Source organism: Lactimicrobium sp. (assembly GCF_036453465.1).
GTDB lineage: Bacteria > Bacillota_I > Bacilli_A > Erysipelotrichales > Erysipelotrichaceae > Bulleidia.
The window spans coordinates 1-57,671 of sequence record NZ_JAZHUW010000004.1 but is presented as its reverse complement, the minus strand read 5'-3'; the positions used below and the strand labels follow the sequence as shown (position 1 = coordinate 57,671).

Below are 57,671 nucleotides of genomic sequence, written 5' to 3'. Positions count from 1 at the left end.
ATTCAGGCTGCTTTCATTGGCATTAAGCAGGATTCTGCCATCCCGTCTGGCTGCTGTATAGGCATTAGTTTTTCCCATTTCTGACCTCCACTGCCCTGGCATGGGCTTCCAGCTGTTCTTCTTTGGCAAGGACCATAATATCGTCACCATCCTGCTGCAGTGCTTCTTTTGAATAGTGCAGGAAGCAGGAACGGTGGACAAAGGCATCCACGCCAAGAGCGCTGGCAAAGCGGGCTGTGCCGCCGGTTGGCAGTACGTGGTTGGTGCCGCCATAATAGTCGCCGATCGGCTCACATGTATCATAGCCAAGGAAGACAGAGCCCGCATTTCTTACCTGTGAAAGATACGGCATCGGATCTTTGATCATCAGTTCCAGATGTTCCGGAGCAATGGCATTGGCATACTGAATACACTGTTCCAGGGAATCTGCTACGATGGCTCTGCCATAGTCGCGGATCGAAGCACTGGCGATTTCTTTTTTCGGCAGGGTTTTCAGCTGTCGTTCCAGTTCTTTGTTTACCCCGTCAAGGAATGTGCGGGATGTGGTCAGCAGGATGGCAGAAGCCATCGGATCATGTTCTGCCTGGGACAACAGATCGGCAGCACAGCATGCAGGATCTGCGCCTTCATCCGCAATGACCAGGATTTCACTTGGGCCGGCAATCATATCGATATCCACTCTGCCAAAGACAAGTTTCTTGGCAGCTGCGACAAAGATGTTGCCAGGTCCTGTGATCTTGTCTACCGGGGCAATGCTTTCTGTTCCCCAGGCAAGGGCAGCAATGGCCTGGGCACCGCCGACCTTGTAGATTTCCGATACACCGGCAAGTCTGGCCGCAAAGGCAATATTGGGATTCAGACGTCCGTCTTTGCCTGGCGGGGTAACCATGACAATACGGCTGACCCCTGCCACTTTTGCCGGGATGACATTCATCAATACGGAGGAAGGATACTGGGCTCTGCCGCCGGGAACATAGATGCCGACTGATGAAAGCGGCAGTACCCTCTGGCCCATGTATACACCGGGTTCTCTTTCCAGAAGATAGGAGTTTGTCTTCTGGGCCATGTGGAAGGCTGTGATATTGTCTTTGGCTCTGGTCAGTGCTTCGCGGAACCGCTTGTCTGTCTTTGCACAGGCTTCATCGATTTCCGCTTCACTCACTCTGAAATCTTCCATTTCAACACCATCAAACCGGCGGGTATAGTCTTTCAGTGCTGCATCCCCTTCCTGTTTGACCCGTTTGATGATTTCATTGACCTTCAGAAGGATTTCACTTGAGATATCACTTGTGCGGCTGTCCAGATAAGCACGCAGCTGCTTTGGATTATCTGCCTTGATTTCACTGAGCATTTTTATTCCTCCTTAGCACTTTCAAGATCATGCAGAAACTGCATGACTTCCTGCCGCTTCAGTTTGAAGGCGGCTTTGTTTACGATTGCCCTGGCACTGATATCACAGACGGTATCATAGACAACCAGGCCGTTTTCCCTGAGGGTTGTGCCGGTTTCCATGATATCGACGATGCCATCGCACAGACCCAGGATCGGTGCCAGTTCCACCGAACCATCAATCTTGATGATTTCAACATCCTTGCCTTTGTTAAGAAAATACTGTCTTGTGACTTCAGGATATTTGGAGCCGATCTTGATATGGCCGCTTTTGGTCAAGGGATTGTGATCGGGCAGAGAAGCACAGATGAAGCGGCATCTGCCAATGCCTAGATCCAGCATTTCATAGTAATCACTGCCGCCTTCCATCAATGTATCCTTGCCAACAATGCCGATATCGGCAACACCATGTTCGACATAGGTAATACAGTCATTTGCTTTGACCAGGAAGTAGCGGATGTCTTTGCAGGTATCCGGGAAGACAAGAGCCCGTCCCTTGTTCTGCAGTTTTTCAACACCATAGCCTGCTTTTGCCAGCATTGCGGTTGTCTGCTGTTCCAGTCTGCCTTTTGTCAGTGCGATTGAAAGACTCACAATACCACCTCCATCTGTTCCACATCGGCTGCTTCCAGCATGACCGGGCCGTCTTTGCGCAGCTGTTTTGCCTTCTGCAGCGCAGCTTCAATCTGCCCTTTGGGATAGCGTAACCGCCGTATTTTCTGCTCTGTATCCGGAAACAGATCCAGCAGGTAGTCAAGCTTGATGCCAAAGCCGCACGCTGGTAAGTCCCGTCCGAACTTTTTGAGCAGGTCATCATAACGGCCGCCGGATAGGATGGCAGTAGCAGCACCTGGTGTGAAAGCTTCAAAGATGATGCCGGTGTAGTAATCCAGATGCGGCACTTTGCCAAGATCATAGGCAATGTGGCCTGCCCCATCCAGCCGTTTCATCATTTCACCAAGATCTTCCATGCGTTCTACTTCTGCTTCCAGGCGGCTGTCAAAGCACAGCGTCTTTGCTTTTTCCAGGCATTCTTCTTTTCCGGAAAGCAGCGGCAGCTGCCGGAAGAAAGCAGCCTGTGCATCACTTAATGACAAAGAACCGGTATAGGCATGCAGATCGGGCATGGCCTTGCGGTCCACAAGGTCGGCCATAGTATCCGTATCTTCTTTGGATAAGCCGCACAGTCTGGCTGCCAGACGGAAGAAGTCAGAATTTCCGATTTCCAGGATGTAGTTTGAAAGGCCAAGGGCTGCCAGTACTTCATCTGCCAGATTGAGAACTTCAGGATCACTCTGGCTGTCTTCGCCGATCAGTTCAATGCCACAGTCACGCACTTCATTGCGCTTGCCGGCAAAGGACTGACGTACCTTGTAGACGTTCTCACCATAATAGAAACGAAATGGCGGTTTTTCATCCCGGTACTTGCTGGCAGCGACTCTGGCAATCGGAACGGTCATATCCGTCCGCAGTGTCAGGATCTGGCCATCCTGATCAAAGAACTTGTACATCTGGGATTCTTTCAGACTGGCATAGGCACGTGCATATGTCTGATAGAATTCAATATCCGGTGTAACAATCTGCTGATAGCCGGCATTGGCAAAGACGGCTTCCACCTTCTGCTGCAATTGACTTCTTTTCTCTGCCTGTGCGCCGGTCAGATCCCGCAGACCGGACGGTGTCTCAATCATCTTCATCTTCTTCTCCCCTTAATACAAAAAGGACATCCCGCAAGGGACGTCCGCAACGTTGTTCCACCCAATTTCACTGCCATCTCACGATGGACAGCCTCATGAAGTACTACCATACTCCTGTGCTGTAACGTGCACACACGGACCTTCTTACTGACTTCAGAAGAACAGCTCCAAGATGTGTTTTCACACCGTCCGTTGTATTTCCTTTCACCCAAGTGGAAACTCTCTTGAACTTCAGGCGGTACTACTTTTTCTCTTCCCTGCTTTTGTGCTTTCATTGTAGTTTCAGCAAAAATGTATGTCAACGCATTTTTATTGAAACTTTTTACATGCGATCAGAATTCCGGCAATGCCTGCAATGACACCCGTCATTTTCAAGCCTGCATTCTGCTTTTTCTCTTGCACAACCTGTTCCATGTCAGGCACGGATTCCTGCTGTTTTTCCTTTGCAGTACGCAGTGCTTTTGTTTCAATTGTGATCGCTTCTTCCTGATCCGGTTCATCGATTGACATGGTATACAGAACTGGCTTTGTATAAGGCGCAAAGCCCTGGGCAGCCAGAAGTTCGACAATCTGATAACTTTCTCCTGGTGAGACAACACCCTGCCCGATCACTTCTGCCTCAGGTGTGCTCTCCCATTCCAGCAGTTTGTTTCCGGAAAGATCCAAAAGGGCCATTCTGGCTCCTGATACCGGCTTTCCCTGCGCATCACATTGGATCACGCGAAGGCTGGCCTGCTTTAAGTCAAAAGATGCCTTTGCATTCTGTCTTGCTTTTGCATCTACGCTGTGCACCCGCCTGCGGCGGTAATGGTATTTTCCGGGCTGTTCCATCATGATGAAATAGGTGCCCTGGGGCATCTGAAAGCGGGCAATGCCATTTTCATCCGTACGTACTCTGGCATACTGGCCATGAATATCCTTTGCCATTCGGGAAAGATCGTTCTGCTGACACAGGGCAATGGCAATTCCGCTGCCGGCATCTTCAACACTTACCTCAACCGATGCATATGGCTGCAGATGCAGCAGGGCCTCAACCGAAGTATCGGGCTGTCTGGATGGCATGCGGAAACGAATGGAACGTCCGCCGGTATAGCCTTGTGGCAGTCCTTTCAGCTGCAGTGAATATACCTTGTTTCTTTCCAGCTGAATATCTTCCGGGCTGCCGGCATAGACGGTATTTCCTTCTTCATCTTTCAGGATGACTTCTGCCTCCTCTACATAGCGGCTGTCGCTCATATCCTGTACACGCAAAGATGCCATGACAGGCTGTGGGGCAATGGTGATGGTACGGGCACTTGTTTTCGCTGAATCAATGAGGATAGGATGAACCTGTTCATCCGGATACTGATCCAATGGACAGTCCATCTGTTTCAAGTAATACGTTCCATCTTTCAGCTTGATCCCTTCCCAGCCTGTCAGCGGCTGACGGTTTACATCATAAGCTGCGATGGTACATTCCGCATTTGAAAACAGCTGATACTGGGTGCCGGCAGGCAGTTGAAATCCGGTTAAAACATACGGAATCACATCGAGCATGACATCAAAGCTTTCCATCTTTTCCACCCGGACTTCCGTGCTGCCGGCAGAGATATAGCCTGCCGGCAGATTCACCGGTGTCAGCCGCAGAAGATCCTGTTCTTTCAGGCCTTTGATCAAGGCACGCGGTTCTGCGGAAACAATGGTTTCAGTGTGCTGGCTGAGATTTTCCACCCGGATATCACACTTGTTCAGCAGCTGGCGGGTGGTCTGGCTGCGCACCGACACAGCAAAGGAAAATGGCTTTCCCGTTAGGGCAATGCGCAGATCTTTTTCCTTGTACAGCGGTACATTGATCTTTACCGGTTGGATAGAATAGCTGTCAGATCCAGGCGAAGAATACAGTGTATACATACTGTTTCTGTTGACCGGGATCGCATGAACCTGATCATCACTGTCCCATTCTGCCACTTTTTCCTTTTGTTCATTTTCCAGCCAGAGATGGTATTGTCCGCCATGGACGGAAACAGACAGCTCTGGTTTTTCCAATGGCACCTCCAGCCGGATGGTATCCTCTGCAGATGGATCCACATCAATGGAATGCAATGTATCATCCTGATAATAGGCAGGATCTTCCATTGAGATACGGTAATACCATGTGCCTTTGGCAAGACCATCGCCGGCATCCACAGGCTGTTCTCCCTTTTCATCCGCAAAGAATGATACAGAAAGTCCCGGCATCTTCAAAAAATCAATCACTGCTGTATCTTCATACCTGTGTACAATTTCCAATTTTTCAGGTTTGCTGGAATCCACATGAATCTCTGTATCCGGAAAGTTTGTCACATTGTCCTTCTTCTCTTTCTGACGCAGAAGATATGTCTGATCCGGTTTGAGCAGACTGCCGATTTCCAGCATTCCATCTCTGGCAAGCAGCTGTGTTTCGCTTTTCTTCTCTGTATCTTCCAGAATGAAAACCGGATCTGTAAAATCCTGCTGTTCTGTATGATCTTCCACCTGCAGAAAGACCTGGATGGGCTGCAGAACGATGTCCTGTTTTTCTTTGATCTCTGCAGTCTGGGCAAGATCATAGTATCCGGCTACAGGTTCCTGAAGGCGGATGTAAGATCCCTCTGGAACAGAAAACATACCGTTATCATCCGTAACAATGATTTTTTCCTGTTCTTCAGTGGGATCGCTTTGTTCGCTGATTACAAGCCGGACATTGGCAGCCGGTTTTTCGCCAGCCAATAGACGTGTCTGTATCAGCATCGGCTGTTTGTCAAAATGCCAGACTGCCAGCCCCAGCAGTGCGCCAAGCAGAAGCGGTTTATGCATAGGCAGCCTCCAGAGACAGATGGGTCTGTGAAATCAGATCATGGAACAGCAGATCTTCAATCTGCGTGTTCAGGTCCATGGGATCCATGCCTTTCTCACTTGCGACATGGCGCAGATCTTCATGACCAATGACTGTCCGCCAGAGCAGAATCCTGCTTTCAATGCCATTTTCCTTTTCAATCCTGTCCAGCATGCCTTCAATAGACGCAATCTTCTCATCAATTGTGTTCAATGCCTCAATCTCAATGCCGCAGGGACTGCCCTTGGCACGTGCCATGCGGATTTTGTCACGCAGAATCTGCAGCTGTACCATATAGCTGCTGTACTGTCCGCATTCGTGTTTCAGGTGCATTAATGTTGTGCTGTTGGAATTCATCTTCTTTTCCTCCTTGTGTGCTTCCCTTTCTCTATGCCCGCAAAAAGCATGGATTCCCTGAAAAAAGTTGTGTCTGCAGATAAAATGAATGGCAGATGGAGGAATGCGTATGGATACAATACAAGCCTTGCGCTGGTATGAAGGCGATGTCAGTGGAAATGATCCGCTGTGGTCAGATCCCAAGGCCTATGTGACGTTCAATGCCGTTTTCTTTGATGGCATTGAAAATGAAACAATCAAGGCAAAGGAGAATAAGCGTCTCAATCCTGCCCTGCTGATCCGCTGGAAAGAGGTTTATGGTGCAGATGGCATATGCGCTGCTTTATTCTCGCTGATGCAGAACTGTCCGTTAAAAAAGCAGTACCATGTGCGCAGAGTGGAACGTCTGTATGACTTTGCCAGGATCCAGCAGTGCGGCCATACCATTGCCTTTACTTCCACTTCTGATGCACCGCACTTTCTGAAAGCCTATGGTGATAAGGATGGCATTGTACTCCTGCAGGCAGATCTAGCCACAGGTACACCGGCGATAGACCTTTCTGCTGTGCTGCCCCAGTATGCCAAATCTGAAGAAGCCGAAATTCTGCTGCCGCCATGGCTTGGTGTGCAGATGATTGAAAAGCCCATGCAGCAGGACGAGATTGCCATTCTGGACCGCAATGGCAATCCACCCGCTGGTCTGTATCAGATGATCGTCAAAGATATGGTGCTGCCAGAAGAAGATGGCAGTGAGGTGCAGGAAGACCTGATTACACCATCCATGCATGTGTATGAATCATTGAACATGAAGAAAGAGCCTGATCCTGCTGAGATCAGAGCGTATATACAGTTGAAAAAGCAGCTGCGAAACCAGTGTGTGCGGGCTTGGAAACAATGCCGGCAGCACACACATTGAGATCAGAATGAAGGAGAATACAAAAATGGAAAAGATTGCAAGTTTTACAATCAATCATCTGAAACTCGAGCCCGGTGTCTATGTATCACGGAAAGACAGGGTTGGCAAAGAAGTACTGACAACGTTTGATCTGCGTCTGACTGTCCCGAACAAGGAGCCGGTCATGAATACGGCGGAAGTGCATACGATTGAGCACCTTGGTGCGACCTTTCTGCGCAATGATGAGACTTGGAAGGACAGAACGGTCTACTTTGGACCGATGGGATGCCGGACAGGCTTCTATGTGATCTTTGCCGGTGATCTATCCCCAGAGGATATCCTGGATGTTATTACCCGCATGTTTCAGTATATCGTTTCCTTTGAAGGAGAAATTCCTGGTGCCAGACCGGCAGAATGCGGCAACTATCTGGATCAGAATCTTGCCAGTGCAAAGTGGTGGGCAAAGCGGTATCTGGAAAAGACACTGCAGAACATTGATGAAGCCCATATGGTATATCCGCAGTAAAGAACACAGGATATGAAAAAGGCCTCCAATCGAAAGCACAGATTTCTCTGTCCTTTCCCGGAGGTCTTTTTCTTTGTCAGGCAATGATGCCTGTGTACTTCAGAACATCTTCCACGGTATCAACCGGTACAATCTTCAAGGCGTCTCTGGCTTCCTGCGGCACATCTTTGAGATCATCCACATTGTCCTTCGGAATCAGAACGGTCTTGACACCGGCTCTGGCAGCGGCCATGAGCTTTTCCGGCAGGCCGCCGATTTCCATGACTTTGCCGCGCAGTGATACCTCACCTGTCATACCGATGGAAGGATCGACCGGATGGCCAGTGACAAGAGATGCCAGGGCTGTGGTCAGTGTGATGCCGGCAGAAGGTCCATCCTTTTTGACAGCGCCTTCCGGTACATGGATATGGATATCATTTTTGGCAAAGACATCGGCCTTGTCCGGGAATCTGTGTCTGACCAGAGACATGGCAATGGAAACAGACTCCTTCATGACATCGCCAAGTTGTCCGGTGACGGTCACTTTGCCAGTGCCCTTCATCATCAGAGATTCAATGAACAGGATTTCACCGCCGGCTGCCGTCCAGGCAAGACCTGTCACAATACCAGGCTGATCATTCTTCAGAACGCGGTCATGATGGATCGGTCTTGCATCGAGATAGTCTTTGAGATTGTCCTTATCAATGACAAGCGTATCCTTGCGGCCATTGGCAATTTCCACAGCGCAGCTGCGGCATAATGTATCCAGCACCTTCTTCAGGCCGCGCACACCGCCCTCCATCGTATAGGAGTCGATCATTGTCCGAATCGCATCATCTGTTACTTCAAGATCCTTGTCCTTGATGCCCATGGCAGACATTGCCTTTGGCAGCAGATGCTTTCTGGCAATCTGGAACTTGTCAGATGCCGTATAGCCATTGAACTGAATGACTTCCATACGGTTGAGCAGCGGTTCCGGAATGTTGTCAATACTGTTGGCTGTGCAGATAAAGAAGACATGGCTCAGATCATATGGCACATTCATGTAATGATCTGTAAAGGTAGAGTTCTGCTCAGGATCCAGCACTTCCAGCAGTGCACTGGCAGGGTCACCATTGTAGGAAACACCGAGTTTATCTACCTCATCCAGCACCATGACCGGATTGCTGGCACCGCTCTTCTGGATTCCGTCCATAATACGGCCCGGCATAGCGCCGATGTAGGTTCTTCTGTGGCCGCGGATATCGGCTTCATCACGCACACCGCCAAGGGATACACGCACATATTTGCGGTGCAGTGCTCTGGCAATGGAAGCTGCGATGGATGTCTTGCCGGTGCCAGGAGCACCGACAAACAGCAGGATCGAGCCGGACTGGGAATGTTTCAGATTCATGACGGCAATCTGCTGGATGATTCTCTTCTTTACCTTTTCCAGACCAAAGTGATCTTCATCCAGAACTTTCTGTGCCTCAGTCAGAGAAATCTTTCTGGCCGAAGGTGTCTTCCAGTTCAGAGAAGTGACAAAATCCAGATATTCATAGATGTTGCCATATTCCGGGGAATTATTGCCCTCCTGCTTGAGTCTGTTGAGCATCTTGTCAGCTTCCTCACGGGCGGTTGGATTCATGCCGGACTCTTCAATCTTCTTCTGGAAGCGGGCAGCATCGGAAACATTCTCCGGGTGCATCTTGTCGAGTTCATTCTGCAGATATTCCATCTGTTTCTTGATGGCCTGCTCTTTGTAAGCCTGCTCATATTCCTGAGCGGTGGCAGTCTGGGCATCCGCATTGACGCGGGCTACTTCCAGATAGCTGTACAGGATTTCTTCATAGCGGCGGTTGCGTGCCTTGCGGCTGTCTTCAGCCAGCAGGGCATATTTTTCTTCCGGTTTCAGCGGCAGCCACATGCCCAGTGCAGCGACAATCTCGCCTTCATTGGTCCACTGGTCCACAAAGCCATCCACAAACTTGCCCCACTGGAAGTGTGACATATAGTCTTTGACAAGCTTCTTCAGATTAACCAGATGCTCGGCTTCTTCCTGAGGATCCAGGTCTTCAATATCCGCACGGCGGGAAATGTTTGCCATCAGGGTATGGTCAGCACGGACCGTAACATTTTCGATATTGACACGCTGGTCTGTATGGACAACGATGAAGCCGGACATATTCTCTTCCTGGACGTAGCCGGTGACACCGATCGGATAGAAGCTGTCTTCGGTATACTGGGTGCGCGGAATGTTTTCACGGGCGATGACGAAGATGATCTTTTCGCCTGCCGACAGGCGGCTGCCGGCTGCAGCCTGGAAGCTGTCGGATGGAAAGAACAGATTGGCATCTGGCAGAACCAGCTGGTTGTATACAGGAACGATTAACATAAGCCTCCTTTTGCACTCTTCACCATTGAGTGCTAACACGCTTGTAAAATAAATGGGGATAATCCCCTAACATTGACATCTGTCAACGTACTATTAGGATGACACTATGTTGGACACTTGTCAAGTTTTATGATACATTTCTGGTATGTATAACGGAAACAATAAAACGGCATGCCGTTCCCAGCAGTCCATTGCGGATGCTTTGTTTGATCTGCTTGAGGAAGAAAGTTATGAAAAGATCTCCATTACGGAGATCTGTAACAAGGCAAATGTATCCCGGCAGACATTCTATTCCCTGTTTTCTTCCAAGGAGAATGTGATCGCATATCAGCTTTGCCGGGATGAGCAGTATGTACCTTCCCGCTGTCAGGATCACTTTTTTAAAAACGTATGTCTGGACTACAGCCGCTATATCATGCAGGAACAGAATCTGCTTGCCATATTGTACGAGAACCATCTGCTGGAACTTGTGCAGAATATGCAGATGCAGCACTTTGTGGAATGTCCGGATTTCCTGCCGGATCATGACAGCCTTTACCGGCAGTATGCGGCCTCTTTCATTGCCAGCGGCCTGCTAGGCATTGTCCGCATCTATCTGGAAAACAAGAGCAGCCTGAGTGAAGAAGAGCTTGCGGATGTGATCAGCGATATGCTGCAGGGCTGCTATCTTCCTTCTGATCGATAATTACAGTACCCGCACCCGGATTACGCCATCCAGATCATTCAGTTCCTGGATGGCTTTTTCAGGCACATCTGCATTGACATCAAAGACCGAATACGCATAGCTGCCTCTGGACTTGTTGGTCATGTTTTCGATGTTGATGCCATCCCGCGCAAACAGCGGCATCATATTTGCCAGCATGCCGGGCAGATTGCGGTGGATGATGCAGATACGGGATGCACCGCTGCGTTCCAGCTGCACATCTGGCAAATTGACGGAGTTGCGGATATTACCATTGGTCAGATAGTCATCCATTTCTCTGGCGGCCATACGGGCACAGTTGGATTCGGATTCAAATGTGGTGCCGCCAAGATGCGGTGTCAGTACGGTATTCTTTGTCTCAATCAGCCGTTTTGTCGGGAAATCAGCCACATATCTTGCCACCTTGCCTTCATTCAGGGCCTTGATGATGGCATCCTCATTGACAACCTCGCCGCGGGCATAGTTGATGATCCGCACACCGTTTTTCATCATGGCAATGGCTTTGTCATCAATCATGTTCCGGGTTTCATCCGTTAAAGGTGTATGAATCGTAATGTAGTCACTGTAGCGGAAAATATCCCGCAGATCAGAGACACGGAAGACATGGCGGGAGATGGCCCAGGCCGCATCGGCACTGAGATACGGGTCATAGGCATATACCTTCATATTGCAGGCAAGGGCAATATTGGCAACTCTGGATCCAACGTTACCAGCCCCGATCACGCCGAGTGTCTTGCCGGCAAATTCAGGTCCGGCATACTGTTTCTTGACCTTTTCCATGCGCTGCTCTACTGGTCCCTGGGAACCGTCATATGTTTTGACCCACTCCATCGCCGGCAGGATTTCACGGGATGCCATGGCCAGCGCAAACAGGAAGAGCTCCTTGACGCCGTTGGCATTGCCGCCAGGTGTGTTGAAGACAACAATGCCCTTTTCAGCGCATTCATCCAGTGGGATGGTATTGACACCGATACCCGCCCTGCCGATGCACAGCAGGTTCTTTTCAAAAGGATAGTTGTGCAGATCAGAAGCACGCACAAACAGAGCATCCGGATGTTCAACAGTCTCCGACAGTTCATAGCGGTCTGCGGTCAGAATGGTTTTTGCGCTGGGCGAAATGTTATTCAGAAGTTTTACTTTGTACATGTCTTATCCTTTCCTGTTTTCACTGGCAAACTGTTCAATCCACCGGCACAGTGCCTTGACGCCATCCAGATCCATGGCGTTATAGATGGAAGCACGCATGCCGCCAAGCAGGCGGTGCCCCTTCACATTGACCAGATCATGATCTGCTGCTCCCTGAATAAAGCGGGCATCCAGATCCGGATCACCGGTGGAGAATGTCACATTCATGCGGGAACGGCTTTCCTTCTCTGCATACAGATGGAACAAAGGATACTGTTCCAGGGTGCCATAGAGAAGATCTGCCTTGGCTTTGTTTCTTCTGCCGATTTCTGCCATGCCGCCCTGGTCCTTGAGCCAGTCTGTGACCAGGCCCAGCATATAGATCTGCCAGCAAGGCGGTGTATTGTACATACTGTCATGGGCAGTCTCACGCATATAGGAATACATGACCGGGGTCATTTTGTCAGGTTCTTTGACAAGATCTTTGCGCACAATAACCAGCGTCACGCCGGCCGGGGCAAGATTCTTCTGGGCACCGGCATAGATCAGGCCGAATTTTGAAACATCCATCGGGCAGGATGCGATATCACTGGACATATCTGCCACGATGGGAACACCATGGGTATCCGGTACGTAATGCCATTCGGTGCCATAGATCGTGTTATTGGCACAGTAATGGAAGTAAGACGCATCCGGATGGATCGTCAGTTCATCCTGACGGGGGATATGGCGGCAGGCATCGGCACTGCCATCATAGGAAACATGCATCTGGCCATAGCGGTTTCCTTCTTCATAGGCAAGTTTTGCAAAGTGGCCGGTGATGGCATAGTCTGCCTGATGATTTTCTTTCAGCAGATTCAATGGGATCATCGTGAATTGACTGGATGCCCCGCCTGCCAGAAACAGAATGGCATAGTCATCCGGTACGTGTAAGACATCCCGGACACCCAGCTTTGTATGATCCATGATCTTTGAAAAAGCTGCGGAGCGGTGGCTCATCTCCATCACTGACATGCCGGTACCCTCATAGTCCAGCAGTTCTTTCTGTGCTCTTTCCAATACCGGTAGCGGCAGCTGGGAAGGCCCGGCTGCGAAGTTGTATACACGGTGCATTGTCATCTCTGAATCCCCCTTTATGGGCCATTTTAGTACAAAATACAAAGGCAGTGGAAATATATTTCTCTTTCTTACAGAAAACATTTGAAACGAATGAAAATTTTGTTCTTTCTTTTCAGGCATTTAAGATGCACTTCCATGATATCTTCACACTTCTTTGTTATAATGAAGAACGCACAAAGAGAATTACTTTATCAATGAAAGGAGTTATGAATGAAGTTCAAGCGATATGGTGCCCTTCTCGCTGCCGCCGCTGTTACTGCATGTTTATTTCCAGTACAGGTAAAGGCCGACGAGGATTATTCTGATATTCAATACTGGACCACAAAGTGCTCCAATGTTTCTTCTCTGACAGCTGATGAATCAACTTCCTGCCAGGCTTTCCTGCAGTATGCAGCTTCACAGTCTTCCACATTAAAGGATCAGCTGCTGCAGATTGATGCCCAGCGCTCTGATGTACAGACTAATATTGATGATTATCAGGCAAAGATCAATGACTATCAGAGTCAGATTGATACACTGAGTTCGCAGATTTCTGATCTGAATTCTCAGATTGATGATCTGAATGATCAGATTGCCCAGCAGCAGGATAATGTTGCGGATCTGCGGGCAAAGGTAAATACGCAGATTGAAAATTCACAGTCGACGATGCGTCTGTCCAAGTATGTCGATATTCTGATGGGTGCCAAGACGTTTGGTGATTTTCTGAAGATCGCAGCCGGCCTGACGGATCTGACCGAGCACAATCACAGTACACTTGTATCGCTGAATAATGCCATTGATCAGCTGACTGCTTCCCAGCAGGAACTTTCTGACAAGCAGACCCAGCTGCAGAGTGCGCAGAATGATATTCTTGCCAAGCAGTATGAAGCTCAGCAGACAGTACAGGATTATGAAAATCAGAAAGCAGAGCTGGATGGCCAGACCAATGATGCTTTGACTTTGATTTCTTCCCTGCAGGATGCGTCCGATACCATTACCGAGGCACAGAAAGAAGAACAGGAAAGACAGATTGCCGAGCAGCAGGCAAAGGCAGAAGCTGAAGCGGCTGCTGCCGCTGCCGCTCAGGCAGCCCAGCGTGCTGCCCAGGAAGCAGCTAATAACTCAGGTGGATCCAGCAATTCCGGAGGCTCTTCCAGTTCCGGCGGTTCCTCCACAAATGGTTCCCAGTCCAGTGATTCTGCCGTGGATGGCAATGCGGTTGTTGCCTATGCCAGACAGTTCCTTGGCCTGCCATATGTTTGGGGCGGCAATGGTCCGAACTACTTTGACTGCTCTGGTTTGACAAAATATGTCTATGCCCACTTCGGTATTGTTCTTGGCCGTACTTCCTATGTACAGGAAACAGCAGGATATGCTGTGTCTTATGCCGATGCCCAGCCGGGTGATCTGATTACCTGGACCGGACACTGCGGTATCTATGCCGGCAATGGCATGGTCATCAATGCCATGAATCCAAGCATGGGTATCCGGGAATGCCCGATCGGCTGGATCACCAATGGCAATATGATCATCCACCGGCTGTGGTAATACAATTGAATCAAGTGAATTACAAAACGCCTTCTGAGACAAACCTGTCCCAAAAGGCGTTTTTTCATCTGCTGGTGTTTCTGATTGATGCATCATGCGCCAGTACCGCCAGTGTCTTCTCATCTCTTCTGCCCCCATAAAACTTTTCCAGCACTTTGGAAAATACTTTCTTATCCGGATCAGCCTGTTCAAACAGCGTCATGCAGGAACACAGTTTCAGATCATCCGGGCTGCCGAATACTTTGTCAGGATCATTTGTTTTCAATTCCAGTAATGCAGCACTGATTTTTTCCAGCCGGGGTCCCAGAATGTCATCCTGCAAATATGACTGTGCTTCCTGCAGGCTTGAAATGGCATAATATCGGGAGATACTGCTATGGCCAAGATCATGAATCTGCGGAAAGATATACCACATCCAGTGGCTTCTCTTTCTGCCGCTCTTGATCTCGCTGAATGCCTGATCATACGCATTCATCTGTGCATCATAGAAGCGCTTCAGATTGTTTTCCATATATCATTCCTTTCTATCATGTATGTCCTCTTCTGTCAGTATAGTGAAATTTTCCTGCTGATCAGGTAAGTATTTCTGGATTTCCAAAAGAAAACAGGCTGCTGCAGCAATCCTGCTGGAACAGTCTGTCATTGATTATGATCAGATTACAGATTGGTATATCCCATCAGATCTTCATCTACTTCTCTGGCACAGGCACGTCCTTCTTCAATGGCCCAGACAACAAGTGACTGGCCTCTGTGCATATCGCCTGCCGCGAACAGATGGTCCTTGATGCGGTAACTGTCTTTTTCCGTAACTGCCCTGCCGCGGTTGAGGGCAAGGTTGAAGGCCTTTGACGTATACGCCTCACAGCCAAGAAAGCCTGCCGCAATGATCAGCAGCTCACATGGCAGTACCTGCTCACTGCCTTCTTCCTGTACCATCTTTCCATTTTCAAAATGAACTCTGACCGTATGGACAGCTTTGAGCTTTCCTTTTTCTGTGTCGATGGCAGTAACCGTTGTCTGATAGATGCGGGGATCATGACCGAATACGGCAATGGCTTCTTCCTGTCCGTAATCTGTTTTCAGAACACGGGGCCATTCCGGCCATGGGTTGTCCTTTGCCCTGGTCTCGGGCGGACATGGCATCATTTCCAGCTGTGTCACACTGGCACATTTCTGCCGCAGGCAGGTTGCCACACAGTCATTGCCAGTATCACCGCCGCCGACAATCACAACATGTTTTCCCTCTGCCGAAACAGCAGAATCAGCCTTTTTCTCAGCCAGAACCGCTTTGGTTGCACACTTGAGGAAATCCACGGCAAACAGAATATCCTGTGTTTTCTCACTGCCTTCCAGGACAAGGCTGCGGGGCTGCTTGGCACCACAGCACAGGATGACGGCATCAAAGTCTTTCTGCAGATCGGCTGCACTGATGGCTTTGCCAACATCACAGCTTGTATGGAAGACGACGCCTTCCTTTTCCATCAATTCAATGCGTCTTGCGACAACCTTTTTATCCAGCTTCATATTCGGAATGCCATACATCAGCAGTCCGCCCGGTTTGTCATCCCGTTCAAACACTTCCACGTGATGGCCGCGCTGGTTCAGTCTGTCCGCTGCTGCTAATCCGGAAGGACCGGAGCCAACAATCGCTACCCTTCGTCCTGAGCGCACCTGCGGAATCCGCGGCTGCATCAATCCTTTGGCAAACCCTTCTTCAATCACGGCATACTCATTGTCTTTGATGGATACCGGTTCGCCGTTTGCCCCGCAAAGGCATGCCTTTTCACAAAGGGCAGGACATACCCGTGATGTAAATTCCGGAAACGGATTTGTCTTGATCAGTCTGGCCAGGGCATGGGCAGGATTGCCGCGGTAGATTTCATCATTCCATTCCGGAATGAGGTTATGCAAAGGACAGCCGGTGGTCATGCCATGCAGGAAAAGTGAAGACTGACAAAACGGGACACCGCAGTTCATGCAGCGGGCACCCTGCTGGCGGCGCTGTTCTTTTGACAGCGGCTGATGAAACTCCTGATAATTTTTGATCCGGCGCAGTGGATCTTCCGTCTGGTTTTCTCTGCGCTGATACAGCAGGAATCCATTATCTTTTCCCATCTTCTTCACCCTTCTTTCTGCATTGCATAGAACGCTTCCAGCACAGCATTTTCATGCTTGATGCCCTGTTCCTCATAGCGGCCGGTCACTGCCATCATCTTCTGATAGTCAATCGGCACAACCTTCTTGAACTGTGACACCCATGTATCAAAGTGATCCAGAATCATGCGGCCATGGGCAGATCCGGTCTCTTTGACATAATCCGAGAGGATCTGTCTGAGTTCCTGGATATCGTACTTATCTGTCACCTCGTACAGCCGTACCATTTCCTTATTCAGATTCTGATACAGATCATGGTCACGGTCGAGCACATAGGCAATGCCGCCGGACATGCCAGCCGCAAAGTTCTTGCCAACCTTGCCAAGGATCACTGCACGGCCGCCGGTCATATACTCCAGGCCATGGTCGCCGCAGCCTTCCGCAACGGCCGTGGCACCGGAATTTCTGACACAGAAACGTTCTCCGGCTGCTCCGGCAAAGTAGGCTTTGCCAGAAGTAGCGCCATAGAGAGCAACATTGCCGATGATGATATTGACAGCCGGATCAAAGCTGATGTTTTCCGGTGGGACAACAACAATCTTGCCGCCGGAGAGTCCCTTGCCGACATGGTCATTGGCATCGCCTGTCAGCCGCAGTGTCAGTCCCTTTGGAATAAAGGCACCAAAGGACTGTCCGCCGCCGCCCGTGCAGTTGACAACATACGTGTCATCTTTCAGGCTGTCTCCGAATTTTTCGGTGATCACAGAGCCAAGGATCGTGCCGGTGGCACGGTTGACACTGGATACCGCAATGTTTTCTGTATGCGGCTTTTTCTGTTTGAAGGCTTTTTCAAATGCCGGCAGCAGTACTGCTTCATCCACGGTCTTTTCCAGATGGAAGTTATAGACATCATGAGGATCAAAGTGTTTGTGTTCTGCTTTGGCATATGACTCATCCGGCAGCCATCCGGCCTGCTGTCTGCCTTCATTTCCAAAGGCAAGGCAGTCACTGCGGCCAACCATTTCATCAACGGTCTTAAAGCCAAGCTTAGCCATTTCTTCCCGCAGCTGCTGGGCAATGAATTCCATGTAATGCATGACATCTTCCGGTCTGCCGCGGAAGCAGCTGCGTAGCTTTGTATTCTGGGTGGCAATGCCAAACGGACAGGTATCCTTGGCACAGACGCGCATCATCGTACAGCCCATGGCAACAAGCGGTCCGGTCGCAAAGCCAAACTCTTCAGCTCCAAGCAATGCCGCCACGGCCACATCACGGCCGCTCATCAGTTTGCCATCGGTTTCCAGCCTGACTCTGGTACGCAGGCCATTGTCAATCAAAGCTTCCTGTGCTTCGGCAATGCCAAGCTCCCATGGCATGCCGGCATGGTGAATGGATGACCATGGTGCCGCACCAGTGCCGCCGTCAAAGCCGGAGATCAGAATGACCTGGGCACCTGCCTTGGCAACGCCGCAGGCAACCGTACCAACCCCTGCCTCTGAGACAAGCTTGACAGAGATGCGTGCTTTGCGGTTGGCATTCTTGAGATCAAAGATGAGCTGGGCCAGATCTTCAATGGAATAAATATCATGATGGGGCGGCGGTGAAATCAGAGAGACACCTGGAGTAGCAAATCTTGTCTTTGCGACCCATGGATAAACCTTGCGTCCTGGCAGATTGCCGCCTTCACCAGGCTTGGCACCCTGCGCCATCTTGATCTGGATTTCAGAGGCACTGTTGAGATAGGCAGATGTGACGCCAAAGCGGCCGGAGGCAACCTGCTTGATGGCAGAATTGCGGATCGTGCCAAAGCGCTCCGGATCTTCACCGCCTTCACCAGTATTGCTCTTGCCGCCAAGGGTATTCATGGCAATGGCCATGCACTCATGGGCTTCTTTGGAAATAGAGCCAAACGACATGGCACCGGTCTTGAAACGCTTGACAATGGAAGAGACAGGTTCAACTTCTTCCAGCTTGACCGGCTTTTGTTTCGGTACCAGCACAAGCTCATCACGCAGACGGTGCGGCTTCTTCTTTTCCAACAAATCCGTATAGGCACAGAATGTCTCATAGCTGTTTTCCCGCACTGCTTTCTGCAAAGTCACAATGACATCCGGTGAATACAGATGGTCATAGGCCCTTTCATTAGAACGCAGACGGTGGTAGCCGATGGCATCCAGGGTTGTATCCACGCCAAGGCCAAGTGGATCAAAGGCATGGTCATGGCGGGCAAGCACATCTGCTTCGATCTCATCCAGGCCAACCCCGCCTACCCGGCAGGAAATGCCAGGAAAATAAGTATGTACAACATCTTCGGAAAGACCAATGGCTTCAAAGATCTTGGCCGACTGGTAGGACTGCAGAACAGAGATACCCATCTTGGCAGCCGTCTTGACGATACCGGCAAGCAGAGCATTGTCATAGTCCTGCAGGGCAGTGTGATAATCCTTGTCAAGGAGATGTTTATCAATCAGTTCGGTGACACATTCATGGGCAAGATAGGGATTGATCGCTCTTGCACCAAAGCCAAGGATGGCAGCACACTGATGCACATCGCGGGGTTCACCAGATTCCAGGATCAAAGATACTTTGGTCCGCTTCTTGGTGTTGACAAGATGGGTTTCAACGGCCGATACAGCCAGCAGAGATGGAATCGGGACATGGTTTTCATCCACGCCGCGGTCAGAGAGAATCAGGATATTGGCACCGTTGTTGTAGGCACGGTCACAGGAGACACAAAGTGCATCCAGTGCTTTTTTCAAGGAAGTGTGCTTGTAATACAGCAGTGAAATATCTGCAGTCTGGAAACCAGGACGGTGCAGGGTCCTGATCTGCATCATCTGCACTTCACTTAAGATCGGCTGGGTGATTTCCAGCACCCGGCAGTTTTCAGCCTGATCATGCAGGAGGTTGCCATCAGAGCCGATATATACTGTTGTATCCGTGACAACCTTTTCCCGCAGGCAGTCAATCGGCGGATTGGTTACCTGGGCAAACTGCTGCTGGATATAGTTGAACAGGGATTCCGGCTTGTCAGAAAGAACGGCAAGCGGGATATCATGGCCCATGGACATGGTCGGCTCACTGCCATTGGCAGCCATCGGCAGAATCTGTTCCTTAACGTCTTCATAGGAATAGCCGAATACCTTGTACAGACGGTCACGCTCATCCTGGGGATACATCTCTACTTTGTGATTGGGAATTTTGAGATCGTGCAGATGCAGCAGATTGAGATCCAGCCACTCGCCATATGGCTTGCGGCCGGCATAGTACTGTTTCAATTCTGCATCCGAAATAACCTTCTTTTTCTTTGTATCCACCAGCAGCATCTTTCCTGGCATCAGCCGGGACTTGGTGACAATATGGGCCGGATTGAGATCCAGCACACCAACCTCAGAGGCAAGGATCACCCTGCCGTCATCCGTGATGTAGTAGCGGGCAGGACGCAGGCCATTGCGGTCCAGGGTTGCGCCAACCAGATCACCATCCGAGAACAGTACCGCTGCCGGACCGTCCCATGGCTCCATCATGGTCGCATAGTAATGATAGAAATCACGCTTCTGCTGGTCCATGTTCTTCTGGTTCTTCCATGGCTCCGGCACCATTAACATCATGGCCAGAGGCAGATCCATGCCGGCATAGTAAAGGAATTCCAGTGTATTGTCGACCATGGCGGAATCACTGCCGGCCGCATTGATCACCGGATAAATCTTGTCAAGATCATTGGCCAGAAGATCTGAGGACATCGTCTCTTCTCTGGCCAGCATACGGTCCACATTACCGCGGATCGTATTGATCTCACCATTGTGGGCAATCATGCGGTACGGATGGGCACGCTGCCAGCTTGGCTTTGTGTTGGTTGAGAAGCGGGAATGCACAATGGCAATGGCCGTCTCATACAGGCTGCTCTGCAGATCGGGATAGAACTGGCGCAGCTGGTTCACCAGGAACATGCCCTTGTACACAATCGTGCGGGAAGAAAGAGAACAGACATAGGTGTCCTCACTGCCCTGCTCAAATTCACGCCGGGTGATATACAGCAGGCGGTCAAAAGCAATTCCCTTTTCAACTGTATCCGGTCGTTCCAGAAATACCTGACGGATGCGGGGCATGCAGTTTCTGGCTGCTTCTCCAAGAATATCCGGACATACCGGTACACTCCGCCAGCCCAGTACCTTCAGTCCGTTCTTGCGGGCAATGACCGCAAACATACGTTCGGCAAAGGTTGCCTTGAGCTGATCAGAGGGCAGAAAGAACATGCCGATGCCATAGTCGCCGCGCTCTTTGAGTACAATGCCTTCCTTCTTACAGGCATCCGCAAAGAAACGGTGACTGATCTGCATCAGAATGCCGACGCCGTCGCCAACCTTTCCACTGGCATCACGGCCTGCCCGGTGATCCAGTTTCTCCACAATCTTCAAAGCATCATCCAGTACAGCATGGTCCTGATGTCCATCGATATTGACAATCGTGCCAATGCCGCAGGCATCATGTTCCCAGCTGGTTTCATACGGTTTATCCATATGCATCTCTCCTTTTGGATTTCTTTGGAAAAAGGGTAATCCGGATGTACTATAATTACAAATATATAGTTTTCATTGATCTGATAGCCAAAAGTTATAGGGAGGGAAGCAGCATGAAAAATGATTATCTCTATGTGATGGCATTATGTCAGGAGCGCAGTTTCTCCAAGGCAGCAAAGAAGCTGTACATCTCACAGCCAGCCCTTTCCAAAGCCATTTCTACACTGGAAAAAGAGCTTGGGGCTGTGCTGTTTGACCGCAGTACAAATGATCTGCAGCCAACCGAGGCATGCCTGTTTTATCTGCAGTGTGCCAAACAGATCGCGGATACGGAAAACAGCATTCATGACTATTTCAACTCTCTGCGCAATCTGGAAGCTGGCACGTTATCCATTGGCACCACTTCCTTTTACTGTTGCTATTCCCTGCCGCGCAGCCTGCAGCCTTTCTCCCATCTGCATCCCGGTCTGAAGATTAATCTGATTGAGCAGACATCAAATCAGCAGCTGTCTGCCATGCTGAAAAACGGTACGCTCGATCTGGCTCTGAGTGTTAATCCCCATGGCTTTGAAGCCTTCCAGAAACAATTCTTTGAGAAAGAATATCTGATTCTCAGTGTACCTGCCTCCTGGTCAATCAATGACCAGCTGAAAGATGCTGTTCTGGACTATGATGACATCATGCATAACAGCCATCGTCAGAAAGACTGTCCTTCTGTTTCTCTTTCTGTCTTTGCGGATCTGCCCTATATCTCACTGCGCCATGATTCTGAACTATATGGCCGCGTGATGGGCATGTTTGGCAGATGTAACAGCCACCCGCACATTCAGATGTATGCGGATCAGATGCCGACTACCTATTTTCTTTCTTTGTATGGCTATGGCTATGCATTGATCCGTGACAATACGCTGAAAACTGTGCCAAGGCCTGAAAAAAGCCAGGTTGTCTTCTATCGGATCGATGACCCCCTGGCTGTACGTGATGTCTATTTCTATTTCCGGCCGCTGGCCTATCAGTCAGCAGCCCTGAAAGCCTATCTTTCTTTCCTGCATTAGCGGACCATGCCGCCCTGGCCGCCCCTTTGGACACAGGCCAGCACTTCACTTTCAGATAACAATGGCAGATCGCCTGGAATGGAATGTTTGAGCGCTGCGGCGGCAGCACCGAATTCCACTGTCTTCTGCAGATCATCAAAGTGCAGCAGGCCATGAATCAATCCTGCCGTAAAGGCATCTCCACAGCCGATCTTTTCCACCACCGGGACAATGTTGTACTGATGGGACAGATATGTTCTGCCATCTTTGAGGATGACGGCCTGCACGCTCTGATCAGGCAGACCATGGGCTGCCTGGCGCCATGCCGAAGCTGCCACGTCAAAGTGGAAGTGCTGCCGCATCGCTTCCAGCACCTGGATTTCATGTGTATCCACCTTCTCATCAGCACTTGTCACATCATAAGAGAAATTCAGGCAGTTGACCGCATCTGCCTCATTGGCAATGACCACGTCCACATACTGCATCAAAGGAATCATAACACTGGCTGCCTTGGCAGGCGTCCACAGACGGCTGCGGTAGTTCAGATCACACGATACCTTCAAGCCGTTGCGCTTAGCTGCCTGGCATGCCTTTTCTGTCAGGACAGCTGCTTGATCCGAGATGGCTGGTGTAATGCCAGACCAGTGAAACCAGTCTTTTCCTTTCATGATGGCATCAAAATCAAAGTCAGAGAGATCTGCCTGGGCAATGGCAGATCCTGCCCGGTCATACACGACCTGGGAAGGACGGCTGCCGCAGGCTTCTTCTTCAAAATACAGGCCCAGACGGCTGCCGCCATGAACGATGCAGTCAGTATGAACACCTGTTTTCTTCAAAGCAGCTTCAGCCGCATCGCCGATCGGATTGGCAGGCAGTTTGGTCACAAACCAGGCATCTTCCCCAAAGCAGGCAAGCGCAGCAGCGGCATTGGCTTCGCCGCCGCCAAAGTTAGCGCCGTAATCATCTGCCTGCAGAAAGCGCTTGTGATCATGCGGTGTCAGCCGCATCATGATTTCTCCCAAAGTAACAATCTTCATACAATGAACCTTCTTTCCATCCCTATTCTACTCTGCTCATACTGTAACCGATGCCGATATGGGTCTGAATATATGGCTCACTCAGGTCCGGATCATTCAGCTTTTTACGCAAAGATGCCATATAGACACGCAGAGAAATGATATCGGTGTCTACACCTGTCCCCCAGATATTGCGGATGATATAGGCATGGGTCAGCACCTTGCCGACATTTTTGCTTAACAGCACAAGCAGCTTGTATTCAATCGGGGTCAGATGGACCGGTTTATCATGCAGGGTCACGCTGGCCGCCGCATAGTCAATGCGCAGGGCACCATCCGTGAAGATGCTGTCTTCATGTTTCACAGAAGCATAGTTCAGTCTTCTCTGGGTTGTCCGGATTCTGGCCAGCAGCTCCTCCACGGAAAACGGCTTGGTCAGGTAGTCATCGGCACCGGCATCCAGAGCTGCAATCTTGTCGGCATCCTCACCTCTGGCACTGATGACGATGATCGGCATCTGTGACCAGGAACGGATGCTTGCAATGACGTCCATACCGTCAATATCCGGCAGGCCAAGATCCAGAAGCACAAGATCCGGCTGGCTGCTGGCAGCAAGGGAAATGGCTTCTTTGCCATTGTGCGCCATCAGATAGGCATAGTCATGGACTTTCAGCGTGGTGGCAATCAGATTCATCACCGGCTGGTCATCTTCTACAATCAGTATTTTAAACGAGTTCATCCGTAAGCTCCTTTACATGAAGTGAAAAACAGAAACAGGCACCATGAGGCACATTATCCTGGTAGACAAGCTGCTGGCCATGGGCTTTCATGATGGACTGGCACAGATTCAGGCCCAGCCCCAGGCTGCGCTGGGAATCCGCAATCTTATGATGGCCTGTATAAAAGCGCTCAAACAGATGCGGCTGGTCCTCTTTGGCAACGCCGGGGCCGTTGTCTTTCACCTGTACCCAGATCAGATCATGATCTCTTTTTGTCTGGATGGTGATATCCGATCCTTTGCCAGAGTATTTGACGGCATTGTTGACAAGATTAATGATCACCTGTGAGATCAGGCGGACATCCATCTCTGCCATGGTAAAATCATTGTCTTTGATGACGTTGAGATGATGATCCCTGATATGGCGGTCCACATGTTTCAAAGACTCATCAATGACATCCTGCACAACTTCCACGGATGGATGCAGGCAGCTGCCCTCTTCCAGCCGGGTGACAGAAAGCATGTTTTCCACAAGCTCAATCAGCCACATGGAATCATCATAGATATCAGCATAGATTCCCTGTTTCTGCTGTTCACTCAGCACATCCGCATGATTGACAAGGTTGCTGGCATTGCCGGAAATAGAAGTCAGCGGTGTGCGCAGGTCATGGGAAACGGAGCGCAGCAGGTTGGCACGGAAGCGCTCATTTTCTGCCACAATCTCCATTTTCTCACGTCGTTTGTTATTTTCATTATTTTCCAGAGACAATCCGCATTCACCAATCAAAGACAGCAGGATATTCTTTTCAAATTCGGAAAGAGGCCTGCCCTGCATGCGGATGCCGATGACGCCATACATCTGTTCTGAAACACGCACCGAAAGATACTGGCACTGACACTGGGAGAATTCACTTGTAAAGGCACCGGAGCGGTGGTTGTTGGCCAGTGTCCACTCTGCCGCTTCTCTTTCATCAGGAAGCGGTGTTTCCTGCTGAGATGCGGGAAAATAGAGCGGTTTTGCAAGTTTTCTCTCCTGGACAGGATAGAAGATAACAGAGCGGCCCATGAGCTGAACAAGCTGATTGGAAGTGATACGGATAATATCATCCGCATCCACGGCATGCTGGAGAAGCTCAGAGGCATCCAGCAGCACCTGTGACTGATCTGCACTTTCCATAGCAACCCTGGTGCTTTGTTTCAGCCTGGCGGCAACACTGGAAGTAATCAGTGCGGCAATCATACTGACTGCATATGTCACGATGTAATACGGATCATAGACCATCAGGGTAAAGCGCGGCTCAATAAACAGAAAGTTAAACAGGAAGACAAACAGCAGAGCGCTGGCAACACCATAGATGCGCTCTGCCGTGACAACGGAAGTAACCAGAACAGCAAGCAGATATATCGTAATGATATTGTCGTTGGAATAGCGGGAATGGTAGAAAAGAGCACAGATAATTGTGGCAATACCCATGATGGCTGCCATCTTGCCCGTTTCTGCCAGGGTCAGGTGGATATGGGCATGCTGGTGCAGATGGGAAGGTGTCAGGATGACTTCGGCATCCGGAATGACATGGATATCTGTACGCGGCAGTGCCTTCATCAGTCTGACATAGGGCTGTTTGTGAAAGCCGAATGAGCGGGGTGGTCCGGACTTACCGATGTAAACATCACTGACATGGTTGACAACGGCAAAATCCGCAATGGAAGAAATGACATCACTGCCCTGGATCTGCTGCACCTGGGCACCGGCTTGTTCTGCTGCGGCAATATTGGCAGCCATACCGGGGTCAATCTCTTTCAGATGGCGCAGTACACAAAGCGCAGTAAAGCGGCAGTGATATACCTCTGCCGCTGATGATGCTGCCCGGATCACACTGAGACTGCTTGGTGATGATGACAGACAAGCCAGAATATGACGTTCTTTCACAGACTGTTTTGCAAGCATGATTCTATTATACAGCGAGCTTGCTGGCTGTTGGTACGATGCCTGCCTTTTCTACGACCTGTACCAGTGGTGAGCGGTAGATGATCCGGAACGAACGAATCTGATGAGACAGTGGTTCCAGATGGACATCACTGCCGGCGATATCAATCGGTTCACTGCTGCACTCTGTATACATGACATCGTAGTCACCAAGCTGCGGCATATCGGCCGTGCTTGATACAATGGCAACATCAATGGTGCGCTCTTCCAGAGCAGAGGCAATCTCGCCTGCCGACCCGGTGAACATGATCACTTCTGTATTGGAAGAGAATTCTTTGGAAATGCGGGAGGCGATGCCATAGCAGCTCGGATTGTCAATGGCAATGCGGTATGTATGGCGCGGCTCCATATAGCGGGTCACCGGCACTTCCGTATTTGCTGTAGAAACCATCTTGAAAATGTGCTCAATCAGAAAGTAAAGCAGTAATGCACATGCGCTGAATAAAACCAACCCAATCATAATCTTCCACCTGATCCATTTCTAAAGTTTCAAAATTTTCTGCATATCATCCTGTTTGCCAAGGATCAACATTGTCTGGCCGGCCCGCAATACCGTGTCATAGGCAATGTTCATATCAATCTTTTCCTGCGGCCGCCGGATGCCAAGAATATTCACGCCATACTTTTTACGCACATCCAGTTCGCCGATCTTGCGGCCATCCCAGCTGTCGGGCACTTTGACCTCAAACACGGCATAGCCATCCATCAGTTCAAAGAAGTTTTCAATGTTATCAGAACTGTACCGGATGGCTGTCCAGGTACCAAGCTGACGTTCCGGGAATACGACATAATCCGCACCATTGCGCAAAAGGAATTTCTCCTGGGATGCCATGGTAGCCCGTGAGACTACCTTCTTTGCCCCATAGTCTTTCAACAGAGAGGTTGTCTCCAGAGAACTCAGGAAATCATCACCAATGGCCACAATGCAGAGATCATAGTTCGGTACGCCAAGACTAGCGATGAAGTCCTTGTCCGTGCCATCGCCAATGACCGCATTGGTCACATAGTTCAGCACTTTGGAGACTCTCTCTTCATCTTTATCAACAGCCATCACCTGATGGCCAAGATCATACAGCTTGCTTGCCGTATAGCGGCCGAATCTGCCAAGACCAATCAACAGAACATTTTTCATATCAACCTACCATCAACCTTTCACAAGGCAAAGTGCCTTTCTTCTTTGGCTTTCTGGTCACTGTAGCATATGCCATCGTCAGTGCGCCAACCCGGCCAAAGTACATAAATCCAATCAGAATCAGATGCGACCATACATGCAGTGTCGGTGTGATGCCTGTTGTAAGACCGACTGTTCCTAAGGCAGAAGCACACTCGAACATGCATTTCATGATCGGTATGTTTTCTGTTGCCGACAGGATCATGGATCCCACCAGAAACAGCAGAATGTATGTCCCGCACAGTGCAGCCGCATCATGGATCACACTGATGTCGATGCCGCGTTTGAACATCGTTACCTGATCATGTCTGCGCAGCGCCCCTGCCACAAAGACAAGCAGGACAGCAGCGGTTGTGACTTTCATGCCGCCGGCAGTAGATCCAGGTGCACCGCCGATCAGCATCAATATCGTGGTGATCATCAGGCCGGTATCGCTCATCTTGCTGTAATCCGCGGTATTGAAACCGGCGGTACGCGGTGTCACACTCTGGAACAGGGCCAGCAGAACTCTGTGCATGCCCGATGCCCCTTTGTATTCCACAAAGAAGAAATACAGGAACGGGAAGAGAATCAAACACAGGGTTGTGACCAGGATGACCTTTGTCTGTAAATGCATGCGGCGGAAATGGATACCGTTATGGACAATGTCAGACCAGGTCAGGAAACCAAGGCCGCCAACGATGATCAATGCCATGATCGTGATGCAGATGACTGAGTTGTCACTGTAGCTGGTTAAAGAAGAATACGGCTGACGCACACCCATCAGATCAAACCCAGCATTGCAGAACGCTGATACTGAATGGAAGACGGCATAGCCGATGCCCCGCCATGTTCCGAAATCTCTGATAAAGACAGGACTCATGATGGCAGCACCAATCAGCTCGATGCCAAGGGTGCTGCGTACTATGAACTTGGTCAGTCTCACAATGCCGCCGATGCTTGGCGCTGAAATAGAACTCTGCATCAGGCTGCGCTGCATCAGGCCGATCCTTCTGCCGGACATGATTGCCAGCGTAACGGCAATGGTTACGACGCCAAGGCCGCCGATCTGGATCAGGCACAGGATGACAATCCGGCCAAACAGTGACCAGTATGTTGCTGTGTCATGAACGATCAGTCCGGTGACACAGACAGCTGAAGTGGATGTGAACAAGGAATCAATATATGGCGTCCAGACATGTTCAATGCTGGATACCGGCAGGCACAGCAGGAAGCTGCCGATCAGAATCACAATGGCAAAGCCGGCAAGAATCACCTGGAAGGTGGAGAAATGTTCCAGTCTGTCACGCAGTTGTTTCATATAACCCCTCCCCTCTTTGCACTTTTATTATCGTCTGAGGGGAATTAAGACGGGATTAATGATCAGGCAGCTGGCATTAAGATTGCGTTAAGACCGCGTAAATGTCATGCTGGCATATCAGCCAGGCATGGTTTTCCTTTCCCAAACATATATGAAAAATGATATCATTGAGAGCGGATACATATATTTATAAGAAGAGGTGGATGACATGATTCAGACAATCAGGGCTCTGGCAGCGGACATTGATATGACGCTGACAGCCAAAGGCGGCGATCTTCCCGAAGCCACCATTGAAGCATTTCAGATTCTTCACAAGCATGATGTAAAGCTTGGTCTGGCAACAGGCCGGGAAATTGATGACAAGCTGAAAACAACCGGCATGAACTGGGGACTCGGCTTTGAATTTGATTATATAGTCGGCATGAATGGCGGCATGGTCTTTGACCGCCTGCAGAATAAGAGCTGGCAGACAGATTATCTCAGCATTGATGAGATGAAAGCTATCCTGCAGTGGATGATGCCGCTGGTAGACAAGTATCACATTGCTGTCAATGCCGAAGGCGGCGGCAACCACAATGCCATGTATATCGGCGGTGAACTGATGGAATCCGCCAAGCGCCATGGCTTCCATTTCATCGATAAGACAGATGACATTGACGGGTTCTGTGAAAGACCGACATTCAAGTTCCTGTTCCGTTCTGAGCCTGCCTATGACAAGATCATCCGCAGCCACTTTCTGGATAAGTTCGGTGATAAATATCAGATCTTCGGCACCTATCCTGGCACCGTGGAAATCATGCACAAAGGCATTGATAAGGGCAAAGGCCTGCAGCGCTATGCCAGCTGGAACAACATCGACATGGCTGATATCATCGCCTTTGGCGACAATGAGAATGATGATGCTATGCTCAAAGATGCCGGCTGGGGTGTATGCCTGAAGAATGGCTCCGATGGCACCAAGGCATGTGCAGATGCTGTCACAGAATATGATTGTGAAGACGGCGGTGTCGGCCATTACCTGATGGATCACTACATTAAAGAAAAAGGCTGGACAAAGTAAAAAATGGTCTCTGCGGAAAATCATTCAGATTTTCTGTCAGAGATCATTTTCTTTATTTCTGCTGTTTTACTCAGGCATCCTGCCAGACATCTTCGGCAATCTGTTTCACCAGAGCAAGTTTATCCCATTCCTGCTGTTCAGAGAGCTTATTGCCGATCTCACAGGACGCAAACCCACACTGGGGAGACAGGCACAGACGGTCCAGATCAATAAAGGCAGATGCCTGACGGATTCTGCGCTTGATCAGATCCGGATCTTCCAGCTGTCCTGACTTTGTTGTGATCAAACCAAGAACAACCTTTTTATATTTCGGGACAAGACGCAGCGGCTCAAAGCCCCCTGCTCTTTCCGTATCATATTCCAGATAGAAAGCATTGACGTTTTCTCTGGCAAACAGGAAGGCAGCGATGCTGTCATAGCCGCCTGTTGCCGCATAGGTAGAATGGAAATTGCCGCGGCAGACATGAGTATTGATGGTCAGATCTTCCGGTGCTCTTGCAATGACAGCATTATTGATGTCCAGATAGCGCTCCTTGATCTTTTCAATTCCCTGATCATCTGTGCCAAAGAACTGATAGCGTCTTGGATCTGCCAGCAGTCCCCAGGAACAGTCATCCAGCTGCAGATTGCGGCATCCTTCTGCATACAGATCTGTGATAAAAGCAGCATAAGCTTCCACGATATCGTGGATCAGATCTTTTTCATCCCCGTAAACACGACTGGTTGTTTCTTTGGCAAAAGGCATGTCAAACTGCTCCAGAAACTGCGCCGGTGCCGGAATGGTCAGCTTGGCAGCAGTTGTATCATCTGTCCGCTCATTGACAAAACGGAAATGGTCCAGAAACGGATGATGTCCCTTGTAATGAATCATTCCTGATACCCAGGTATCATCAATCATGGCTGCCTCACCGGCAAATGGCAGGCCGGTCTTGGTCGGGGCATGTGAAATGCCATCAAAGCCCCACATATAATCCAGATGCCAGGTAGAACGGCGGAATTCACCATCGGTCAGAATGTGGAATCCTGCCTTTTTCTGTTTGGCAATCAGATCTTCAATCGCACGGTTTTCTGTTTCTGTCAGCTGTGCATCATCAATCAGCCCTTTTGCCCTTTGCTCTCTGGCTTCTTTGAGATATGTGGGTCTAAGAAAACTGCCGACAAAGTCATAGCGCCATGGTGCCCGAATCGTATTTGTCATAATAAAAATGCCTCATCTTTCGCAGACCATTGTATCTGCGCATTGATGAGGCATGCCAATATGATTATTCCATTTTCAGCAATAGGTTTTATCTATTACTTCGGCTCATGTGTCTGGGCAGCCGGCATTTCTCTTTCATCCATCAGTGCCGCTGTATCCAGGCAGTTTTCATTCTTGGCAACTGCCATGGCACAGGCCGTATCGCTGACTACATTCAGGGATGTTACCAGCATTTCAATCGGACGGTTGATGGCAAGGATCAGGGAGTATGTCATCAGAGCCATGTCATTGTTGATGCCGACACCGGAGAGGATGGTGAACAGGATGACCGCACCGGCACCCGGGGCAGCCGGTGTGCCGACGCTTGCAACAATGGCCAGCAGACCGATCAGGATCAGGGTCGGCATGGTGATGTGATAGCCGCTGACACCGGCAATGAACAGTGTGGCAATAACCTGCATGATGGCGGTGCCATCCATATTGACGGTCATGCCAAGCGGCAGGACAAAGCTGGCAATTTCAGAAGGTACGCCAAGTTCTTCCGTTGCTGTCTTCATATTCAGCGGCAGAGTTGCGGCAGAGGATGATGTGGAGAAGCCAAACAGTGCAACCTTGGCAATGTGCTTCTGGAAGACGGATGCTTTGACACCGGTTGTGATGCGTACAAACAGGCCGTAGCCAAACAGCAGGACAACCAGCAGGAGGGCAACCGTGAGCAGGACATATGCCATCGCCGGCTTGAGATAAGAGATACCGTAGGATGCACATGTTCTTGAGATCAGGCAGAAGATCGCCACCGGGCCAAGGCGGTTGACAATGAAGGTCAGTACAACGGTGATGATGTCGCTGACTTCTTCACACAGTTTTGGCAGTGCTGTGACTTTGTCACGCAGCTTGTTGACAGCCAGGCCGCACATGATGGCAGTAACGACAATAGCAAGCACACCGCCATTGTTTGTGAAGGCAGATGCGAGGTTATTCGGTACAGCATTGATGATGATCATCAGTGGATTGGCTGCCTCTGTTCCCTGGGCGCTGTCAATCGCGGCAGCACTGCTCTGATTGAACAGACCGGCATTGTAGGCACCCATGCCAACGATGGAAGCCAGCAGAATGGCAATGACAGTTGTTAACAGGAAGTAGCCAACCGTGCGGCGGGAGATGCGGCCAAGCTTGCTGGCATCCTTGATGCGGATCATAGCCAGGACAATGCTTGTGAATACCATCGGTACAATGACCAGCTGCAGTGCTCTGACAAACAGCTGTCCGATAATGTAGAACAGGCCGATCGCATGTTCATTTCCTTCCGCTGAAATATCTGCAAACAGGACTTTGTTCAGAACATTCCACACTTCTGCATGGCCGTTTCCATTCAGCGTCTCACGCAGGGCGATCATGGCAATTCCGAAGATCAGTCCGGCTGCCAGGGCAGCCATCATACGTTTTGTGAGCTTCTCAGTTCCCTTTTTCATTTTCCTTCTGTCTCCTTACCGGAAGAAAAAACAGCTGACATGTCAGAGAGCTCATGTCAGCTGCAGGTCACCCATGCATACAATCCCGTCCAGGATCACAACAAGCCTTTATAGTCTCTCTGTACTATCTTAAAAGCGTGTCTTTTCTTTACCGGAGATATCCTAACCCCGGCACATCATCTGGTCAACCACAAATTTACTTTTTTCAGTCCTCCAGGACTTCCTGCACAAAGCGCTGCTTTGCATGCTTGCCGCAGGCTTCCTGATTCAGAATGATTTCAGGACGCATATCATCCATACTGACAGAGACGCAGATTTCCTCACCATTCAATACTTCCGGGGCAGCAATCATGATCATCATGGAAAGAGCAGGATCATCCATGCCTTTCATATCCTGCAGGGATACACTGGATCCAGCAACGACCATGCGGACATCAGCACGCTTGCTGCCGGTATAGACATGAACACTCTTGGCACCAATATCTTCATTGGCAATCAGACTGCTCAGCCAGGAAGCAGCTGCCGCAGCCCTCTCTTCCAGTGAAGCTCCGGACGCAATGGCATCATCAAACTTCACATAGCACATCGGTCCGCAATATGTTTCTGTATATTTCATCTTCTTTTGTTCCTCCGCCACACGGTTTTACCACAAAGTGTAAAGAAAAAGAAAAGGAAAAAGTTCAAATGCGTTATGTAAGCGCATACCTGTGCTTTTCAGGCATCAAGTACCCTTTCCTTTTCATTGAAAATCGTATTATATATGCCTTATTTATGCTATTTATTTATTATTTAAATCATTTTTATGATCATATATTTATGAATCCAGTGCACTCAGGATAGAAGAAAGCAGAATGACTACCACAAAGACAATGGAAAGGTATTTCAGCACAAAGGCATAGATCTTTCTCAGCCTGAATCTGGATGAACCATTGTATGTTACTTCCTGTTCAATGGCTTTCAGGCCGACATGGCACAGAACCAGAATGCATGTGCAGATCGCCGCCACCGGCATCATGATGGAATTGGTCAGGAAATCAAAGAAATCCAGGAAGTCCATATGCAGGATGGTGATCTTTGCAAGCGGGCCAAAACCAAGGCAGGACAAGATACCAAGACCGAACTGGATGAGTGCCATGACGGCAGTTCCCTTCCGGCGGGACCATCCGGCTTCATCTTCAAAGGTAGAGACAACCGATTCTGTCAAGGCAATGGAACTTGTCAAAGCCGCAAACAATACAAGCAGGAAGAACATGAAACCAATCAGTCTGCCGGCTTTCATAGAGGCAAATACCTGCGGCAGCGTGACAAACATCAGGGATGATCCTGACTGCAGAACTTCCCTGGTATTGCCGCCGGGGAAGGCAAACACAGCCGGAATGACCATCAGACCTGCCAGCACAGCAACCACAGTATCAGTCAGCTCCACCTGCAGAGAGGATACTTCCACACCATCATAAAAGGCCCGGATCAACCGGGCCATGTAAGATCAGTTCAGATATTGAGCAGATCGCTGTAGGCAGCCAGAGCACCCTCTGTCTGATGGGCAAGTACCTTCTTGGCAAGCACTTTGCCAAGCTGTACGCCTTCCTGATCGAAGGAGTTGATATTCCAGGCAAAGCCCTGGAACATGACCTTGTTTTCAAAGTGGGCAAGCAGTGCACCCAGTGTGCGCGGTGTCAGCTGATCGCCGATAATGATGGAAGAAGGTCTGTTACCGGCAAATCTCTTGTTCGGATTTTCATCATCCTTGCCGGTTGCGAAGGCAACAATCTGGGCTGCCACATTGGCACACAGCTTTGCCTGGGATGTAGAGCCTTCAATGACATCATCCATGCCGCACTGGTTCTTGCGGAAGCCGACAAACTGCAGCGGAACAATGTTGGTTCCCTGATGAAGCAGCTGATAGAAGGAATGCTGGCCGTTTGTGCCTGGCTCACCAAAGAGAATCGGGCCGGTCTTATAATTCATTGCTTCACCGAAGCGGTTGACAGACTTGCCATTGGATTCCATGTCAAGCTGCTGCAGATGTGCCGGGAATCTGCTCAGTGCCTGTGAATACGGCAGAACAGCCGTGCACTCATAGTTCAGAACATTTCTTTCATAGACACCAATCAGGGCATCCAGCATAGCTGGGTTCTTACGGATATCTGTTTCCTTTGCTGTCTTATCTTCAGCTGCCATGCCTTCCAGGAATTCTGCGAAGGTTTCCGGGCCAAAGGCAAGGGAAAGAACAGCACCGCCCACAGCACTGGAGGAAGAATATCTGCCGCCGATATAATTATCCATATAGAAAGCATCCAGATAGCCTTCGTTGTGAGCCAGCGGAGAAGCTTCGGAAGTAACAGCAATCATATGCTTGGAAGGATCAAGACCTTCCTTCTTCAGAGCATTCTTGACAAATGTCTCATTTGTCAATGTCTCCAGCGTTGTGCCGCTCTTGGAAACAAGAATGAACAAAGCATGGGCAACATCTGTGCTGTTCAAAACAGCTGCAGCATCATCCGGATCAACATTGGAGATGAACTTTGCATTCATCTTCAGTTTGCCGTTAGCCTTTGCCCAGTTTTCCAGAGCCAGATACATGGCTCTTGGGCCAAGATCAGATCCACCGATACCAATCTGGACAACGGTTGTGAGCTTTTCACCCTTTTCATTGGCGATTTCACCACTGTATACCTTCTTGGCAAAGGCAGCGATGCGGTTCTGCTGCTCTACATAGAACTCTCTCTTGTTCTGACCATCTGCAATGACATCATTGCCAAGCTGGCCTCTGCACAGATGATGCAGTACATATCTCTTTTCACCGGTATTGACCATGCCGCCGTTGTAGAGCTCAGCAAACTTGTCTTCCAGCTGTGCCTCATCTGCCAGCTTCTGCAAAGCTGCAAGCACATCATCATTGACTGCCTTGGCTGCAAAGTTGTAGCTCAGGCCCTCGGCCATCGGTACAGAATAGTTTCTGACTCTTTCAGCGCCCTTGTCACCGCTCATTTCTGCCTTCAGATCAACATGAGGCAGATCTTCCAATGCTTTGAAAGATGCCAGTGTATCAAGGTTTTTCCAGTTAATCATGTTTCAGCTCCTCCTCATTAAGCACCTATATAATCATAGTATTTTAGCCCGGCTTGTCCACTTATTTTATGACAGTGTCGACATAGTTCTGCAGGCGGTTTCTCTGCTTTACAAAGATGATGCCATAGCTGTAATCGATCCATCCGTGCTTCTTGAAATCAGCAAGAATCCGGCTGACGGTCACCCGGTTCATGCCTGATTCTGCCGCGAGATGTTCATGTGTATACGGGATGGTACTGCTGTTTTCAGACAGTTCCAGCAATAAATCTGCCAGAGCATGGGGTGCATCTAGAAAGGTTGCACGCATGATTTTTCTCATCAGAACATTGCACGTCCCACTGAGATAGGCCAGCACCTGCTGCAGCAGTTTCCCATTCTGCATCAATACCGGCACCATTCTGGCCGCATCTGTCACAAGGATTTCACTTGGCACAACTGCCTGGGCAGACACCATATATACCGCATTGGGAATTAAGGAAGCATCGCCGAAGATTCTTCCCTTGCGCAGCACTTCCATATTCACCTCACTGCCATTGCCTGAAATTGCATAGATGCGCACTCTTCCTGACATCACGACATAGATATGATCCGCCTTTTCCTGCTGCAGATAGACCGGTTCATTTTCAGCAAAGTTCCGGACATCACCGCATTTGCGCAGTTCTTCAAAGTAATTTTCATCAATCAGTGGATTCATATCTAAAATGTAGCACAGACTACAGTTGCAATCCAGATTTTCTGTCAGAATGCTTCCTGTCAAAAGGAGGATGAAGAGATGAGAAAGATTGTAGTGACAGTAATTGGAACAGCTTTGACAGCAATGGCATTCGGCATGTTTATTCTGCCTGCAGGGATTGCCTGCGGCGGCATGACCGGCCTTGCCCTTGTGATTGCCCATCTGACATCACTGCCTCTGCACAGTGTGGTACTGGCTGTGAATGTGGCCTTCTTTCTGATTGGCAGAATCGTACTTGGCAGATCCTTTGCCATGCACACACTGCTTTCTGTCATCTGCTTCACACCATTCCTGACCCTGTTCTCCTGTTTACCGATTGTTCTGCCAGACTGGATGAGTGCTCTTTACGGCGGCATTCTGCTGGGAATCGGCTCTGCCATGATCCTTTCCGCTGGTGCAAGTTCCGGTGGATTTGATGTCCTTGGCACCATCGTCTGGAGAATGTCCGGCCACTCCCCGACCATGATCATGTATGGTCTGGATGCCGTCATCATGTGTGCCAATGCTGAGAATCTGAACAAACTGCTGCCAGGTATTCTTGTCAGCATCACTGCATGGGCTGTTTCTACCATCATTCTGCATGTCTTCAGTGAAAACAGAGCATATGCAGGACATGCTCTGTTAAACTCCAGAGGAATCTGAAGACTGGTTTTGATCAGGCATATTTCCAGGCATGCCGCCACCCGGACTGCCGCCGCCCATATTGCGGCTGTTAATCGTACCAACAGTATTTTCACCTGATGCCAGCGTGAGTGAGCCAATCAGGTCATCTCCCTGATAGACACTGTATGTACTGCCTGTCTCCAGGGCATCACTTGTAAAACTGACGGCAGCATAGGTCTTTGTGGAAGCATAGCGCAGAATCTCATTGCCGGATGCATCTTTGACAACAATATCTTCACCATTGGAAGTAACGCCTGCCACAATGGTAGCAAGGCTGGAGGAATCAGAAGGCACCTGCAGCATGCCGGAAGATCCTCCGGCAATCAGTGTGCCGCTGCTGACGGTAAAGGTACCGGCATAATCAATGGCACCATTGCCATCATCCTGAGGGCCATAGACAGTGACACTGCCGCCCGTCATTTCGCCGCTGCCATTGAGATCAATGCCATCACCGCCGGCATCAATCACAACCGTCCCACCTTCGATCGACAGCCAGCTGTCATCTGCCTGCATATCATTAGATGTACCAGAGGAAGTATTGATGCCATCATCCGAGGACACAATATTGATCGTGCCATCTGTAATGGTAAGATTCTCTGCTTCCAGCCCTTCATAGCTGGAGGTGATATTGATCGTACCGCCATTGATCGTCAGATCTGTGTCACTGTGCACACCATCATCCCCACAGGCAATTTCAAGATCACTGTCAAGGGTGATACTGCCAGCGGCATGTACCGCATCATCACTGGCATTCAGATGCAATGCAGAATCAGACACTGCAATGTCACCATCTGCCTTCAGGCCATGGCTGCTGGAGGCATCTTCATCATCAGAAGAAGACATCAGAGAAAGATTTGTGCCGGCAGATACTGTCAGTGTACTGCTGTTGATATCAAGATCTTTTTCGGCCTGGATGCCATCATCATCGGCTGTGATTGTCACGGTATCATCGTTCAGTGTGATGGTTCCTTCACCTTCATCATTGCCCGCTTTGATGCCATCAGATCCCGCATCCACTGTGATCACGGCATTGTCCGCTTCCACCAGTTCATGTCCCTGGATGCCATCATCACCGGCATTCAGATTCAATGTCACTTCACTGATGGAAATACTGTCATTGCCATGAATGGCATCGCCACCCCCGCTGATGGTGAGCGTACCGCTGCCATTGAAAGTCAGATCATCCTTGCTGTAAACAGCCGCATCATGACCATCACTGTCGGTACCGCTGGATACAATATCATTTTCGCTGTCTTCACTGGCTGTGATCACGGTTTCATCTGCCTGAGACACAATGATGGCCGGTCCTGATGAGGAAGTCAGTGAGATGCCATCCAGCACCAGGACAACTTCTCCTTTGGATGCAGTATTGACAATCAGCTGTCCATCCTGCAGAGAACCTGAGATCGTATATGTTCCAGGCATTGAAATCGTAATGACGGAACCAGCAATGGCAACACCGGCAGATGCGGTGGTTGAGCAGCCATCATCTGATAATACGATGTCTGCCTGAATGCCGGAAGCTGCTGTGCTGGAAGCAGTGCTTACAGAAGTACAGCCTGCCAGCAGGCCGGCAGCACTCAGAATCACAATCTTTTTTCTATTCATATTACAGTTCGTTGACGCTGTCAGAATGCAGGCTGAGTCTTACCAGCAGATTGCCATTGCGGGTTCTGATGGCATTGATCATCTCCTGTTCCTTTCCAGAATCCTTCAGTACAGCTGTGTAGTGCAGCTCATACAGCATGCCCATGCGCACGGTTCTGACATCCTGCAGTACTGCTGATCTGGTATAGGTATCGAAGATATCATGGAAGGCATCGGCATAATTGAGATCTTCCGGAATCTGGATGGTGATATAGCGCTGCTGAGCATCTGGCTGCAGGAATGGAAAGTGAATGGCAAGCAGGCCGGCGGCACAGGCAATGGCTGTGATGACAAAAGCGAAGGTCACATAGCCCATGCCGCACGCAAGACCTGCTGCGACCGTCAGGAAGATCACGCCGATATCGCTTGCCTTGCCGGGAACAGAACGGAAGCGGACAAGTGAGAAACTGCCGGCAACGGCTACACCGACGCCAAGGTTGCCATTGACCAGAATAATGACGGCCATGACTAACAGCGGCATTAAGATGACGGTTACAGAAAAGGCACGGGAGATGTTGGCATAGTGATGATAGAGAATGCCGATCAGCAGGCCGCAGGCAAGTGCCCCGCCGGCACAGATAGCAATCTGGGCAAAGGTCATACCGGAAACGGCACCGGTTAATACTGAGCTGAACATAGGTTTGTCTCCTTTGTATGGTAATTGATCTGCTGAGCTTGCAGCGGTGTTTTATATTGGTTTAGCTGGATAAAGATTTCACCGTATTTGGAAAAGCTGGATGGATACAGGTGCAATGCGGTTAATGCCTGCACCAGCCAGAGAGGATAACTGCCGGCCAGTTTGATTTCCATAAGTACCTGGGGTGCATGCAGCAGATGGTGGGAAGGCCCCACCTCATAAAGGGAAAGCTGACTGGTGCGGAAGGTCAGATTGCGGTCCATGGTCAGCCGCAGCATGCCGGTTTCATCAGTGAATGCCTGGCGGTCATAGGCTACAAATACAGCCGGAGAAAGATCATATCTGGCTGCACTGCTGGCAATCTCTTGGCCAATCTGGGATGAGGGCAGATGGGCAAAGACATCGGTGTCTTCGATGCCTTTCTGATACAAGATGGCGGTTCTGCGCTTCTGGCCAAGCCCATGGAACTTCTTCTTGATTTCCACATAGACAGGTTTTCCTTCAACAGGATCTCCATAACTGCGCAGCCGCAGCTTTTCCCTGTACATGGGATGGGCTAGACAGTTGGCAATCATGGCATAGCTGTCTGTATCATAGTAAAGAGAATGCAGTGTATAGGTGGGATAGACATCGGGAACGATGTATGGCTCCACCCTTTTCAGAAATGCCTGGGCCTGTTCTTCACTCAGGTCAAATTTTTCTTCGGTACGAAGAAATGTTTCTGTTTCCTTCATCATCTTCTCCTCCTTGCACCAGAATGATAGGTAAAGTTTTTGTTAACTATCTGGTGAGAACGTGAAGATTGTCTGAAGTCACATTTGTGCCATGATATCATGGCTGTATCAAGAGAGGGTCTCATACGCAATGCGTCATTTTTATCTGAAATATTTTTGTGTCTTTTGTGCACTTGCACTTTTGCTGTCTGGCTGCGGGCCGGCTGCCTCTGCTGTTACATCTTCTGCCGTTTCTTCCTCTGTTTCTTCTTCATCTTCATCTTTTTTGCCATCTGCTGCCCCTTCTGTTTCCCCGTCCGTCTCACCATCTCCTTCTGCTGCCATTGCCGTGCAGGATGGAGACAATGCCGGCTTTGAAGCAGTGATGCTGGATGTGCATCAGGGTCTTTCCATCTTTGTGGAAGCGGATGGACATACACTGCTGTTTGATGGCGGACCGCGCAGCCGATCATCATATGTCGTTGCCTGGCTCAAACAGCACAATATCACCTCGCTGGATTATATGATTGCGTCCCACTACGATGAAGATCACATCGCAGGTCTGGTTGGTGTACTGCATACAACTGCTGTAAATACCCTTCTGTGTCCGGACACAACATCCGATTCCAAAATCTACAATTCTTTTGTGCAGGCATCACAGGATGTTAATACAGTGCATCCGGAAGCAGGACAGGCCTATGCGCTTGGCAATGCCAGCTTTCAGGTTCTTGGTCCGATTGATATGTCTCTGCCTTCCGACAACAACAAACCCATTGCCGTCCGGATTGCCTATGGCAATTTCTCCATGATCATCACAGGCGATGCCGAAAGTGAAGAGGAAGCAGACTTTGTCTCCTCCGGCTATACGCTAAAATCCGATCTGTACGTGGCTGGCCACCATGGCTCTGCCTCATCCAGTTCTGATGCCTTTGTCAGTGCCGTTTCTCCTTCATATGTCTGGATCAGCTGCGGTAAAGGAAACAGCTACGGCCATCCCTCAAAGGAAGCATTACAGGTATTTAAAAATCATAATGCGCAGATCTTCCGCAGTGATGATCAGGGAGAAGTGACAGTTTTCAGCAATGGTACAAACTACTGGTTTTCATGTGATCCCGATTCCAACTGGACACCGGGACAGACAGAAGCAGAACCGGCCCAGAACACTCAGGCTGCCCAGGCAAACTCGTCCACAGATGGAGAATCCTACTATATCCTGAATACCTCCACCAAGAAGTTTCATCGGCCGGGATGTTCTGCTGTCAAAAAGATGAAGGAGAAAAACAAGCAGGAAAGCAGCCAGAGCCGGGATGAACTGATTCAGATGGGTTATTCGCCCTGTGCCATCTGCAATCCCTGAATCCTGATGGCATTGAAAAATTAGTCTTGCATCAGACGTAGGCTTATGTTACTATCAATGAGCACCATTTGTGTGGCGAGTTGGTGAAGCGGCTTAACACACCGCCCTTTCACGGCGGCATTCACGGGTCCGAATCCCGTACTCGTCACCATTTTTTATAGGGGTATCGTACAATGGTAGTACATCGGTCTCCAAAACCGTTGATGGGAGTTCGATTCTCTCTACCCCTGCTAATGAGAAGGCATTGAACTGGTGCCTTCTCATTTTAGTTTGTAAGATACAGATGGCAGATGTACCACGGCATCCTGTCATCATGCAAGATCATAGAAACGGTGGATTCTCACTTCGCACTCAACTGTCTTTTGAGAATCTGCCTGTGAGGTAATAAAACAATGCAGAAACAGCCTGTCAGAGGGAATCTCTCTGACTTTATCAAAGCGAACATGGGTTCACAGTTTGTGATTCCTGTGTATCAGCGCAACTATGCGTGGAATCCCGAAAAGGAAACAGCACGCTTTATGAATGACATCCAGGATCTTCTGGTGCAGAACACAGCATCCCATTTTCTTGGCATTGTCATTTATCTTGAAACAAGTGCTTCCGGTGTATTCCGGCAATTGCAGATTGTGGATGGACAGCAGCGTCTTACTACTGTTTTCATCTTTCTGCTTGCCTTGAAAAAGGAAGCTCTTAACAGAAATGACACAGAAACAGCCGGCATCATTGATGACTATTATTTATTCAATATGCATGCACCGGAGAGTATCCGTCTGCGCCTGAAGCCGGCCGTATCGAGTGATGATGTCTATGCACAGCTTATCTATGGCAATGATAAAAACCTGAGTGTTCATGACAAGGAAACATTTGTTTTCCGCAACTACGATTATATCTGCCGCCGGATCCATAAGCTGGCAGAGACATATTCCCTGCAGCAGATTCTTGGCACACTGTACCGGATTGATATCCTGGAGTTTCCCCTTTCCGGCAGTGACAATGCCCAGCAGATCTTTGAATCCATCAATGCAGCGGGTGCCCCGCTGACTTCGGCGGATCTGATCCGCAATTATATTCTGATGAATCATCCTGATGATCTGCAGGAGCGGCTGTACCGGATGTACTGGCAGCCTCTGGAAGAACAGTTTACCGATTCCAGACGTCTGGAAGAATTCTTCCGGTATTATCTGGCGGCCAGAACATACAGCCTGCTGGCCAGGAAAGATATCTATGAAGGCTTCAAGCAGTACTGGGGGAGCCAGCATGCGTCCAGTGAAGCCCTGCTGCAGCAGATCAATCAATATGCGGGTTATTATGCACGGATCTATCATGGTAAAATGGAAGGAAAATCTGCCGAGGCTGCCTGTGCTGACTTTCGGATTTCAGCTTCCCGGCTGCCTGCCCCCTTTCTGATGGAGGCTGCCCGTCTGTATCTTCAAAAGCAGATTTCTGAAACGGCTTTTGCCAGCACGGTACGTCTGATCGATTCCTATTTAACCAGAAGAGCACTGTGCGGAATGGACAATTCTCAGCTGGGAAGATATTTTCCGATTCTGCTGCGCAGCGTCATGCGCAGTTTTGAAAGAAGCCATGGTGACTTTCATGCCATCACTGTCAATGATCTGGTAACGTACAACCGTTCCAATGCCAATGCCATGCCAACGGATGAACAGCTGCGGATGCAGCTGAAGGAAGTCAATGCCTATTCACTGATGATCCTGCGGCCGGTATTGGAGCGCATTGAACAGGATGGTGCCAGTGCAAAAGTAGATACTTCCAATCTGAACATTGAGCATATCATGCCGCAGCATCCCAATGCCTGGTGGGAAAAGCATGCCGGCACTGCCAATGATGATGAATATGCATTTTATGCCAATCTGATCGGCAATCTGACCCTCTGTGCACAGGATGACAATACCCTGATGGGCAATGAAGACTTTGCCTATAAAAAGAAGGTTCTTGCCAAAACGATGCATATCCGCATGAATACGGAAATTCTGCAGTGCAGAACATGGAACAAGGATACAATTGTGAAACGGTGTGATGAGATGGCCAATCGCATTATTGCAATCTATCCGTATGAAGAGGAAAATGTACGGCAGGAAGAACGCACACAGGATGACATTCTGGTGCTTTCTTCTCCCAGCGCCAATGCCAGAGCAATCTTTCACAACAGTATGAATATTGAAATTCTGCCAGGGTCCCTCTTCAAGGCATATGGGCAGCGGGATATGCGCCGCATGCACAGAATCTATGATGATTTTATGGCCAGAGGTGTTGTCAGTGAAGATGCCAGCGGCATGGCTCATTTTGTGCAGAATGCAAAATTTGCCAGTCTGAATGAAGCCGCTCAGTTTCTGATGCACAGAGGCGGTGAGAATACAGCATCCTGGACGTATGAAGACGGCCGCCGCATCGGCGGTACATCCAGACAGCTTATGGAAGCAGTAAAACGGAAAAAGGAGGTAACAAATACGGAAGAAATACAGAAGAAACAGCATTCTGAAAAGCAGGAACATAAGCCTGCCAGAAAGCCTGTGCGCCACAGCAGCCATGCTGGCACACACAGCAGCGTACAGCATACAGAAAAGAAAACAGGTTCCCACAAGGCAAAACCTGTTAATACGCATGCAGCAGTGAAAGGAAAAAGCAGCACGGTACATGCACATGCAGCAAATAAACCTGCTGGCAAAGCAGTACACGCTGCTGGTGCAAAGCACAGACCTGCCGGCATGAAAGCAGCAGGTGCTGCAAAGCCATCTAACAGAAGGAACAGCCAGGCTGGCAGAAAAGCGAGAAATCATTCTTCTTCCCGCCGCCGGAACAGCCGCGGCTTTGCACCGCAGTCTGCTCATTCCATGAGTGAAAAGCAGACGGTAACCATTACAAGGTTTGCCGGTCAGGGAAACTGATCAATCGTGCAGACTGTACCAGTCAAGATATGTTTTGAAAGCTGAAGGAACGGCAAGATCTGCCAGTTCCTTTTTTGTGGCCAGAGTCCAGTCATCCCTCAGGGTAAGATCTGTCTCAGCACACATGACTTCATAGGCATGCATATGCCATTCCAGATGTGTGAAAATATGTTTTGCCTCAGGCAGAGTGCGGATATGCAGCGGCACAAGGCCAAGCTTTTCCACCTGTCTGAGCACGGCTTTTTCATCCTGAAAGCCATTAATGCCAGGAAATTCATACAGGCCGGCAAGCAGTCCCCTGCCGGGACGTTTATGCAGAAGAAATGACTTTCCGTCACGAATGATATACAAAGTGCGTTCTACGATCTTTCTCTGCCCGAGTGCTGAGCGCACCGGTATCCTGTCCCAGCTGCCATGACAGCAGGCAAGACATTCTGCAGAAAGCGGACACTGGCTGCAGGCAGGTGTGCCATTGGGAATACACAGTGTCTCGCCCAGCTCCATCAGTCCCTGATTAAACGCTTTGACAAAAGACGGATCATGTTTCTGAGAAAAGATATTTTTGACAATCTGTTCTGCTTCCTGATGGACAGATGGCAGCCTGACATCGGCTGTATTTTCACCATAGCGGGATAATACGCGCAGTACGTTGCCATCAACCGCAGGAACCGCAATACCAAAACTGATGGAGGCAATAGCACCGGCTGTGTATGGACCGATCCCAGGCAGATGCAGCAGGGCATCATAGTCTGCCGGCAGTCTGCCCTGGTATTCCTTCATCAGTACAATGGCACACTTCTTCAGATTTCTGGCCCTGGCATAGTAGCCAAGTCCTTCCCAGAGCTTCATCAGCTTATCTTCAGGGCATTCTGCAAGGGAAGCAATATCCGGCAGCTCCTGCATGAAGCGCTCATATTTTGGTTTCACAGCTTCAATTCTTGTCTGCTGCAGCATGATTTCACTCACCCATACATGATAGGGACTGCCAGTATCACGCCATGGCAGATCCCGTTTGTGATCTTGATACCAGGCTGCCAACAGAACAGCATCATTCAGATTCATTTCACGCATGGTTCTATTGTAGCAGACCTGCTTTTAACTTGAGGTTTCCAAGCTTTGATATTTCAGCTATAATTAATGCATACGCAGACGTAATTCAATGGTAGAATGTCAGCTTCCCAAGCTGAATACGCGGGTCCGATTCCCGTCGTCTGCTCCATCACAAGCTGGATCATGATGCACTTCATGATCTAGTTTTTTTCTTGTTTTTCCAAACAAAAAACCGCATCTGCGGTTTGTATTTGATTCACTTTTCAGCCATTCCTTTTCTGCTGATGGGATGACATCCCATAGCTGACCACAGCCAGAATCAGTGTGGCAGAGGTTGCGGCCAGCAGTGCCTTTTCGGTAGGCTTCAGTTTGTTCCAGCTGATCTTTGCCAGTTCACTGACGGCATCGATAATAATCTTCATTTGCACTTCCTCCTTCAGGACATCTGCCTTCTGGCATTATCATAGCGGGACTGTGCAGTGTTTGCAATCGGCTATCTGGATGTAACTGTCTGCTTTGTATACACTTTGAAAAAGCTGTAATCTTTCCGCTTATTGTTTTGGCTCTCTGCCTTTGCCATAGATGACAACCGCCAGAAAACCAGGGCCGATGTGTCCCATGATCACCGGGCCAAGCCGATACAGGTTCACATTTTTCAGATCAGGATACGCTGCCATGAATTCCTGCTTGAATGCCTCACCATCTTCTTTTTCACCCGAGAAAAGAACGGCGGTTTCATGTAAGGGTGTCTCATCTGTCATGGATTTGCCGACATCCTCGATCAGTGTATGCAGGCACTTCTGTCTGCCTCTGATCTTGTTATAGGCAACCAGCTTTCCTTCATCATCAACGATGATCAGCGGCTTGATCGAAAGCAGAGAGCCGACAATGGCAGACGCATTGGAGAGCCTGCCGCCGCGGCGCAGCCATTTGAGATCATTGACCATGAAACGGCCGACAAAGTTATTCTTGTTTGCCTCAATCCAGCTGACAACCTCATCAAAGTCTTTTCCACTTTCATGCATGGCAGCAGCTTCCTTGACAAGCAGGCCAAGGATCAGTGTCACCGCATTGGTATCAATGACCGCAAGCTTTCTGTCCGGATATTTCTCCTGCAGATCACGGGATGCCATGACCGCATTGGAGAATGAGGAGGAAAGTGCCTTTGTCATATCAAGGAAAATAATATCTTTTCCCTGCTGCAGAATCTTCTCAAAGAACTGTTCATAGGCATATACAGAAATGGCAGCAGTGGAAACTGCTTTATCCTGTTTCATCTGATCCAGAATAAATTCTTTGGTTTTTTCCGTGCAGTCATCATTGTAAGAATGATCATCGATAATAAATGTATATGGAATAAATGGTACCTGATGTTCATCAAGCCAGGTGCGGTCCAGATCACAGGTTGATGCTGTTGCAATCACATAATCACGCATGGTTAACTCCCCTTTTTGCAAGACGTAGGTATTTTACCATGGCACACAAAGAAAAAACAGGGCTCTTAAAAGCCTCTGTTTATGCCTGAGCACCTTTGCGCAGGGGATGAATTCTTGCCAGAACCATCTTAGCAATGATGCCTGTGATAATTCCCATCGGGATCGATGCCAGCAGCAGATATGGCAGCAGCACGGCAATTCCCGGCTGCATATAGAACAGCGCCACAATGATCACCTGTCCGCAGGAATGGGCAATGGCACACAGGATTGATGTAAATAGCAGCGATGCATGGAAATGATCCAGGATAATCAGGACAATGCTGGATAAAACAACACCGCCCAGTGAGATCCAGAATACAGAGCCAAAGATGGTTCCCTGCATCAAAGTGGAAATGACAACCCGCATGGTATTGACGATGATCATGTCCTTGACGCCGAGAAGCTTGATGGTGATCAGGGCAATGATATTGGCAAGGCCAATCCGCAGTATGCCAAACAGCAGCGGTCCGATAAAGATGGATTCTACCAGGGACAGGGTGATCGCCATGGCAGACAGCAGAGCCAGCCAGACAAAGTGCTTTGTCTTGTTATTTGTCATTTGCTGGAAGAGCCCTCCTGTACAACAACAATATTGTTTGGCAGACAGGTGATGGGAAGATATTCACCCGGTCCAACCCAGCCCATCTGATGGCAGATATGATTCGGGCACTCTTCATTGGTCACATGCCATTTGTCATCCTTTACTTCCACATCCAGAGTGCCATAGTCACCCTTCACGGTATAGACAGCATCCTTGGCCGGATCAAACTCTTTTACAATCTGATCACGGTAATAAATTGCCACCGTTACACCAGATCCGGCATTTTTCTTCTGTATCACTTTGATCACAGCCAGTGCTGCCACTGCCACAAGTGCAATGACAATCAGTATCTTAATTTCTTTTTTCTTCATATCCTGCTAAATATCCCACATCAGGCAGAAAGCCCGACATGTTCCATATTCTAGCATCTTCCATCAGTCTTTCCAAATTTCCAGCTTAATCTCCAGCTGTATATGTGACCCATTCACCGCCGTCATCCGCAATCCACTTCTCACTGCCGATACAGTACCACGTATAGCTGCCATCGGTTTTGGTCTCATACACATCATACTGATCATCCTTCTGCACAATGCCAAGCACACCGGCATCCGTATTCGGCTCGGTTCTGATCTTGATCGTATCTGCCGTAATAACAGCTTTGCCAATCGGCTGGCCATCAGCTCTGGCCGTTTCGCTGGCAGCCTGCGCACTGGCAGATGCCGTGGCACTGGCCGTTGGCGTAGAAGCAGCAGCCGTTTTTGTCTGTTTTCTGGACGCAACCGCCACAATACTGACAACCAGCACAATCACAACAAGTGCACTCAGAATCATGATCAGCAGCCGTGTCATCGGCGGGAAACGCTTCAGCAGGTGTTCCAGATTCACACCAGCATGTTCACTCTTCTTTGACTCTTTCCTGCTTTCCGTTTTCTTCTTCTGGCTTTCTGTTTTCTTTTTCTGTGTCTTCTTACGCGGCTGTTTCCTGACAGGCTCCTGTTCTGTATCATCTTCCCTTTCACGCTGCACAGTGCGATGATTTCCCGTCAACGGAAACAGTTTGGTTGTATTTTCATTGCCATCCGGTGCCCAGTCCAGTGTCTGGTTTTTTTCTTCCGGCTCATCAACAATCGTAAAATCCGTAGTGCCGCACACCGGACATTTATCCTTGGACATTGGAACACGGGTGCCGCACCCTCTGCAGACTTTATATTTCATACTTCTCACTTGCCTCTCGTGTTTATTGTACCTTTTTGCGGCCTAAAAAAAACAGAGAATCTCACTTCCCTGCTTTGGCAGCGACAATCGCATCCATTGCCTCTACATAACCTGCCAGGCCATGTCCTTTGATCTGGGTGAGGCAATAAGGAGCGGCATAGCTGTGATGGCGGAATTCTTCCCGGCTGTTGATATCACTGATATGAACCTCCACAACTGGAATCGGCGCAATGGCTTTGACCGCATCTGCAATCGCAATGCTGGTGTGCGTATAGGCACCCGGATTCATCACGACACCGTCATAGCCATTGAAATAGGCTTCCTGAATCCAGTCAACCAGATCTCCTTCATGATTGGACTGCCGGCAGTCCACTTCAATCTTTCTCTTTTCAGCTTCCTGCTTGATCATCTCGATCATACACTGATATGACACAGTTCCATAAATTCCTTTTTCACGGATGCCGACCATATTCAGATTCGGCCCATTCAGCACCATCAGTTTCATTTCTTTTCTTCTCCCTTTTCCTGATCCTTGTTAAAGGCTCTGCGCCGCTTCGTTGCAAGGATGAGCTTCTGTTTCATGCGATCATAGTCCTCATCCTGTATCAGTTTTTCAAAAGACTTCATCTCTGCGACAAAGGCATCAATCTCACGGCTCAGATTGTCCTTGTTCAGTACAAACAATTCCGGCCACAGCTCTTCATTGATATTGGCAATCCTGGTCAGATCACGGAAAGAATCTCCCGTATAGGCTGCCAGATGGGTATTGTCTGCGACATTCATCAAAGACACGGCAATGACATGAGTCAGCTGTGACAGAAAGCCGATCATGCGGTCATGTTCTTCCGGTGAAAGTTCGCCAATGCGTGAAAAACCAAGAATTTCAGCCAGCTGATGTGCCGTGGCAACTGCCTCAGGCGTATTCTGCTTAGTGGGCACGATGATAAAGTTAGCACCCAGGAAACGCTTTTCATCCGCATAGGCAAGACCGCGGCTCTCTCTGCCAGCCATCGGATGGCAGGCAATGTATTCAACATCGCTGCGCAGCTGCTGGTTGACTTCCTGCATGACCTCACGCTTGACACCGGTCACATCACTGAGCAGAGATCCTGGTTTCAATACATCCTGATGTTCTTTAATCCAGTTGATGAAGGTATGAGGATAGAGACAGGATACGACAATATCACAGTCGGAAAGCACAGATGGATCGGTGCTTCCTTTGTTGATCCAGCCATTCTTCTGTGCTTCCTGCAGGGCGTTTGTATCAATATCGACAGCAATGACTTTGTAATGTTTTGCGGAAAGTGCCTTGGCATAGCTGCCGCCAAGGACACCTAAACCGATGATGCCAAATACAGTTGTCTCAGAAATCATAAGAAATTTGTGCTCCTGTACGGGCGAGGTCCTGATAGAAATCCGGATAGCTCTTGTTTACTGCCTGAGCATCCTCAATGATGATGGGATGCTGGCTGCAGGCACCAAGAATGCTTAAAGCCATCACAATGCGGTGGTCATTATGACCGCAGACCTCCACATTTCCATCAAGTACAGCCCCGCCATGTACGTATACTGTATCACCATCATCTTCCAGCATACAGCCAAGCTTTGCCATCTCCTGCTTCATGCAGGCAATCCGATCACTTTCCTTGATGCGCAGCCTGCCCGCATGCAGAAAGGTACTGTCTCCGTGCACACAGGCGGCCATGGCAAACTCCATCGGGCCAAGATCCGGACAGTCCCCCAGATCAATCACAGCGCCATGGGGATTGACGGCATGGATATGATAGCCATTTGGAATCTGAGTTACTTCTGCACCAAAAGCACGCATATGATCCAGGATCACATGGTCTCCCTGGTGAGAATCATGGTCCATGTTGAGAATATCTCCATCTTTGCCAGAGATCAGAGCAAGAGCCGCAAAGAAGGCTGCCTGGCTGTCATCGCCTGGCACCGTATATTCCGGCATGGCATAACACTGGTTTCCCGGAATGAAAAAGGTATTTCCCTGCCTGTTGATCCGGATGCCTGCTTTGTGCAGCATATCCAGGGTCAGACCGACATAGCTTTCAGATTCAAATGGTTCTGTAACAATGATCCTGCTGTCTTGTGATAACAGCGGCAGAGCAAACAGCAGGCCGCTGATAAACTGGCTGGAAACATCTCCTGCTACCTGATAGGTACCGGCAGACAGCGGTCCTTCAACATATAGAATGTCATCTTTCTTTGCAAAGTGCAGTCTTTGTTTTGCAAAGATGTCTGCATAGACAGACTGTGGCCGCTGCAGCAGACGGCCGTGTCCGGTAAATTCTGCCATCCCCTTGCAGGTGGCAAACAGCGGAATCAGAAAGCGGAGTGTACTGCCGGATTCACCGCAGTCAATGGGATCAGAAGGAATGCGTCCATGGGTGCACCCATGTACAATCCAGTCCTCTCCCTCTTTCGCAAAGGATGTGCCCCACATCTGCAATGCCTGCATGGTAGCGGCAATATCATTGTTATCAGCCACATGATGCAGACTGCAGGTTCTATCGCTCAGTCCGGCCGAAATCAGTGCACGGTGGGACAGTGATTTGCTGGCTGGCAGAGAAATGGAAAAGTCATGCAGGGATCCTTTTGATACTGATGCTTTCATCTGACTTTGCGGTCAACCGCTTCTGCAACTCTGCGGCAGCGCTGTACAAGGTGGGCAAACTTTTCCGGCTTGAGAGACTGGGCACCGTCGCTCCAGGCACATTCTGGATGATCATGTACTTCAATGATCAATCCATCGGCACCGGCTGCCACTGCTGCCAGTGATACTGCTTCGACATACTTCCAGTCTCCGGTGGAATGGGAAGGATCGATGACAATCGGCAGATGGGTCTTTTCCTTGATGATCGGAATGACTGCAAGATCCATCGTATTGCGGGTATATTTCTCAAATGTGCGGATACCTCTTTCACAGAGGATGACATTGGGATTGCCGCTTGCCATGATGTATTCAGCACTCATGATCCAGTCCTCAATGGTTGCGGACATGCCTCTTTTCAGCAGCACCGGCTTCTTCATTCTGCCGACTGCTTTAAGCAGATCGAAGTTCTGCATGTTTCTGGCACCGATCTGCACAAGATCAACATTTTCTTCGAATTCAGGAATATGTTCTGCACTCATCAGCTCAGATACAATCGGCAGACCGGTTTCTTCTCTGGCCTTGACCATATCAAGGATGCCTTCATAGCCAAGTCCCTGGAAAGAGTATGGTGATGTACGGGGCTTGTAGGCACCGCCGCGCAGAATACTTCCGCCTGCTTCCTTGACTTCTTTTGCAATACGGACAACCTGCTCTTCCCCTTCCACGGAGCAGGGGCCGCCCATGATCACAACCGGCTCATTGCCGCCGATGGGAATACCGGCCACGTTGACAATGGTATCCTGCGGATGGAACATGCGGTTGGCAAGCTTATAGGGGGCGGAAACTCTCTGTACATTCTCAACCCACTCGTTGGCCAGAATGTCACGCTCATCCAGATGGGCAGTATCGCCAACCAGGCCGAAGACATTGAAGTCTTCGCCAAGGATCATATTGACCCGCAGTCCCTTGCTTTCGAAATTGGCACGGATCTTCGCCACTTCCTGTTCAGGTGCATCTTTCTTTAATGTAATAATCATACTCTTTCTCCAATCTTCTTCAGAATCTGCTTTGCTGTATCTTCCAGAGTGCCATTGTTTGCCACCCGGATATCACTGTACATTTCATATAAGCCTTTGCGCTGCGCATACAGCTTTTTCAAAGAATCTTCGTCTGCACTCAGCGGACGGTCACTGCTTGGAAACAGATTGTTCCGCTGCAGCCACACAACAATGCCATGCTGAGACAGTACCTGCATGTTTTCATCCTGTTTGATAATGCCGCCCCCACAGGAGATGATCACACCTTCCTTTGCGGCAAGCTCTTTGGCAAGTTCAGTTTCCTTCATACGGAAATACGGTTCACCATGGGTCTCAAAGCATGTCCGGATGCTTGTGCCAAAGCGCTGTTCCAGAATGGTATCCGTGTCATACACCGGCTTCTTGCTCAGGGTGCCAAGCATGACAGCCACGCTGCTTTTGCCAGAGGTCGGCATGCCGATCAGCACGATATTGCGCCGCTGTCTCAGCAGTGTGCCAAGGCAGGCATCCACGGTTTCCTGCGGTACTGTTTGTCCGGTAAACAGGGCATCGGCTGCGGCTGCCTGATATACCAGCATGCCAAGCCCGCCTGCCCAGGGGATGCCTTTGCAGGAAGCCTGAAAGCACAGCTTTGTACGCAGGGGATTGGCAACCACATCCACAACCCCTTCCAGATGCTCAAAGGCATCCAGATCCACAGGTGTTTCATCCATATGGGGATACATACCAACCGGAGTTGCATTGATCAAAAAGGAATACTGGGCCTGCTGTTCGTAAAGCTGGCTGTAACTGATCATGCCATCATGGGGATGACGGGATACCATGACAGGTCTGCCGCCAAGCTGTGACACCCCGGCCATGACAGCTTTGGCAGCACCGCCGCTGCCAAGCACAGCTGCCTGTTTTCCTTTCATCTGCATGCCTGCTCTTGTGACAAGCTGCATAAAACCGTCACAGTCTGTGTTGCAACCGTATAAATGTCCATCACGGTTGATGATGCAGTTGACAGCACCGATTTCTTCTGCCGTTGAACTGATCTCATCCAGATACGGCATGACTTTTTCTTTGTAGGGAATTGTGACATTGATGCCGGTAAAGTCTTTTTTCTGCAGAAATGGAACCAGCTCCTCTTCGGATAGTTCCCAGTTTTCATAATGTTCATGGATCAGCATGTCATGGATCTGCCATGACCATGAATGTCCAAGTGTTTTTCCAATTAATCCAAGTTTCATCCGTGAAAATACTCCCTGCCAAACCGTTCCATCAGAAAGTCTGCCATCACCAGACATGTCACGCTGTCAACGACCACCCTTGCCCGGTGGATAATGGCTGGATCGTGGCGGCCATGAATCGAAATCTTCGTTTCTTCTCCGGTTACAAAGTTAATGGTCTTCTGTTCCTGGGCAATCGAAGGTGTCGGCTTGATCACGGTATGAAACACAACCGGCATGCCATTGGTGATACCACCGTTGATACCGCCGTTGTGGTTAGTGATCGTAGCAGCCTTTCCATCCTTCATGCAGAAGGCATCATTTGCCTGTGAACCTTTCATACCGGCAAAGCCAAAGCCTTCTCCAAAGCTGATGCCTTTGACAGCCGGAATGGAGAAGATGCCATGGGCAAGCTGGCTTTCGATGGAATCAAATTCAGGTTCGCCAAGTCCTGCCGGCAGATTGATCACGGCTGTTTCCAGGATGCCGCCAACAGAATCAAGCTGATTTCTGGCTGCTTCAATCTCAGCCTGCATGGCCTTTCCTGCTGTTTCATCCAGCACGGCAAACTGCTTTTTGTTTACGATTGCAATCTGCTCAGCAAGATGATTTTCATCAAAGGGAAGATCATCAATGCCGTGCAGCTGCTGAATATGGGAACCGCATTGGATGCCTTTTTCGGCAAGCATGTGCTGCACGATGGCACCGCAGGCTGTGATCGGTGCGGTCAGACGGCCGGAGAAATGGCCGCCCCCACGGGGATCTTCAAAGCCGTCATATTTGATGTGGCCGGCATAGTCAGCATGGCCGGGACGGGCCAGGTTCTGCAGCGATGAATAATCTTTGGAATGCACATTGCTGTTATCAATAACCAGGGCAATGGGCGTTCCCTCACTGTATCCATCTTTGACACCGGACAGGATATGAACCTGATCGGCTTCCTGTCTGGCTGTGGAAATGGTGCCGACTGCCCGGCGCAGCTGCATGCGTGATGCAATGTAATCTTCATCAATCTTCACACCGCCTGGAAGACCGTCCAGGACGGCACCGATTGCCGGTCCATGGCTTTCCCCAAACAGTGTGATTTTCAGATGTCTGCCAAAGGTATTACTCATGATGCAGCCTCTCTTTCAGTTTTGTCAGCGGCCAGTCTACCAGGTGGCCTTTGCCAATCTCATCAACCTGCACGATGGTGACATGGTCATGATCTGCTTTTTTATCATGGCATAGCAGTTCATAGACTGCATCAGGATCATACTGGCAGGATACCGGGCAGTCCATCCGTTCCAGTACTTTTTTCAGTCTGTCTTTCAGATCGGGATTGTTCATGATCATCAGCATGCCCATACCTACACACTCACCATGGTAGTAGCGGTCCAGTCCGAAATAGGATTCCAGGGCATGGCCATAGGTGTGACCGAAGTTCAGCAGTTTGCGGATACCGCCTTCCCTTTCATCCTGTTCGACAACATTTTTCTTGATCTGCAGACAGCGGGCGATGATTTCATCGATATGATCCAGATAATCATCTTTTTCAAAGATGGCAAACAGCTCCGGATCAAATGTCAGTCCTTCTTTGACGGCTTCTACCAGGCCGTTGTGCAGATGGCGCACAGGCAGTGTCTGCAGCAGGTCAGGATCTACCAGAACCAGATCCGGCTGCCAAAAAGCACCGACACTGTTTTTGACACCGGCGAAGTCAACTGCGGTTTTGCCGCCGATGGAGGAATCAATCATGGAAAGTGAAGTTGTTGGAATGTTGATATAGGTAATGCCGCGCATATAGGCTGCAGCCGCAAAGCCTGCCATATCGCCGGTTACCCCGCCGCCTAATGCAATTACCGTATCTTTTCTGCCAAGATCATGGGCCAGCATATCTTCAAGAATCTTCTGCCAGGTTGACAGGTTCTTGGACTGTTCACCATGTGGGAATACGTACATGGCAGCTTCGGGATACTGCTGCTGCAGTGTTTTGCGGAAAATCTCCGGCACACCGTCTTCTGAAACAAGATAGACATGGCCATGGCGGCCAATCAGGCTGTCTGCCTTGTTCAGCAGGCCGCGTTCCAGCATGACTGTATACTGTTTCTGTTTTGTCTTTACCTCGATCTGCATTGTTCCTCCTAGAAACGAAAAAGCCATACGGCATCATCCGTATGGCTTGTAAGATCTTGCTTTCCATCAGATAATGCCGGATTCATCACGAAACGGGCAATATCTTTCAATCGCCCGGGCTATCTAAAGTAATAAAAGCAAGTTCTGTATGTTTTGCTCATGGGCCAATTATAAGCCGGGCTTTCTGAAAAGGCAAACAGATATTTCTGAAACAATGTTACAAAGAAGCGGCACGGTAGGAGCCGAAGCTGCGAAGCTCCACACAGTACTTCTTCATTTCCTGCAGTGCTTCCTTAACGGCTGGATCTGCCGGTGTTCCCATGATATCGACATAGAACAGGTATTCAAACATCCTGCCGGGAATCGGCCGGCTTTCCAGCTTCACCATATTGATCTGTTTGTCTGCCAGTGAAGCAAGAGCACGGTACAGGGAGCCTGGTTCATGGTTAATGATCAGCATCAGGCTTGTCTTGTTGGCATCTGCAGGGACATAATCTTTCCATGTTACAACAAGAAAACGGGTCGTATTGGTCTTGGAATCCTGGATGGCATGGCAGAGAGCTGGTAAATGGTAATAGGCAGAGGCAGCCGAAGAGCCGATGGCAGCCTTTGATAGATCATTGCAGGCTTTGATATATTCTACGGACTTTGCGGTATCCTGATATGGAACAGCACGGATGTCCGGATGTGCCTCAAAGAAGCCCTGGCATTGGGATAATGCCTCCGGATGGGAATACACTTCTTTGATATCTGACAAAGATGCCCCGGGCAGAGTGATCAGATCCTGCACAATCGGCACAAGTACTTCACCTACGGCATGAACATGATAATACTTGAACAGATCATAGGTGCGGGCAATAATGCCGGTCGTTGTATTCTCCACAGGCAGTACAGCATCATCTAAGGCATGGCTTTCCAGATCCTGCATGATTTCCACAAAGTTCCTGTATCCCTTTGCAATGATGCCATCTTTGCCAAAATACTGATACACGGCCATCTCACTGAAAGTTCCGTGTGCGCCCTGCATGCCAACTGTCTTCATAGTGTCTCCTTTGAATGGATATAATGATAGTATGACAAAACCGCTTCTGCCAGCCTCAAAAAAAGCAAATGTGATTCTCTATGGCATGATTGCACCAATCATGACGGCACTGCCTCTTTTGATCAGCAATCCCATCAGATATAACTGGACAGGATTGTTACAGCTGCCTTCCTGGCGGCCGGTGATACTTGTCATCACCTGTCTGGACGGTCTGCTATGCCTGCATGCCATCCATCAGCTGCAGAAATACACCTTGATAAAACATGGAAAGATCATGACTATCATACTGGCAGTATTGATGGTCTCTGCCATCTGTATGCCATATTCCCTCTCTGCGATACTGCTGTCACAACTGCACATTCTTCTTGCCATGGCTGCATTTGTACTATTGCAGTATTTCCTTTTTACACTGCGGGTTCTAAGTGAAAAAGCATGGATGTGGTATCTTGCCTGTCTGTTTGCAGCAATATTGCTCATTGTCACATATGATGCCATTACCGGCCTGGCAGAGCTGTGTCTCTGCTTTGGGGTATGCGGCTTCTTTGCAATCTGTTTTGCATGCATTCAACAGAAGCTGTAATCAGGTCAGGAATTCCTGTTTTTTATCAGTTTTGTTACTGCTCAATTTTCTTTGTGTAACTGCATGCTGGATAATTGGAGCAGCCAAGGAAATCACCATACCTGCCATGTCTGACAATCAGCCTTCCTCCGCATCTCGGACATACGCCTTCCGCAATAGAAGCTTTCTTCTGATTAATTTCTTTGATGTGCTCTTTTCTGGTATCTGCATTGTCAACATTCCTGTCCTGCAGCAGTGATACGATCTGGCTCATTCTGGCAGAGTCCATCACCTTTTCAACGGAAAGCTTCCTGATGGTATCTTTCAGCGCACCCCATTTGACTACATTTGCCTGATCCAGTTTCACTTTCAGACTGGCATCACCAGGGAAGGTTACAATCGAAAAGATTGGAATCGAAGGATCCTGCAGCAGAGCCTCAATGGCTTTTACATGTCCGTAATTCTGATGAATTGGATTCATGAAGTGACTTTTCTTTCGATAGATTGTCTGCGTCCACTGGCTGCTGGTTTCTGTACCGGTAATCCAGCCGGTATAATTCTTGACTTCAATTGCAAATATTCCGTAGACAGATACAACAACATGATCAACCTGTGAGGTTCCCCGATCCGTTCTGAGCATGACATTATGAAGGACAGTATATTCTTCTTTTGGAAGACCGGAAAGAACAAGAGAGACCATTGCCTCTCCGGAAGTTCCCTTGATCACTGGTTTCAGCCGCCGCAGTATTTCTTCCAGCAAAAGAAGCACAATCAGAATCACTATCCATCGATACATATGAATCAACATCCTTCCCCATTATTCTGATAGAACCAGCATACCATTGCACTGCCCTGAAGCGATAGATCATTGATTTCATCAGATACAATTTATAGACAATATCCGTAGCAAATAAAAAAAGGGGCTGTAACGAATAAGATGATTTGACATAGTTTAGTCAATGAATCTTGGTGCTGCAGCGCCTTTTTTCTTTTGGCGTTGTTCATTTGTTAGTT

Annotated in this window: 52 protein-coding genes, 3 tRNA genes and 1 other annotated feature (1 of these 56 running past the window's edge); of the genes, 13 read left to right on the top strand and 42 right to left on the bottom strand. The window is 49.3% G+C overall.

What is annotated here, in order from left to right:
* The 6 genes from SOI44_RS01960 to SOI44_RS01935 all read right to left on the bottom strand — a co-directional run.
* Positions 1-78: the 5' end (the start) of a pyridoxal phosphate-dependent aminotransferase gene (locus tag SOI44_RS01960; protein ID WP_331347571.1), read on the bottom strand. The gene continues 954 nt to the left of window position 1, outside the view; the window shows 78 of its 1,032 coding nt (coding positions 1-78); the start codon lies at positions 76-78; its stop codon lies beyond the left edge, outside the window.
* The gene (gene hisD, locus SOI44_RS01955) at positions 65-1,351 is read right to left on the bottom strand and encodes a histidinol dehydrogenase (RefSeq protein WP_331347570.1); all 1,287 of its coding nucleotides are present in this window, start codon (positions 1,349-1,351) and stop codon (positions 65-67) included. Before hisD ends, SOI44_RS01960 begins: the two co-directional genes overlap by 14 nt.
* 2 nt (positions 1,352-1,353) lie before the next feature.
* On the bottom strand, positions 1,354-1,983 hold the full coding sequence (gene hisG, locus SOI44_RS01950) for an ATP phosphoribosyltransferase (RefSeq protein ID WP_331347569.1): 630 nt from the start codon (positions 1,981-1,983) through the stop codon (positions 1,354-1,356).
* Positions 1,980-3,086: an ATP phosphoribosyltransferase regulatory subunit gene (hisZ, locus tag SOI44_RS01945; RefSeq protein WP_331347568.1), complete on the bottom strand. Its 1,107-nt coding sequence runs from the start codon at positions 3,084-3,086 to the stop codon at positions 1,980-1,982. Before hisZ ends, hisG begins: the two co-directional genes overlap by 4 nt.
* A 33-nt stretch (positions 3,087-3,119) precedes the next feature.
* Positions 3,120-3,353 (bottom strand) — a binding site (T-box leader).
* Between the two features lie 42 nt (positions 3,354-3,395).
* The gene (locus tag SOI44_RS01940; protein ID WP_331347567.1) at positions 3,396-5,900 is read right to left on the bottom strand and encodes an MSCRAMM family protein; all 2,505 of its coding nucleotides are present in this window, start codon (positions 5,898-5,900) and stop codon (positions 3,396-3,398) included.
* Complete coding sequence (locus tag SOI44_RS01935) at positions 5,893-6,276, bottom strand: hypothetical protein (RefSeq protein ID WP_331347566.1); 384 nt, start codon at positions 6,274-6,276, stop codon at positions 5,893-5,895. The genes SOI44_RS01940 and SOI44_RS01935 overlap by 8 nt, the downstream gene beginning before the upstream one ends.
* Positions 6,277-6,385: 109 nt before the next feature.
* Between SOI44_RS01935 and SOI44_RS01930 the strand changes: the two genes are divergently transcribed.
* Both SOI44_RS01930 and SOI44_RS01925 read left to right on the top strand, forming a co-directional pair.
* Positions 6,386-7,171 carry a hypothetical protein gene (locus tag SOI44_RS01930; protein WP_331347565.1) on the top strand — a complete coding sequence of 262 codons (786 nt, stop codon included), beginning with the start codon at positions 6,386-6,388 and terminating at the stop codon, positions 7,169-7,171.
* Positions 7,172-7,196: 25 nt separating this feature from the next.
* Entirely contained in the window at positions 7,197-7,676 is a 480-nt protein-coding gene (locus tag SOI44_RS01925; protein ID WP_331347564.1) for an S-ribosylhomocysteine lyase, read from the top strand.
* 76 nt (positions 7,677-7,752) lie between these two features.
* Here the strand turns inward: SOI44_RS01925 and lon are convergent, their stop codons facing one another.
* Positions 7,753-10,029, bottom strand: a complete 2,277-nt coding sequence (gene lon, locus SOI44_RS01920) for an endopeptidase La (protein WP_331347563.1) — start codon at positions 10,027-10,029, stop codon at positions 7,753-7,755.
* A gap of 145 nt (positions 10,030-10,174) precedes the next feature.
* Here lon and SOI44_RS01915 point away from each other — a divergent pair, with 145 nt between their 5' ends.
* The gene (locus tag SOI44_RS01915) at positions 10,175-10,714 is read left to right on the top strand and encodes a TetR/AcrR family transcriptional regulator (protein ID WP_331347562.1); all 540 of its coding nucleotides are present in this window, start codon (positions 10,175-10,177) and stop codon (positions 10,712-10,714) included.
* Here SOI44_RS01915 and SOI44_RS01910 read toward each other — a convergent pair whose 3' ends face one another.
* Together SOI44_RS01910 and serC are read right to left on the bottom strand one after the other, a co-directional pair.
* Positions 10,715-11,878, bottom strand: coding sequence for a phosphoglycerate dehydrogenase (locus SOI44_RS01910; protein ID WP_331347561.1), 1,164 nt, complete (start codon positions 11,876-11,878; stop codon positions 10,715-10,717).
* A 3-nt stretch (positions 11,879-11,881) separates the two neighbouring features.
* Positions 11,882-12,976: a 3-phosphoserine/phosphohydroxythreonine transaminase gene (gene serC / locus SOI44_RS01905; protein ID WP_331347560.1), complete on the bottom strand. Its 1,095-nt coding sequence runs from the start codon at positions 12,974-12,976 to the stop codon at positions 11,882-11,884.
* 210 nt (positions 12,977-13,186) lie between these two features.
* Here serC and SOI44_RS01900 point away from each other — a divergent pair, with 210 nt between their 5' ends.
* Complete coding sequence (locus SOI44_RS01900) at positions 13,187-14,503, top strand: C40 family peptidase (protein WP_331347559.1); 1,317 nt, start codon at positions 13,187-13,189, stop codon at positions 14,501-14,503.
* Positions 14,504-14,567: 64 nt separating this feature from the next.
* On the opposite strand, the gene SOI44_RS01895 is transcribed toward SOI44_RS01900, so the two are convergent.
* From SOI44_RS01895 to gltB, 3 genes are all read right to left on the bottom strand, one after another.
* A complete protein-coding gene (locus SOI44_RS01895; RefSeq protein ID WP_331347558.1) occupies positions 14,568-15,014 on the bottom strand; it encodes a DUF1810 domain-containing protein in 447 nt (148 codons plus the stop codon).
* A gap of 146 nt (positions 15,015-15,160) precedes the next feature.
* Entirely contained in the window at positions 15,161-16,618 is a 1,458-nt protein-coding gene (locus SOI44_RS01890) for a glutamate synthase subunit beta (RefSeq protein WP_331347557.1), read from the bottom strand.
* 5 nt (positions 16,619-16,623) lie between these two features.
* Positions 16,624-21,117, bottom strand: coding sequence for a glutamate synthase large subunit (gene gltB / locus SOI44_RS01885; RefSeq protein ID WP_331347556.1), 4,494 nt, complete (start codon positions 21,115-21,117; stop codon positions 16,624-16,626).
* Positions 21,118-21,230: 113 nt separating this feature from the next.
* On the opposite strand from gltB, the gene SOI44_RS01880 reads away from it, so the two are divergent.
* Positions 21,231-22,172 carry a LysR family transcriptional regulator gene (locus tag SOI44_RS01880; protein WP_331347555.1) on the top strand — a complete coding sequence of 314 codons (942 nt, stop codon included), beginning with the start codon at positions 21,231-21,233 and terminating at the stop codon, positions 22,170-22,172.
* Here SOI44_RS01880 and SOI44_RS01875 read toward each other — a convergent pair.
* The 6 genes from SOI44_RS01875 to SOI44_RS01850 are packed head-to-tail and all read right to left on the bottom strand — an operon-like array spanning position 22,169 to position 28,343.
* Positions 22,169-23,188 (bottom strand): sugar kinase, encoded by a 1,020-nt coding sequence (locus SOI44_RS01875; protein ID WP_331347554.1) that lies wholly within the window; start codon positions 23,186-23,188, stop codon positions 22,169-22,171. The two genes, SOI44_RS01880 and SOI44_RS01875, sit on opposite strands and share 4 nt — an antisense overlap.
* A 22-nt stretch (positions 23,189-23,210) precedes the next feature.
* On the bottom strand, positions 23,211-23,906 hold the full coding sequence (locus tag SOI44_RS01870) for a response regulator transcription factor (protein ID WP_331347553.1): 696 nt from the start codon (positions 23,904-23,906) through the stop codon (positions 23,211-23,213).
* Positions 23,893-25,833: a DUF4118 domain-containing protein gene (locus tag SOI44_RS01865; protein ID WP_331347552.1), complete on the bottom strand. Its 1,941-nt coding sequence runs from the start codon at positions 25,831-25,833 to the stop codon at positions 23,893-23,895. Before SOI44_RS01865 ends, SOI44_RS01870 begins: the two co-directional genes overlap by 14 nt.
* A 7-nt stretch (positions 25,834-25,840) precedes the next feature.
* The gene (locus SOI44_RS01860) at positions 25,841-26,332 is read right to left on the bottom strand and encodes a hypothetical protein (RefSeq protein WP_331347551.1); all 492 of its coding nucleotides are present in this window, start codon (positions 26,330-26,332) and stop codon (positions 25,841-25,843) included.
* Between the two features lie 21 nt (positions 26,333-26,353).
* A complete protein-coding gene (locus tag SOI44_RS01855) occupies positions 26,354-27,004 on the bottom strand; it encodes a potassium channel family protein (RefSeq protein WP_331347550.1) in 651 nt (216 codons plus the stop codon).
* A gap of 1 nt (position 27,005) precedes the next feature.
* Entirely contained in the window at positions 27,006-28,343 is a 1,338-nt protein-coding gene (locus SOI44_RS01850; RefSeq protein ID WP_331347549.1) for a TrkH family potassium uptake protein, read from the bottom strand.
* Positions 28,344-28,551: 208 nt separating this feature from the next.
* Here SOI44_RS01850 and SOI44_RS01845 point away from each other — a divergent pair, with 208 nt between their 5' ends.
* A complete protein-coding gene (locus tag SOI44_RS01845; protein ID WP_331347548.1) occupies positions 28,552-29,403 on the top strand; it encodes an HAD family hydrolase in 852 nt (283 codons plus the stop codon).
* 70 nt (positions 29,404-29,473) lie between these two features.
* On the opposite strand, the gene SOI44_RS01840 is transcribed toward SOI44_RS01845, so the two are convergent.
* The 6 genes from SOI44_RS01840 to SOI44_RS01815 form a co-directional block, all read right to left on the bottom strand.
* Entirely contained in the window at positions 29,474-30,601 is a 1,128-nt protein-coding gene (locus SOI44_RS01840) for a 5-methyltetrahydropteroyltriglutamate--homocysteine S-methyltransferase (RefSeq protein ID WP_331347547.1), read from the bottom strand.
* 95 nt (positions 30,602-30,696) lie between these two features.
* The gene (locus tag SOI44_RS01835; RefSeq protein ID WP_331347546.1) at positions 30,697-32,073 is read right to left on the bottom strand and encodes a dicarboxylate/amino acid:cation symporter; all 1,377 of its coding nucleotides are present in this window, start codon (positions 32,071-32,073) and stop codon (positions 30,697-30,699) included.
* A gap of 205 nt (positions 32,074-32,278) precedes the next feature.
* Positions 32,279-32,689, bottom strand: coding sequence for a hypothetical protein (locus SOI44_RS01830; protein ID WP_331347545.1), 411 nt, complete (start codon positions 32,687-32,689; stop codon positions 32,279-32,281).
* A 198-nt stretch (positions 32,690-32,887) separates the two neighbouring features.
* Positions 32,888-33,553: a sodium-dependent transporter gene (locus SOI44_RS01825; protein ID WP_331347544.1), complete on the bottom strand. Its 666-nt coding sequence runs from the start codon at positions 33,551-33,553 to the stop codon at positions 32,888-32,890.
* A gap of 11 nt (positions 33,554-33,564) precedes the next feature.
* A complete protein-coding gene (locus SOI44_RS01820) occupies positions 33,565-35,145 on the bottom strand; it encodes a glucose-6-phosphate isomerase (protein WP_331347543.1) in 1,581 nt (526 codons plus the stop codon).
* 61 nt (positions 35,146-35,206) lie between these two features.
* Positions 35,207-35,839: a Crp/Fnr family transcriptional regulator gene (locus tag SOI44_RS01815; RefSeq protein WP_331347542.1), complete on the bottom strand. Its 633-nt coding sequence runs from the start codon at positions 35,837-35,839 to the stop codon at positions 35,207-35,209.
* Positions 35,840-35,917: 78 nt separating this feature from the next.
* Here SOI44_RS01815 and SOI44_RS01810 point away from each other — a divergent pair, with 78 nt between their 5' ends.
* Complete coding sequence (locus SOI44_RS01810) at positions 35,918-36,520, top strand: YitT family protein (RefSeq protein ID WP_331347541.1); 603 nt, start codon at positions 35,918-35,920, stop codon at positions 36,518-36,520.
* On the opposite strand, the gene SOI44_RS01805 is transcribed toward SOI44_RS01810, so the two are convergent.
* The 3 genes from SOI44_RS01805 to SOI44_RS01795 are packed head-to-tail and all read right to left on the bottom strand — an operon-like array spanning position 36,500 to position 39,562.
* Complete coding sequence (locus SOI44_RS01805) at positions 36,500-38,149, bottom strand: carbohydrate-binding domain-containing protein (RefSeq protein WP_331347540.1); 1,650 nt, start codon at positions 38,147-38,149, stop codon at positions 36,500-36,502. The genes SOI44_RS01810 and SOI44_RS01805 overlap by 21 nt on opposite strands.
* Position 38,150: 1 nt before the next feature.
* On the bottom strand, positions 38,151-38,825 hold the full coding sequence (locus SOI44_RS01800; RefSeq protein ID WP_331347539.1) for a DUF4956 domain-containing protein: 675 nt from the start codon (positions 38,823-38,825) through the stop codon (positions 38,151-38,153).
* A complete protein-coding gene (locus tag SOI44_RS01795) occupies positions 38,807-39,562 on the bottom strand; it encodes a polyphosphate polymerase domain-containing protein (RefSeq protein ID WP_331347538.1) in 756 nt (251 codons plus the stop codon). The genes SOI44_RS01800 and SOI44_RS01795 overlap by 19 nt, the downstream gene beginning before the upstream one ends.
* 127 nt (positions 39,563-39,689) lie before the next feature.
* Between SOI44_RS01795 and SOI44_RS01790 the strand changes: the two genes are divergently transcribed.
* The 4 genes from SOI44_RS01790 to SOI44_RS01775 all read left to right on the top strand — a co-directional run bounded on the left by SOI44_RS01790 (position 39,690) and on the right by SOI44_RS01775 (position 43,801).
* Positions 39,690-40,895, top strand: coding sequence for a ComEC/Rec2 family competence protein (locus tag SOI44_RS01790; RefSeq protein WP_331347537.1), 1,206 nt, complete (start codon positions 39,690-39,692; stop codon positions 40,893-40,895).
* Positions 40,896-40,969: 74 nt separating this feature from the next.
* Positions 40,970-41,046: transfer RNA gene (locus SOI44_RS01785), tRNA-Glu, on the top strand.
* An 8-nt stretch (positions 41,047-41,054) separates the two neighbouring features.
* A tRNA-Trp gene (locus SOI44_RS01780) sits at positions 41,055-41,125 on the top strand.
* Positions 41,126-41,287: 162 nt separating this feature from the next.
* Positions 41,288-43,801, top strand: a complete 2,514-nt coding sequence (locus SOI44_RS01775) for a DUF262 domain-containing protein (protein WP_331347536.1) — start codon at positions 41,288-41,290, stop codon at positions 43,799-43,801.
* On the opposite strand, the gene SOI44_RS01770 is transcribed toward SOI44_RS01775, so the two are convergent.
* Positions 43,802-44,863 (bottom strand): A/G-specific adenine glycosylase, encoded by a 1,062-nt coding sequence (locus SOI44_RS01770; protein WP_331347535.1) that lies wholly within the window; start codon positions 44,861-44,863, stop codon positions 43,802-43,804.
* Positions 44,864-44,946: 83 nt separating this feature from the next.
* Here SOI44_RS01770 and SOI44_RS01765 point away from each other — a divergent pair.
* Positions 44,947-45,020: transfer RNA gene (locus SOI44_RS01765), tRNA-Gly, on the top strand.
* Between the two features lie 94 nt (positions 45,021-45,114).
* Here the strand turns inward: SOI44_RS01765 and SOI44_RS01760 are convergent.
* From SOI44_RS01760 to pheA, 13 genes are all read right to left on the bottom strand, one after another.
* The gene (locus SOI44_RS01760) at positions 45,115-45,273 is read right to left on the bottom strand and encodes a hypothetical protein (RefSeq protein ID WP_331347534.1); all 159 of its coding nucleotides are present in this window, start codon (positions 45,271-45,273) and stop codon (positions 45,115-45,117) included.
* 129 nt (positions 45,274-45,402) lie between these two features.
* Positions 45,403-46,287 carry a DegV family protein gene (locus SOI44_RS01755; protein WP_331347533.1) on the bottom strand — a complete coding sequence of 295 codons (885 nt, stop codon included), beginning with the start codon at positions 46,285-46,287 and terminating at the stop codon, positions 45,403-45,405.
* 79 nt (positions 46,288-46,366) lie between these two features.
* The gene (locus SOI44_RS01750; protein WP_331347532.1) at positions 46,367-46,885 is read right to left on the bottom strand and encodes a Gx transporter family protein; all 519 of its coding nucleotides are present in this window, start codon (positions 46,883-46,885) and stop codon (positions 46,367-46,369) included.
* A complete protein-coding gene (locus tag SOI44_RS01745) occupies positions 46,882-47,238 on the bottom strand; it encodes a NusG domain II-containing protein (protein WP_331347531.1) in 357 nt (118 codons plus the stop codon). Before SOI44_RS01745 ends, SOI44_RS01750 begins: the two co-directional genes overlap by 4 nt.
* 85 nt (positions 47,239-47,323) lie before the next feature.
* Positions 47,324-48,082 carry a hypothetical protein gene (locus tag SOI44_RS01740; protein WP_331347530.1) on the bottom strand — a complete coding sequence of 253 codons (759 nt, stop codon included), beginning with the start codon at positions 48,080-48,082 and terminating at the stop codon, positions 47,324-47,326.
* Between the two features lie 61 nt (positions 48,083-48,143).
* Positions 48,144-48,587: a type II 3-dehydroquinate dehydratase gene (aroQ, locus tag SOI44_RS01735; protein WP_331347529.1), complete on the bottom strand. Its 444-nt coding sequence runs from the start codon at positions 48,585-48,587 to the stop codon at positions 48,144-48,146.
* Positions 48,584-49,456: a prephenate dehydrogenase gene (locus SOI44_RS01730; protein ID WP_331347528.1), complete on the bottom strand. Its 873-nt coding sequence runs from the start codon at positions 49,454-49,456 to the stop codon at positions 48,584-48,586. Before SOI44_RS01730 ends, aroQ begins: the two co-directional genes overlap by 4 nt.
* Positions 49,446-50,714, bottom strand: coding sequence for a 3-phosphoshikimate 1-carboxyvinyltransferase (gene aroA / locus SOI44_RS01725; protein ID WP_331347527.1), 1,269 nt, complete (start codon positions 50,712-50,714; stop codon positions 49,446-49,448). The genes SOI44_RS01730 and aroA overlap by 11 nt, the downstream gene beginning before the upstream one ends.
* Positions 50,711-51,730: a 3-deoxy-7-phosphoheptulonate synthase gene (gene aroF / locus SOI44_RS01720; RefSeq protein ID WP_331347526.1), complete on the bottom strand. Its 1,020-nt coding sequence runs from the start codon at positions 51,728-51,730 to the stop codon at positions 50,711-50,713. The genes aroA and aroF overlap by 4 nt, the downstream gene beginning before the upstream one ends.
* A complete protein-coding gene (locus SOI44_RS01715) occupies positions 51,727-52,962 on the bottom strand; it encodes a shikimate kinase (RefSeq protein ID WP_331347525.1) in 1,236 nt (411 codons plus the stop codon). The genes aroF and SOI44_RS01715 overlap by 4 nt, the downstream gene beginning before the upstream one ends.
* Positions 52,959-54,056 carry a chorismate synthase gene (aroC, locus tag SOI44_RS01710; protein ID WP_331347524.1) on the bottom strand — a complete coding sequence of 366 codons (1,098 nt, stop codon included), beginning with the start codon at positions 54,054-54,056 and terminating at the stop codon, positions 52,959-52,961. Before aroC ends, SOI44_RS01715 begins: the two co-directional genes overlap by 4 nt.
* Complete coding sequence (gene aroB / locus SOI44_RS01705) at positions 54,049-55,056, bottom strand: 3-dehydroquinate synthase (RefSeq protein ID WP_331347523.1); 1,008 nt, start codon at positions 55,054-55,056, stop codon at positions 54,049-54,051. Before aroB ends, aroC begins: the two co-directional genes overlap by 8 nt.
* 217 nt (positions 55,057-55,273) lie before the next feature.
* Positions 55,274-56,098 carry a prephenate dehydratase gene (gene pheA, locus SOI44_RS01700; protein ID WP_331347522.1) on the bottom strand — a complete coding sequence of 275 codons (825 nt, stop codon included), beginning with the start codon at positions 56,096-56,098 and terminating at the stop codon, positions 55,274-55,276.
* A 31-nt stretch (positions 56,099-56,129) separates the two neighbouring features.
* On the opposite strand from pheA, the gene SOI44_RS01695 reads away from it, so the two are divergent.
* On the top strand, positions 56,130-56,678 hold the full coding sequence (locus SOI44_RS01695; protein ID WP_331347521.1) for a hypothetical protein: 549 nt from the start codon (positions 56,130-56,132) through the stop codon (positions 56,676-56,678).
* A 34-nt stretch (positions 56,679-56,712) separates the two neighbouring features.
* Here the strand turns inward: SOI44_RS01695 and SOI44_RS01690 are convergent, their stop codons facing one another.
* Complete coding sequence (locus SOI44_RS01690; protein ID WP_331347520.1) at positions 56,713-57,453, bottom strand: nuclease-related domain-containing protein; 741 nt, start codon at positions 57,451-57,453, stop codon at positions 56,713-56,715.
* Positions 57,454-57,671 lie beyond the last annotated feature (218 nt).

What these genes read in the sequence shown, in the direction of transcription:
- hisD (WP_331347570.1), bottom strand. Translation starts at nt 1,351, where the DNA reads ATGCTCAGTGAAATCAAGGCAGATAATCCAAAGCAGCTGCGTGCTTAT.
- hisZ (WP_331347568.1), bottom strand. Translation starts at nt 3,086, where the DNA reads ATGAAGATGATTGAGACACCGTCCGGTCTGCGGGATCTGACCGGCGCA.
- SOI44_RS01940 (WP_331347567.1), bottom strand. Translation starts at nt 5,900, where the DNA reads ATGCATAAACCGCTTCTGCTTGGCGCACTGCTGGGGCTGGCAGTCTGG.
- SOI44_RS01935 (WP_331347566.1), bottom strand. Translation starts at nt 6,276, where the DNA reads ATGAATTCCAACAGCACAACATTAATGCACCTGAAACACGAATGCGGA.
- SOI44_RS01930 (WP_331347565.1), top strand. Translation starts at nt 6,386, where the DNA reads ATGGATACAATACAAGCCTTGCGCTGGTATGAAGGCGATGTCAGTGGA.
- SOI44_RS01925 (WP_331347564.1), top strand. Translation starts at nt 7,197, where the DNA reads ATGGAAAAGATTGCAAGTTTTACAATCAATCATCTGAAACTCGAGCCC.
- lon (WP_331347563.1), bottom strand. Translation starts at nt 10,029, where the DNA reads ATGTTAATCGTTCCTGTATACAACCAGCTGGTTCTGCCAGATGCCAAT.
- SOI44_RS01915 (WP_331347562.1), top strand. Translation starts at nt 10,175, where the DNA reads ATGTATAACGGAAACAATAAAACGGCATGCCGTTCCCAGCAGTCCATT.
- SOI44_RS01910 (WP_331347561.1), bottom strand. Translation starts at nt 11,878, where the DNA reads ATGTACAAAGTAAAACTTCTGAATAACATTTCGCCCAGCGCAAAAACC.
- serC (WP_331347560.1), bottom strand. Translation starts at nt 12,976, where the DNA reads ATGACAATGCACCGTGTATACAACTTCGCAGCCGGGCCTTCCCAGCTG.
- SOI44_RS01900 (WP_331347559.1), top strand. Translation starts at nt 13,187, where the DNA reads ATGAAGTTCAAGCGATATGGTGCCCTTCTCGCTGCCGCCGCTGTTACT.
- SOI44_RS01895 (WP_331347558.1), bottom strand. Translation starts at nt 15,014, where the DNA reads ATGGAAAACAATCTGAAGCGCTTCTATGATGCACAGATGAATGCGTAT.
- SOI44_RS01890 (WP_331347557.1), bottom strand. Translation starts at nt 16,618, where the DNA reads ATGGGAAAAGATAATGGATTCCTGCTGTATCAGCGCAGAGAAAACCAG.
- gltB (WP_331347556.1), bottom strand. Translation starts at nt 21,117, where the DNA reads ATGGATAAACCGTATGAAACCAGCTGGGAACATGATGCCTGCGGCATT.
- SOI44_RS01880 (WP_331347555.1), top strand. Translation starts at nt 21,231, where the DNA reads ATGAAAAATGATTATCTCTATGTGATGGCATTATGTCAGGAGCGCAGT.
- SOI44_RS01875 (WP_331347554.1), bottom strand. Translation starts at nt 23,188, where the DNA reads ATGAAGATTGTTACTTTGGGAGAAATCATGATGCGGCTGACACCGCAT.
- SOI44_RS01870 (WP_331347553.1), bottom strand. Translation starts at nt 23,906, where the DNA reads ATGAACTCGTTTAAAATACTGATTGTAGAAGATGACCAGCCGGTGATG.
- SOI44_RS01865 (WP_331347552.1), bottom strand. Translation starts at nt 25,833, where the DNA reads ATGCTTGCAAAACAGTCTGTGAAAGAACGTCATATTCTGGCTTGTCTG.
- SOI44_RS01860 (WP_331347551.1), bottom strand. Translation starts at nt 26,332, where the DNA reads ATGATTGGGTTGGTTTTATTCAGCGCATGTGCATTACTGCTTTACTTT.
- SOI44_RS01855 (WP_331347550.1), bottom strand. Translation starts at nt 27,004, where the DNA reads ATGAAAAATGTTCTGTTGATTGGTCTTGGCAGATTCGGCCGCTATACG.
- SOI44_RS01850 (WP_331347549.1), bottom strand. Translation starts at nt 28,343, where the DNA reads ATGAAACAACTGCGTGACAGACTGGAACATTTCTCCACCTTCCAGGTG.
- SOI44_RS01845 (WP_331347548.1), top strand. Translation starts at nt 28,552, where the DNA reads ATGATTCAGACAATCAGGGCTCTGGCAGCGGACATTGATATGACGCTG.
- SOI44_RS01840 (WP_331347547.1), bottom strand. Translation starts at nt 30,601, where the DNA reads ATGACAAATACGATTCGGGCACCATGGCGCTATGACTTTGTCGGCAGT.
- SOI44_RS01835 (WP_331347546.1), bottom strand. Translation starts at nt 32,073, where the DNA reads ATGAAAAAGGGAACTGAGAAGCTCACAAAACGTATGATGGCTGCCCTG.
- SOI44_RS01830 (WP_331347545.1), bottom strand. Translation starts at nt 32,689, where the DNA reads ATGAAATATACAGAAACATATTGCGGACCGATGTGCTATGTGAAGTTT.
- SOI44_RS01825 (WP_331347544.1), bottom strand. Translation starts at nt 33,553, where the DNA reads ATGGCCCGGTTGATCCGGGCCTTTTATGATGGTGTGGAAGTATCCTCT.
- SOI44_RS01820 (WP_331347543.1), bottom strand. Translation starts at nt 35,145, where the DNA reads ATGATTAACTGGAAAAACCTTGATACACTGGCATCTTTCAAAGCATTG.
- SOI44_RS01815 (WP_331347542.1), bottom strand. Translation starts at nt 35,839, where the DNA reads ATGAATCCACTGATTGATGAAAATTACTTTGAAGAACTGCGCAAATGC.
- SOI44_RS01810 (WP_331347541.1), top strand. Translation starts at nt 35,918, where the DNA reads ATGAGAAAGATTGTAGTGACAGTAATTGGAACAGCTTTGACAGCAATG.
- SOI44_RS01805 (WP_331347540.1), bottom strand. Translation starts at nt 38,149, where the DNA reads ATGAATAGAAAAAAGATTGTGATTCTGAGTGCTGCCGGCCTGCTGGCA.
- SOI44_RS01800 (WP_331347539.1), bottom strand. Translation starts at nt 38,825, where the DNA reads ATGTTCAGCTCAGTATTAACCGGTGCCGTTTCCGGTATGACCTTTGCC.
- SOI44_RS01795 (WP_331347538.1), bottom strand. Translation starts at nt 39,562, where the DNA reads ATGATGAAGGAAACAGAAACATTTCTTCGTACCGAAGAAAAATTTGAC.
- SOI44_RS01790 (WP_331347537.1), top strand. Translation starts at nt 39,690, where the DNA reads ATGCGTCATTTTTATCTGAAATATTTTTGTGTCTTTTGTGCACTTGCA.
- SOI44_RS01775 (WP_331347536.1), top strand. Translation starts at nt 41,288, where the DNA reads ATGCAGAAACAGCCTGTCAGAGGGAATCTCTCTGACTTTATCAAAGCG.
- SOI44_RS01770 (WP_331347535.1), bottom strand. Translation starts at nt 44,863, where the DNA reads ATGAATCTGAATGATGCTGTTCTGTTGGCAGCCTGGTATCAAGATCAC.
- SOI44_RS01760 (WP_331347534.1), bottom strand. Translation starts at nt 45,273, where the DNA reads ATGAAGATTATTATCGATGCCGTCAGTGAACTGGCAAAGATCAGCTGG.
- SOI44_RS01755 (WP_331347533.1), bottom strand. Translation starts at nt 46,287, where the DNA reads ATGCGTGATTATGTGATTGCAACAGCATCAACCTGTGATCTGGACCGC.
- SOI44_RS01750 (WP_331347532.1), bottom strand. Translation starts at nt 46,885, where the DNA reads ATGACAAATAACAAGACAAAGCACTTTGTCTGGCTGGCTCTGCTGTCT.
- SOI44_RS01745 (WP_331347531.1), bottom strand. Translation starts at nt 47,238, where the DNA reads ATGAAGAAAAAAGAAATTAAGATACTGATTGTCATTGCACTTGTGGCA.
- SOI44_RS01740 (WP_331347530.1), bottom strand. Translation starts at nt 48,082, where the DNA reads ATGAAATATAAAGTCTGCAGAGGGTGCGGCACCCGTGTTCCAATGTCC.
- aroQ (WP_331347529.1), bottom strand. Translation starts at nt 48,587, where the DNA reads ATGAAACTGATGGTGCTGAATGGGCCGAATCTGAATATGGTCGGCATC.
- SOI44_RS01730 (WP_331347528.1), bottom strand. Translation starts at nt 49,456, where the DNA reads ATGATTTCTGAGACAACTGTATTTGGCATCATCGGTTTAGGTGTCCTT.
- aroA (WP_331347527.1), bottom strand. Translation starts at nt 50,714, where the DNA reads ATGAAAGCATCAGTATCAAAAGGATCCCTGCATGACTTTTCCATTTCT.
- aroF (WP_331347526.1), bottom strand. Translation starts at nt 51,730, where the DNA reads ATGATTATTACATTAAAGAAAGATGCACCTGAACAGGAAGTGGCGAAG.
- SOI44_RS01715 (WP_331347525.1), bottom strand. Translation starts at nt 52,962, where the DNA reads ATGAAACTTGGATTAATTGGAAAAACACTTGGACATTCATGGTCATGG.
- aroC (WP_331347524.1), bottom strand. Translation starts at nt 54,056, where the DNA reads ATGAGTAATACCTTTGGCAGACATCTGAAAATCACACTGTTTGGGGAA.
- aroB (WP_331347523.1), bottom strand. Translation starts at nt 55,056, where the DNA reads ATGCAGATCGAGGTAAAGACAAAACAGAAACAGTATACAGTCATGCTG.
- pheA (WP_331347522.1), bottom strand. Translation starts at nt 56,098, where the DNA reads ATGAAGACAGTTGGCATGCAGGGCGCACACGGAACTTTCAGTGAGATG.
- SOI44_RS01695 (WP_331347521.1), top strand. Translation starts at nt 56,130, where the DNA reads ATGACAAAACCGCTTCTGCCAGCCTCAAAAAAAGCAAATGTGATTCTC.
- SOI44_RS01690 (WP_331347520.1), bottom strand. Translation starts at nt 57,453, where the DNA reads ATGTATCGATGGATAGTGATTCTGATTGTGCTTCTTTTGCTGGAAGAA.